The sequence below is a fragment of the Neolewinella lacunae genome (assembly GCF_014349155.1).
Classification (GTDB): domain Bacteria; phylum Bacteroidota; class Bacteroidia; order Chitinophagales; family Saprospiraceae; genus Neolewinella; species Neolewinella lacunae.
Map to the genome: position 1 here is coordinate 81,597 of NZ_JACSIT010000138.1, position 55,162 is coordinate 136,758.

A 55,162-nucleotide genomic window follows, 5' to 3' on the forward strand; every position below is an offset into this window, starting at 1 on the left:
CCGACGGGGGCTGGCCCATCATCGCCGCCCGCGCCAGCTGGGACCAGGGCAACCCCGGCATGCCCGTCAATAAGCGCTACTACGTCGATGGGGTCGACCGCGGCCCATTCTACAAGCATTTCGGGGGAACCAGCTCAGCTACCCCGCTGGTGGCTGGCGTATGCGCCCTGATCCTTTCCGCCAACCCCGACCTGACCAGCGCGCAGGTGAAGTCCATCCTGGAAAGTACGGCCGATAAGATTGGCAATGCCTGGGATTACGACAGCCGCGGCTATTCTACCAAATATGGCTTTGGGCGGGTGAATGCCGACCGCGCCGTAGCCGAAGCACTTCGACTCCGCAGTATAGGCACCACGCAACCCACGCAGCCCACTGCGCCTACCCCACCGGTGGTTACCGTACCGACCCAGCCTACCCGGCCACCAGTCAACACGACGCCCACGACACCCACTGCTCCTACAACCCCCACGGCACCTGCGACCGCGCCCAGTACCCCACCCGTCTCGGGCACGAACCTCTACCGCTTCAGCGTGCAAGGCATCGGCACGGCGGGCTTTGGCCTGCAGGTCTCCGTCAATAACGAATTTGCCCTGGTGCTGCGCGAAGTCGAGGAGCTGGAACGCAAATACCGCCTGCCGGTGATCGTGCACATCAGTACGCTGAACGGGCGCACCGCCTTCCGCATCATGATGGGCCCCTTCGCTACGCAAGCCGAAGCCAATACCGCCAAAAGCAAGATGGTGTCTATGGGCGCGGCAGAGCCGTGGTTGCGGGCTTTAAGTGGAGTGTAGGGCTATTTTGCCTTTGGGGCATATCGGGCAATATGCGTTTGAATATCTAGCGTGGTTTAAAATCCACCTATTTAACCCACGCCGCCCAGGGGATAACGAAAGGCAAAACCAATACCCATACCAAGAAAAATACCGCCATCCCCGAGGGATAAACTTGATTATTTTTGATGGCCGGTAAGGCAACCACCAAAAGCCAAATGCCTTTATAAATGAGTTGCAGTAACAGGACGGGGGAAAACGACAGGGGCCTCCAAAGCCCCAGCACCGAAATAAGCGCAATGGCTAACCATAAGCAACCGATCAGGCGGATGAATTCGGCTGAAGGATAGGCATTTTGAAACACCGTTGCTGCGGATATCCTGGGGAAAAACAAAGACGTAATTCCGATGTATCCGGCTACTACGATATTGGCCAGATAAATAATCTTTATTCCAGTCATAGTTTTATACACTCTTATGTCCATTATTTTCCACAACGTAGCAAAGACATCGTTGGAAAGCAGGGTAATCCATTAACTTGGGGTGATTAAATTCCCCGGCTTTGGTCATGCCTATTTTCTTCATCACATTCTCGGATTTGGCGTTATCGGCCGTACAGGTTGCGATGACTTTTCGGAGGCCCAACTGCCCAAAAGCAAAATCGAGGCATCTTTTGGCTCCTTCCGTTGCGTATCCCTTTCCCCAGGCGCTTTTTTTCAGCCGCCATCCGATATCGACTGCCGGAGTAAAGTCTGAGGCGTAATCCTGGTAAGCCAGGCCAATAAAGCCAATAAAGGTTCCTGAACTTAAAATTTCGGTGGCAAAATAGGTATAGCCGTTTTGCTGGTATTGTGCTTGCAGCCGCTGGATGAATTGGTCGGTTTCGTTTTTATTCAGGCGTTTGGGAAAGTGCCGCATCACTTCTTCGTCCGCGTTGATGGCGGCGAAGGCGTCCAGGTCGCCCGGGATCCAGTCCCGAAAGCCGAGTCGTTCGGACGTAAAAAGGTAGGCTTTCTCCATCTGGGTTAGATTGTGGGGCACGCTGCCTCTCCGGGTGGTTTGCCCGGGGGGCTAAAATAGGCTTCTTGCTTCCCTTCTACCAAAGAAAAAAGTGCGTCAGGGAAAGCACAGTGCCGCCCCTGACGCAGTAGTCAATACTTTCCAGGATGATCAGCCGATCACCCGCTTATCTTTCGCCACAAATTTTGCGAAGCCGAGGAGCGCACCCGTTACCATCAGGTTACGGAAGAAATTGACCATTTCCAACTCTTGCTCACGCGCGAGGTCTGGGGACATCATTCCCTCGGTGCCCAGTTCGTGACCCATCGCCCGGGGGAGGTGGACGAGCAGCGCCATCAGCACGACATACAGGGCCATCATGGCGTAGGCCAGCTTATCGAACTTCCCGATCACGGCGCTTACGATGAAAGCCAGTATACAAACCAGGGTGAAGTAATTCCAGAAATAAGGGAATGGCAAGTAGTCGGGGACGAACGACGCGCCCACTTCCGGTTTCCCCAGGTGCAACCCTACGTACAGCAAGAAAGACAGCGGAAACAGGTACTTTCCGATGTGGAGTATTTTATCCATTGTTTCTGCTTAATTGCCTGGGAAGGGGATGAGCGGCCGAATTTCTACTGAGCTGCCTGGGTACTTTAATATCGGGCAGGTTTTGCTCCATTCCTGGACCTCTTCCAGGCTGTCTGCTTTACACAGCAAGAAGCCCGAAACCAGTACGCTATCGGCCTCCTTGTGGGGGTGACCCTGGGCTACGCCACTATGGTTGACGATGGACGCGTCGTAGCGCATGGGGGCGGTGTGGAGCAATTTACCCTGCATTGCGATGTGGCCTATCCAAGCCTGCCACCTGGGCATATCTTCGGCCATGTCCTGGGAAGTGGACAGGTATCCGTCTGCGGCACTGGCATTACGGAATAATAAAAGAAACTCTGTCATTGCTGGAGAGATTAAACGGTGAACGATACCGCAAAGATCCCGGCCAGTATTTTCCCCGACGATGACAAAAGTCTACAATTTCGCTTTTAGCCGGCTGAATACATCTTTATTGATGCCGAGGTAAGAGGCAAGGAGTTTGCTGGACAGCCTGGTCAGCAATGCCGGGCGGTTTTCCATCAACCACTTGATGCGGTCGAGGGCAGAAAGGGAGACGAAGGTATTGATGCGATAGACTGAATTGGCATAGGAAGCCTCCAGAATTTGCTTGTAAACCTTATCAAACTGCGGAACGGTTTCCATCATTTCCTGAAATCCATGGCGATCAATCGCAAAGAGTTCGCAAGGCTCCACCGTTTTAATGTTTTCGCTGGCGGGCTGGCCGCTGCCAAAGCTGATGAGCTCGCTGCACCAGTTATCTTCGATTACGATGTCTCTGGTGGTTTCGTTCATGTCGTTGTCGTAAACGTAAACTTGTAAGCACCCTTTGGCCACGAAATAGACGTACTTGCATACTTCGCCTTGGGTGAGCAATTGTTGCTTTCTTTTGGTTTCCACCCGTTGGAATTTGGCCAAGACCAAGTCGAGGTTGTCGAGATCATTACCCAGCCTTTTGCTGAGGTGGTGCCTTAGTGTCTCCATTTTTTTGCACTTGTGGTATTCTTCGGTGGCTCACTGCACTCTTCCCTGCGGGCCGCGCGCCAGCGTTTTTCAGGTCCTGAGGCGTAAAAATAGGGCTGTGGGGATGATTTTTCCTAGACTGTAACTCTTTTCACGGCACTTGGCAGGCCCTCGGGTCTTTTCCTTACTGGTACAGCGCCTACTTGATGCTGAAGGTGCAATAGGATCATGAAAAAAATTAGTTATTGCGGATGTCCGGGCCAACTGCTTTTTACTTACATCTTTATTCGTCAGTTGGTGAACTTAATCAGAACATAAGTAAGGACGTAAGCAAAAACGGGAGCGATTGCCCAAATGGTAAAGAATCTTTGCACGGTATTCTTTCCAAAGGTTCTCTTAAATCCGACTTTGCTGACACTCAATGCAATGAATGCTACTCCATTTAACTGCACCAGTGAAGTAGGAATGCCTTTCGTCACGGAGGCGACTAAAAGGAGAGTGGCAGTAATGACCGCAATTATGGTCGCGTAGAAAGGAGAAACTTCCACGATATCTTTTCCAGTTGTCTCTGTCACCTTATGCCCCAACAAGGAACTTCCGATGGCAAAACAAGGAGCGACAATCAAAACGGATAAGATGATAATGGGCAGAAAGTTTTTGATCGATCCCTGCCCAATTTCATTGGCGGTTAACGAAGCGATGGGTGCCGCAGCGTTGGCTACGTTGTTGGCTCCGATGGAGAAGGCGACGTATAACGAGGATAGAATCAAAATTGCCTTCAAGCCTTTGTGCCGACTCAAGTGCGCATAATCATCGGTAAAAAATTTGGCTTTGAGCAAAGGAAAAACCCATTTTGATAGGCTCAGCATCATTAAAAAGGCAATAATCGGGAGAATGACCCAGGTAGGGATGACTTCGTAAAACAGTTTGCGGGTATTGAGGCCGTCCAAAGCTGTTGCAGCACCAGCAATTGAAAGTACGGTAGCTTGACTGGTAGACTGTGGCACTCCCATCAAGTTCGCTACCAGTATGGACACACCAATGGTAAATAAAATAATAGAAGTATTCAAAGGGGTAAAGTAGGAATGATCCAGCAATCCATCACCCAGCGTTAAGGAAACTTCTTTACCAGCAATCAAGGCCCCGGCCAGTACCATGATGCCAAATAGCCCAGGTATCAGCGTTCGCTTTAACACATTCGCTCCGTAGGCCGCAGAAAACGCAGGGGCCGTTCCACTGCCACCCATATTCATGGCCAAAAACATGGCCAACAGAAATGGGACTGTTAAATTGGTGAATAATTCCGACATGGATCAAAATTTCCCCCTCCCAGCTTTTGAAGACTGGAAGGGGGACAGCTAGTAGTAGAAAAAAAAGTGCACTGGGCGCGTAGCAAACCAAACTCTGCCCAAAATCTCGAAAAAAGCTAAAACAAATTATAGCGCAGGGTGATGCCGTAGGTACGGGGGTCACCAAGCACGCCTGCATAATGCCCGGCGTTTCCTCCCGCTGCCAGGAGCTGCTCGAAGTAGTCCGTATTGGTGAGGTTTCGGCTCCAGACGTACACCGTGATGCCTTCCTGGGTTCTGAAACCGAAGCGGGCGTTGACCAGCGCGTAGCCATCGATGTTCAGGAAGAGGGACGGGGTTGGATTAGAGGAAAAAGAGGAGCGGTAGAATACGTCAGTGCCGAAAAAGAGTTCTCCTTTTTGCCCGATCAGTTTTCCTCCCGTAAATAATTCAATACCCGAAGCAACCGACCATTTAGAGATGCCAGGGAGTACTTCGCCGGAGATGTCTTTCACTTCATTGCCACCGCTGCCCGTTTCTTCCAGGGGCACGGGGGCATTGGTGAACTTTACGTATTTCCCGTCCGTGTAGCTTACCGAAGTAGTAAACCTTAGGTGTTTCGGCAGGTTATAAGCGCCTTCAATTTCAATTCCGGTCGTTCGTACTTGCTCGGCATTAGCCAGGTACCCCCTGATCACGCCAATTTCAGCGGAACGTACCGTGGTTTGGTAGTTAAAAATATCCGTGTTGAAGAAGGTAAGGTTAAGGGTACTATTTTTCACGGGCCGCGTTTTAACCCCTACTTCATAATGACTTACGCGCTCTGGTTGAACAACTGCCAAGTCTAAGACGGGAACTCCTTCTTCAGTCGGGATTCCCCCAAGGTTCAACCCAACTGGTTTGAATCCATTAGAGTAAGTCGCGTAGCCCATTACCGCTTCACTAAACACATAACGCAGGCTCAACTGTCCGGAAATATTCCAATCGTCTACCTCCGCCTGGAAGGTAAGGGGCGTAAAAACCCTGCGCTGCAAAGCGAGTAGATCCGGATCGGTAGTGACTAAACCACCCGAAACCTTTCGCGAAAAGTCTACTTCCTTCTCATCGTAATTGAACCTAATACCAGGCGTGGCAATCAACTTTTCGGTAATCTTCCAGTCTACCTGGGCAAACAAGGCACCACTAAAGTTTCTGAAACTGGGCCGGTCCTCTTGGGTAAGCCCGTCCAGCAATCCCGGGGTTTCCCAGAGTGGATTCTGGTTGTTTTGGACAAAGCGCCACTGCTCACTTCCCGCTATCTGAGTGTGCGCCCCAATGGGGTCCAATGTTTGGTAGAAAGCAAATAAGCCCACCGTTCCATTTACTTGTTCGTTAATCTCCCCCGAATAGCGTAACTCCTGCGACCATTGGTGGTGAATAGAAGGAGCCTGGGACTTGTTAATGGCATCTAAGCCCGTAAAGTCCCGGTCACTGGAAGGACCCCACTCCCAAGTCCTCCAAGCTGTAGTGGACGTCAATACTCCATTGCCCAATGCAAAGTCTGCATTCAGTGCTACCCCACCCATGTCCTGATCGGAACGCCAGGGGGTATTGGTATCAATGACTCGGTCAAAAGGATTCCGACTGGGCAATTCATAGTTCAAGTCAGCAATAATTTGCTCAAACTGCCGGAATGCAGGTCGCTGCGTAGGTGCGGTACCGGCGTACACTTGGGCGTAGCCATCGGGCCGTTGCCGCGTATAATCCGCCGCCAAATTGATGCTGATGTTTTTGGTAGGCAGGAAAAGGACTTGTCCCCTCACCCCCTGGTTATTGAGGGTGTTGGTGTAGCTTTCGCTGGCTTCATTGTAGATGGTGCCGTCCCGGTGAGTCCCCGTAAAGGATAGCCGGGCAGCGACTTTGTCTTTTACCAGTGGACCAGAAATGGAGGCCTTGGTTTGAATGAACCCGAAGTTGCCAAACGACTGTTCAAAGATCCCCGACGTACTGAAAGTGGGCTTACGGCTAGTGATGTTAAAGGTGCCGGCGGTCGTGTTTTTCCCGAAAAGGGTGCCCTGTGGACCGCGTAATACCTCTATCTGTTGGATGTCAATGAAGTCGAGGGTGGTCGCGGCTGGCCTGGCGTAGTAAACGCCATCGACGTAAAAACCGACGCCCGGGTCAATGCCATCGTTGGTAAGCCCGAAGGTAGAGCCTATGCCCCGAATGTTGAGGGTAGTGTTCCGGGGGTTGGAGGAGTAGAGTTGTACCGAAGGCACCAATTCCTTGACCCGGTTTACGTTGAAGGAGGTGGAGTTATCCAGTTCCCTGGCACCAATCACGGCAATTGGTATGGGAATTTCTTGCACCTCTTCGCTTCGTCGCCGGGCAGTAACGGTCACCTCGTTCAGTGCCGAAGAGGAAGGAAGCAGGTAGATTTCTACTGGTTGGTTGTCAGCAACTTCCACCTGCTTGCCTTCGTAACCCACGTAACTGATCACTAAGGTTGCTGGATAGGTCCCCCCGTAGGAAAGCGAAAACGCCCCGTTCAGGTCGGTGCTGGTGCCGTTGGAGGTTCCCTTTACCAAAACGGTTGCCCCCGTAAGGAGATCAGTGGTCTGCGCATCGTAGACCTTCCCCGTTATGGCCGTCTGCGCCGAAGCTGTTAAGCTGGTCAGTGCCAGCAAGAGAGTAGTGAGTAGATGATTTCTTTTCATTTGGTGCGTTCTTGAGTTTTAAAACCCTTAAATCCTATCATTTTTATAGGCTTTAAGAACAAAGATATAAAACCTTTTAAACCTACCAACTAAGTAGGTCATAAAATTTAAAAAATTTATTGCTGTAGTCGATCCTCTCTGGCAACAATGTCAGCAAGGGTAGCAGCCTGCAGCCGCTTGAGGGTTTCATCCCGGATCTCCATGGCCACTTGGCGGATGCCGCAGGTCCTCTCGTCAATGCACTCCTCACATCGTTCATAAAAGTTAAAGCTCACGCAGGGCAGCAGGGAAATTGCCCCGTCCAGTAGCCGCATCACCCGGGCCATGTCAATGCTCTCCGGAGCACCGTTTAAGGAGTAACCACCGTACTTACCCTTTTTGCTGTTGAGAATGCGGGCGTTCTTGAGTTCCGTTAGAATGGACTCCAAAAACTTCAATGGAATGTTTTGGGCCTCGGCGATCTTGCTTACGGATATGGGTTGCTCTTCCTGGTGCTTAGCAATGAAAACCAGTGCGGTGATCGCATATTTTGCTTTCTTTGATAACACGACGGTATGGATTCAGTAAGTAAAGTGCTCCAGGGGTGAGCTCCTCAATGTGCTCTCCGCTTTCTTGCAAAAAACAAAAGTAGCCAATCTCTGGCCACAAAACCAAGCTGTCCACACAGTAAGTTCCGGTAGCGAAAATTCCAAAATATTGTAAACTAGCGAATTACACTATCCTCTGCCAGCGCAGCAACCCCACTTTAGGACCTTGCCCTACCCTGCCGGCCTTCCCCCCCAAAATCCCCCATCTGCGGGATTTCCCCCAAGGTGTAACACCCCCCACCTTCGCTGCATAAAGCAAAAAACTAACCCAACATGAATCGTTTACTTTTCCTCGGCCTCTTGGCCATCACGCTTTTCACCACTGCCTGCGGAGGCGATGACGATGGGGGCGGACCAGGATTCTGCACCAACGAAACTTTCAGCAACGACATCAGCGCAGCCGTTTCGCGCCTCAGCGACGCAGCGCTTGCCTACTCCAACGACCCCTCCACGGCCAACTGCAACGCCTACAAAAACGCCGCCCGGGACTACCTGGACGAGGTACGGCGCTTCGAGGGCTGCGCCACCCTCAACACCCGCCAGGAATTTCGCGACGCCCTGCGCGAGGCCGAGGAATCGGTGGATATGATCCAGTGCTGATCCCCCAGCGCTTGCCCAAATGAAGAAAGCCCGGCGGAGTGAATACTCCGCCGGGCTTTCTTGTTGGAAGGTGAAAATCAATGCTGCTTGAGCAACAACACCCGCTGTTCGACCGTATCGGCCAGCATCCTGATTTCCAGGGTGTCGGCGTTGAGTTTGTCAACAGCCACGATGCGCTCGGGCGAACCCGCCTGGGTCGTGTCCTGGGCAAAGAGAAATCCCCGCTGGTAGCGCCACTCGCCGGCCTCTTCGTAGCGGAGGGTAGAGCGGAAAGTGTAGCGGTTGTCCGGCCGGAAGACAAACCCGATCTCCGCCGGGTCAATCCGCAGGCTGTCTTGCCCTTGCATCACGCTTACCGCTTCCCACTCTCCCAGGAGCAGCAGGTCATCGCGTTCACAAGCAAAAAGGGCCAATCCGCAAAAGGCAAGGGGGAAAACCCGCAGAAGGTGCATCCGCATTTAGAATATGGTTTCGATGGCAACAAAAACCGCCGCACCAGCCGCAAAGCCGATTAGAGCCAGCCAACTGATTTTTTTGAAGTACCAGATGAAATCGATCCGCTCCATTCCCATCGCCGCCACGCCAGCGGCGGAACCAATGATGAGCATTGAGCCACCCGTGCCCGCTGAATAGGCAATGAAGTGCCACAGTTTATCATCAATAGCGTACTCGGCCAGGTCGTACATACCCATTGAGGCCGCCACCAGAGGAACGTTGTCGATGATGGCAGATAGGAAGCCGAGAATGAAAATGACCCAATCCTGGTTAGGAATAACACTCTGCAGGCTTTCGGCCACGGCGCGCAACGCCCCCACGTCTCCCACCACAATGGTTTCCAGCGCGGCAACGGCCATGAGGATACCGAGGAAGAACAAAATGGAAGACATCTCAATCCGGCTCAAGGCCTTGTGGGCCGAATAAGCCGCCTTACGCTCCTCGTCAAAGTCTTCCTCGGGGTGAATGTACTCCGAGACCAACCAAACCACACCCAGGCTGAGCATCATCCCCAGGTAGGGGGGCAAGTGCGTGAGCGTTTTGAAAATGGGCACGAAGACAATCATCCCCAGGCCCAGGAAAAGCATCGTGCGGCTGGACAGCAGGCGATCATCCCCACCCTCGGGGTTGTCCAATTCATCACTGATAATTTCCCCCTGAAAGGGCTTAAGGAAACTGGCCACCAGAAAGGGCAGGGCAAAACAAACAATGGACGGCACAATCAGGAACTCCATCAAGCCCGCCGTACTTACCCGCTTCCCGATCCAGAGCATCGTAGTAGTAACATCACCGATCGGGGACCATGCTCCCCCCGCATTTGCCGCTATCACGATGAGGGAAACGTACCAGATGCGGAGGTCGCGGTCGGGGACGAGTTTACGCAGCAGCGTAACCAGCACAATCGTTGCCGTGAGGTTATCGATGATGGCCGAAAGGATGAAGCCCAGTCCGCCCACAATCCACAACAGGCGCTTGCGGGACCGGGTACGTACCCAGCCCTTCAGCACGTCAAAGCCGCGGTGCAGGTCCACAATCTCGACAATGGTCATTGCCCCGATGAGGAAGATGAGGATCTCCGCCGTCTTGCCCAGGTGGTGCAGGAGGTTGGCCGTGAAGCCCTCTTCCGCCACCAGGTGGTCCATCGCGTGGTCACCCCCGGCGTCGGTGGCCATACTGAAGATGTGTTCGTGACCATCAATGATGGCCAGCGATCCGTTGTTGAAGCCCAGGCTCAGCAAGGCCCAGCAAAGTGCCCCCATCAACAGCGCCGGCACGGTTTTATCCAGGCGCAAGGGGTGCTCGAAGACAATGACAATGTAGCCAATAATAAAGCAGGCAATGACGGCTGTAAGCATGGTAGATGGTATGATTGATCGTAGTTGGTCAGGCCCTCCCGCCTACCCCGATAGCCGGGATGGGAGGACAGATCCTGGGCGTAATTCCGCGTGCGGTGAAACTACGGAACGACGGTGCAATCAAAAGAAAATTTTGCGAATTAAACATACTTCTCCCCAAATTCCTTCTCCGCACGCTCCCGCAAAGCCTTTATCTCCTGCTCCCGGCTGCGGGGGTAGACGACCAGTACATCGCCCTCATCAATGACCATCAGGTCGTCAATGCCGCCAATGACCAGCAGCTTCCCTTCGGGCCCCCGCACGTAGCTGTTGTGGACGTCCTCCAGCAAGATGGGCCCACCGGCCACGACGTTGCCCGCCCCATCTTTGGGGCTTTCCTGGTACAACGCTCCCCAGGCCCCCAGATCCGACCAGCCGAACTGCGCCGGGATGGTGAAAATATTGTCCGCGTGCTCCATAATGGCGTAGTCCACGGAGATGCTCGGGGTCTGGGGGTAAAACTCATCGATGAAGGCCTGTTCCTCCGGGGTATTATAGCAGGGCAATCCGTGGGAGAGCAGGGCATAAATCTCGGGGGCGTAGCGCTCGTAAGCACTCAGTACCGTTTTGGCCCGCCACACAAAAATGCCCGCGTTCCAGAGATAATCGCCGCTGGAGAGAAAAGATTGGGCAGTGACCAGGTCGGGTTTCTCCGCAAAGCGCCGCACGGGATAGACCCCATCCCGTCCCAGCGCATCGGCAAACTGGATATACCCGTACCCCGTGTGCGGGCGGTCGGGCGCAATGCCCAGCGTAACGAGGGCATCGTTGGCAGCCGTGAAGTCCAAAGCCTTGTTGACGTTGTCCGCAAATAGCCCTTCGTTGAGGATCAGCGCATCCGAAGGGGCAATGACGATGTTGGCATCGGGGTCCAGACCATGCAGTTTGAAGGCCGTATAGGCCACACACGGCGCGGTGTTGTTGCGGCTGGGCTCGCAGAGGATTTGCCCGCCGTCAAGTTCCGGAAGCTGCTCCAGCACCTGCGCCCGGTAACGGCCATTGGTCACTACGAAAATTTTATCCGCAGTAGTTACCCGCAAAAACCGTTCGAAGGTGAGCCGCAGCAGACTGCGCCCGTCACCCATGATGTCGAGAAATTGTTTGGGCTTGGCTTCGCGGCTGGCGGGCCAGAACCGGGAACCAACGCCACCGGCCATGATGGCTACGTAGGTATGAGCGGACATAGTAAGGGGATAAAGGATTAAATAATTAAAGGTTTGAAGGTCTGAAGGATTGAATAATTGAAGGACTGAATAAGAGCTTGTCTAAAATTTTTAAGAACTGATAATCAATGACTTATGGTTCTGGCTAGACAAAAAATTGCGCGCATAGTGAACTACGTAAGCCATTTTTTGTGACGCCAGGCTCATAAGTGCTTGGTTATCAGGAAGTAAAAATTTAGACAAGCTCTAAGCAGTAAGTATTGCATTACAAATGAGTGAAAGCCATGGAGTCTTGTCAGGAAAGGGTGCCATAACTGCCTAACCTATCCCCTGCGGCAGCCCCCTAATCCTTTACTCCTTAATCCTTTAATCCTTCACCAAGCAGATCAGGCCGTCGCTCGCGCGTACGTTTTTCGGCTTCGTTTTCCCGCCATTCGTCAATAGCGGGGAGGTTGCCACTCAGCAGGATGGGTGGCACGGCCCTTCCCCGCCACTCCGCCGGGCGGGTATAGACGGGGGGAGCCAGCAAATCGTCTTGAAAGCTGTCCGTCAAAGCACTGGTCTCGTCGTTGAGCACACCGGGCAAAAGGCGGCCCACCGCATCCACCACCACCGCAGCGGCCAGTTCGCCACCCGAAAGGACGTAATCCCCAATGCTGATTTCCAAGGTAACGTATGCATCCCGAATCCGTTGGTCGATGCCTTTGTAATGTCCGCAAATGAGCAATAAATTTTCGCCCAGGCTCAGCTGGTTGGCCCGCCGCTGGGCAAAACGCTCCCCGTCGGGGGTCAGGTAAATCACCTCGTCGTAAGTCCGTGCAGCAAGCAGCTTGTCGAGAAGATCGGCCAGGGGCTCGCAGCGCATCACCATGCCTGCACCGCCGCCAAACTGGTAATCGTCCACGCTGCGGTGCTTACCGATGCCGTACTTGCGCAGGTCGTGAATGGCCACCGTCAGCAAGCCATCGTCCTTAGCCCGCTGCATGATGGAGTGGGAAAGGGGAGAATCGAGCAACTCGGGCAGTACAGTAATGATGTCGAAATGCACAGGACAGGGGTAAATGAGCCGGTACCGTAGCAGTACACGGCGGGGCAAAGCTACGACACGCGGGACTTAGCGGCTTCGGTTGGCCCGGACTTTGAGGTAACGCGACCAACCATTGTAAATGAGGCGGAAAGGCATCAGCACCGCCGCTACAATGGCCCAAACCCCAAAGAAGCGGTACTCCGCCCGCAGGTAGTTGTTGAGTACTTCGCCCTCCCCCGGGGCAAACTGCCGGATGAGGACATCCGGCCCTTCTTCGTCGAAAAAAATGACGAATGCATTAAAATTTTCCACCATCCAGAAGATCAGGGGAACGAGGGCGAGGCTCAGCAAACCTTGCAGGGTCAGCAAATCCCGCAACCAGCTGATCCGCAACAGGAACAGGTAGCGCGTCAGGGTAATGGCCACCACAATGTACACCAGGTTGGGTACCAGGAAAGGGAAACCGGGCAGTTGGGTATAGATCGGGGCCAGCACCAGGGCCGCCAACAGCAGGGTGAAGGCCCACCAAAGGGATTCGTAAAGCGCCTGGGGAGGCTGGGGTGCACTGGCCATCATCGGAGGTTTGGCACAAAAGTACGGCGGGCGGCACGCAATTACGGGGCGCGGACGCAGGTGCCGGGCAATAGATAAAGGAGCAAAGGGGCAAAGGGGTTGAGTAGTTCATAGTTCAGTAGCTCGTCCACATCCCTTAATCCTTTCCCCCCTTTATTCCCTTAATCCTTTCCCCCCTTACTCCTTTGCCCCTTTAATCCCTTCCCTGGCACCTGCGACCGCGCCCTATAAAACCGGTGGAACACTGAAGGCGTTTTCCTGCCACAACCGTACCCATGTCTGCCCAAGAAAAACCCGCGAACCTACTGCAGCAACTGCGGGATTTCCCCCTCTTTGCCGGGGTGAAAGACAGTGCCCTGCAGTGGCTCATCGACCACAGCCGCTACCGCTGCTACGCCAAAGACGACTACGTTTTTCGGGAGGGGGACCCCACCGACCATATGCAGATCATCCTGGAGGGCAGTTTCCTCATCCGCCGCGAAAAAGGCGGGCGCAAACGCGAACTCGGCGTATGGGAAGCCCCCTACGTAACGGGGGTGCTGCCCTTTAGCCGGATGACTCACGCTGGTGCCGACGGCCTGGCCCTCGAAACAGCCTGCCTCCTGGAATTGCACCGCGATCTTTTCGTCGAAATGGTCAACGTCAGCTACACCCTCGTGCAGGCCCTCGTTGGTGCCATGACCGATCGGGTCCGCGACTTCCAGCAGATTCGGCTGATGGACGAGAAGCTACTGGCACTGGGAAAAATGAGCGCGGGCCTCGCCCACGAACTTAACAACCCCGCTTCGGCCATCGTCCGGTCCAGCCAGGCACTGCATAAGCACCTGGCCCAGACTCCCGTCCGCTTCAAGCAACTGGTAACCATGCGCGTCGATGCCGACGCCGTCGATGAAGTCAACCGCGTCCTCTTCGACCGCATCCAGGCCCGCAGCGATACCTCCGAACTTACGCTGATGCAACGCGAAGCGCTGGGTGACGAGTTACTGGACTGGCTGGAAGACCACGACATTCCCCAGGCCGATGATTTGATCGACACCTTTATCGACTGGGATTTCCACCCCGGGCACCTCGACGCCATTGCCGAGGCCATCCCCCCCGAAGCCCTGGCTCCCGTCATCTGGTGGATCGACACCTCCCTGACCACCGAAAGCCTGGTCAGCGAAATCCAGACCGCTTCGGGCCGCATCGCCGAGCTGATCTCCTCCATCAAAACTTATAGTCATATGGACAGTGAGCCGAGCATGGAGTTCATCGACGTGAGCGAGGGGCTGAAGTCTACCCTGACGATGCTCAAATTCCGCTTTAAGCAAAAAAACGTGTCCCTCAACAAAGAAACCCAACCCAACCTGCCCAACATCAAGGCGCTGGCCGGCGAACTCAATCAGGTCTGGACCAACCTCATCGCCAACGCCCTCGATGCCCTGCCCGCCGATGGGACGGGAAAAATCTCGGTGCGCACCTACCAACTCCGCGATAACCTTTGCGTGGATATTGAAGACAATGGATCGGGCATCCCCGCAGACATCCAAAGCCAGATTTTTGACCCCTTCTTCACTACCAAGGGCGTGGGCGAGGGCACGGGAATGGGCCTCGACATCGTCCAGCGCGTCTTGAAACGGCACGGCGGCACGGTAGGTGTAGAGAGCCAGCCCGGCCGCACCTGTTTCCGCGTATGTTTCCCGCTCTAGTCTTCCCCACCCTCTTTTTCCATCTTCTACCAAGCACGCTCCATGGCCAACGATAAAAAACCCATCATTCTTTCGGTTGACGACGACCAGCAGGTGCTGCGTTCCCTGAAGCGGGACCTGCGCAACCACTTTAAGGATGCGTACCGGATTGTTTCCACCACCAGCGCCCGCGAAGCCCTGGAAGCCACCGAAGAGATCAAAAGAAAGGGCGAAACCATCGCGCTTTTTCTCTCCGACCAGCGGATGCCGGAGATGCCGGGCGTCGAATTCCTGGAAAAGGCCAGGGTCTTTTTCCCCGACGCGAAGCGGACCCTCCTGACGGCCTACTCCGATACCCAGGCCGCCATTAAGGCCATCAACGACGTCCAGCTGGATTACTACCTGCTCAAACCCTGGGACCCGCCGGAAGAAAAACTCTACCCCGTGCTCGATGAGCTTTTGGAAGACTGGCAGTTGGGTTACCGCCCCGACTTCCAGGGCATCAAAGTTGTTGGCTACCAGTATTCCCCAAAATCCCACGACCTCAAGGATTGGCTGGCTTCCAACCTCAAGCCTTACCAGTGGGTCGATGCCCACAGTGAAAAGGGCGAAGAGCTGCTGGCCCTGCACCATTGCAACAACAAGGAACTGCCCCTGGTGATCCTCGAAGACGGTGCAACGCTGCCGGCTCCCTCGCCCGCCGAACTGGCCGAGCGCCTGGGGATGAGTGCTTCGGTGGCCGAAGATCTTTACGACGTGGTCATCGTCGGTGGAGGGCCCGCTGGCATGGCCGCTGCCGTGTACGGTGGTTCGGAAGGCCTGAAAACCCTCCTCATCGAAAGCCGGGCGCCGGGGGGACAGGCCGGAACGAGCAGCCGCATCGAAAACTACCTGGGCTTCCCCAGCGGCATCTCGGGGGCAGAGCTGACCCGGCGGGCCATGGCACAGACGCTCCGCTTCGGCGTAGAGGTTGTCACCCCCCGGGAAGTAGCGGACATCCGCATCCAGGACAATTACAAAATTCTCACGCTCGACGACGGCAGCGAAGTGAAGAGCCGGGCCGTCATCCTCACCACGGGGGTACAGTACCGTCGCCTGGAAGCCGAGGGAGCCGATACTTTCAGCGGTGCCGGTGTCTACTACGGCGCGGCCATGACGGAAGCCAAATCCTGCGCTGATCAAACCATTTACGTGGTGGGAGGCGGTAATTCCGCCGGGCAGGGGGCAGTGTACCTCTCCAAATTCGCCCGGGAAGTCAATATCCTCATCCGCAAAAACGATCTGAGCTCCAGCATGTCGAGCTACCTCATTGACCAGATTGAGGGCATCAGCAACATCAGGGTAATGGGGTTCCGGGAAATCGTTAAAGTCTGTGGAGACGAAGACCACGTGGAACGACTCGTGATTCAAAACCTTCAGGACGGCAGTACTTACGAGACACCCGCCGACGCGGTGTTCATCTTCATCGGCGCACGTCCGCGGACAGGGTGGCTGGAGCGGGGTAAGATCCTTACCGACGGGCGGGGCTTTGTCCTTACCGGCCAGGCGCTGGTCGCTACGCCAGAACTGCGCAAAAGCTGGCCGCTGGAAAGACCGCCCTTCCTGCTGGAAACCTGCCAGCCTGGGGTCTTCGCCGCTGGCGACGTACGTTCCGGGGCCATGAACCGCGTAGCCAGCGCGGTGGGCGAAGGAGCGATGGCCATCAAGTTTGTTCACGAATATTTGGCGGAGAACTGAGTATGACTGAGGGCCGGCCAGCCTTCCCTCTCCTGCAAGGCGACTCCAACTATAGACTTATGGCTACCAGGCGGGAGGCATAAGTTAACGACCCCAGCCACTGCGCATCGCTTCAAACAAAGCGTAGGCGGCCAACGCTACCTTAAGCAAGAGCGAGACGAACTCCAGCCAGGGCTTTTTGCGGGCCAACTCCCCCGTACGTTCCGTGGGCGTCAAGGGATAGGTAACGATAACAACGATGATGTCCCGCAGCCGGTCCCGATCCTCCCGCTCAGGATCGGTGGGGGCATCTTTTTGGGTTTGCGGGGCGGATTTGGATTCGTGAGATGACATGCGGGAGACTATTTACAACAAATTTAGTATTTGCTGTTTTTAAAAACAAACAAATTGTTTAAATTAACAAACAATTTGTTTCCCGCTCAGCGAATGGAGGAGAATCTGGGCTTGGTTCACCGAGTCCTAAATGCAAAACAGCGCCGCTGGCCCGGAGCCAACGACGCTGTTTCATGCAATTCTTTCTGAGCACCGGGCTTAGTAGCTCCAGAGATCTTGTTCCATGTTCAGGATTTCCTGTTTGATCCGCTCGGCTTCCATCAGGCGCTCGCGGCCGTCGAGGAGGTAACCTTCGATGCGGCGATCGAGTACGTTACTTTCCTTGGTGATGTAACTGTTGAAGTAGCGGCTTTCGAAAACGTCTTCCCAACTGCGGTTGGCGGCGTCGTTGCCGGCCACGTGGGCATTTTCGTTGGCCAGCATCTGCCGGGCTCCGGGGTAGTACACCCAGAACATGGGCAGTTCGTAGAGGAAGGTACCGTTCTCGTCAAACACATCCTTCAGGGGTGCGATGCCGAGGATGCGGACTTTCATCGTGCTGCTTTCTTTGTCGAAGAACCAAATCTCCTGGAGGCGGTAGCGGCGAATATCGGCTGGGTTGAGTTCGCGGGGAACGTACTTGTAAGTCAGCTCGTAGGTTTCGGGGTCGGGCACGGCGATCGTATCGACGCCGCCGGCGATGGCATCCCGCTCCAATTGGGTCAGTGGCGTGGTGAATTTATCGTCCAGGGTTCCATAGAGCTGGATCAGATTGGTATCGGCCGCTTCCAGCAGGATGGTGATGAGGGGGCGCTGGGGGTTAGCGAAGGGGAGGTTAATTTTTTCCCGTACGTCCAGCACGCGCCAGATGCGCTTTTGCCACATGATGTCCGCTTCCCGCACTTCCTCGTAAGGCAAAATGCTGCGCTCCACTTTGGTGCGCTTTTCAACAATGTCGTTAACGGGCGTAAGGAATTGGTTCTGGGAGGGATCGTTTTGATTGTTCAGCTCGAAGTTGCCAGAGCCACTACCCTGGGGGTTGGTGGGACGTTGAGCAACCAGCACCGAAGTGGTGGCGAGCAAAAGCAGGAGGGCCAGTTTGAAAGCTACCTTCATGGGGGATGTAGTAATTAAGGGAAGTTGGAAGGATACAGGCATCGAACGCGCGTTGCCATTGCCCTAGTGTGAAAGCAGTGAAAAAAAACGAGCCTCCGGAGGCATTTCTCCGGAGGCCCGCAAAATTCCGTTGAATATCTGGCTTTTCCAAAGCGGAGCCGCCAACATTAACGCTTTTACTGGATATTGAACACCATTTGACCGATGTCACGACCAACTTGATCGCCGGGGCAACGGGCCTTGATGTTGTTGGCGTAGTAGGTATCACCCGGGCGGGCGCGGGTAACCAGGCGGCGGCTGGCTTCGTTGAAGTTGCCACCGGGGTTAACGGACGGGACGGCGTCTTCCCGCTGGGGGACGTAGACCAGTTCGAAGCCCTGGATTTCGCAGCGGGCATCGAAGTCAAAATTCTCCAACTTGGCGTAAAGGCCGTTCTGGGATTTGAAGTCGTTGCTGCGGATTTTACCCCCGCGAGAGGTACCCAGCATGGCGATGGGGTCGGGGATGCGCTTAACCCGGAAGTCGAAAGAGCCCAGTTGCTGGCCATTGGCCGTAACGTTGACCTTGGCTTCACCTACACTATTGCCTCTTACTACCAGGTTCTTGTTGTCTCCGGAAGCCTTAGACGCCGCGCCGGTAACCGTTACCCGTACGTCGCCGGAAGACACCCCAGCGGCCGCAACCGTTACGGGGTTGTCCACACCGATGTAGAACACGTTCATCTTATCGGCAGAAACAGAGACGGAGCGCTGGCCCACTTCATACACAAATTTACCTTCCCCGGTTTCGGTCTTACCCGTCAGCGGGTTGGTAACGGAAACGGAAGTAGTAAGGGTCTTTTGTCCAGTACCTGAACCCGTGATGCTGAAATCAGCGGTACCGTCGGGACCAACAGTCAGGCGCTGGCCATTTACGCGCAGGTCAATGTTGCTGGGATCGAGGTTGGAGCTGTAGCTACCAACAGAAACCTTCGCCGTAATTTTCTCTCCTCCGATAACGTAACTCTTGTCTGCGGAGAAGACGGGGAAGAATTTGTCGAATTCAATGGTCTTACCACCCGCAACGCTTACCAGGTCATTGACGAGGTTCGCTTCGGAGACTTTAAGGTCCGACTTCATTTGTGACATCAGCGGAAGAACCGCAGCGACGGGCATGTGGCCGAACTTGAACTCGGACCAGCTTTCGCGGTTCGCTTCTTTCCACGCCTCATCGTCAATGTTGAAAGGCATGTTCTCGGCAACGCTCTGAATTTTCCCAGCAATGGCAGTTGGGGAAAGGTCCATGTTTTCACCGTGCTCATTGAGCAACTTGCTGTAGGTATCGATGAGGCGCTGACGGGTTTCGATGATTTTGGCCTTGAGTTCCTCACCGACGCCGGGTTCACCGCCGGAGCCGTCGTCACCGAGGACGAGCAGGCGGGTGGTTACGTCTTTGTTCTTCTGGCCGCGCTCTACCAATACGCCGTGCTCCATCTTGAAGTCGTCGTCGTCTACCTCACCGTTGTTGTTGCCCGACATATCGATGAGCTGGTTGCGGAGTTGATCAACGTAGGTACTGAATTCGGTAGAGATGGTCTGGATCTCTTTAATCGCGGGGAGGATGGGCTTAAAGTTGACTTTGGAGTCGTCCTTAAGCAGTTCTTCCACACCTTTGATCGTCTCCGACATCTGGGTATTAACGGTGGCGATACTTTCCTGGTTACCGTTGTCCAGGGTTTTGAAGGCATTCATTACCTCGGCGGATACGTTGAGGGCCAAAAGGGCCATCAAAACGAGGTACATGATGTTGATCATCAACTGCCGGGGTTCCTTTGGAATTGACATACTGATCTAAATGAGTTAGCACCCGGCGCGGCGGCGATGAAGATGGTGCTCCATTGCCGCCGCGTGAGTCTTGGGGGATTAGAAATTGGGGTCCGCGCGAAGGCGGGAGGGACTTGGTTTAGGCGGATACGCGCATGGCGCTGATCATGTTGCCGTAGACCGTGTTGAGGGTGCTCAGGTTGCCGTTGAGGGCAATCATGTTTTCCTTGTAGGCTTTCGTCTGGTCGGAAGTAGCGGCCAGATCGGCCATGGCCTCGTTCAGCTTGGCGTAGAAGTTGCCCATCTGGCGAATCTGCTCGCCGGTGCCGCTGAAGTCGGCATCCTGGAGTGCCTTGAGGCTGCTCATGCTCTTAGACATGTTCTGGAGCTCGGTGAGCATTCCGCCCAGCTGCTGCTCTACCACTTCGCCGTTGAGCGCGGCCACGGGGGCACCAACTACACCACCAGAAGAAAGGGGCATCACGTTAGCGTCGTAGTTGCTCAGGCCGGGGTAGAGTTTATCCCAGTAGTAATCGGGCTCGGGCCCGAGGACACCGATGAGAAGGAAGAGGAAGGCTTCTACGCCCAGACCAATGGTAAGGAGGTCGAACTTAACACCTCCGATGGTGGGCATCTCCCATGACTGGATTTTGTAAAGAGCACCGAGCATAACGATTGCGGCACCTACACCAATGATGAAGTTCTTGGCGTACTTGAAGGAGGGCGATTTAGTAATTGCCATTGTCTAGAACGTGAAGTTTTGGGGAAAGATGATGAAAGGATATTGCGTGGCTTTCCCCCTTTTTAAAAGAATTGGTTGTGTTCTCGTGGTCTCATCCACATTAACGCTCCCTTAACCGTCGTTTGGGGGGGCATATTGTTTAGCGACCGCGAAATTAAGCGCTTTTACGCACTTATACAAAAAATCTTCAAGTGGAAGAAAGTTTGGACGTGCAGCAGGCACTTCCAGGCACCATAACGCGGGTTTCCCCCTTTAGTGCATACGTCAGGAAAATTTTATTGGTGTGGACCCCATCATTTGTCGGGAGTCAGCCCAAAGCCCCGCCCTGCCCCAGGTTTACCGTCCATGCTGCCCCCCAGCGCTGCGTTGCTGGCTATCGTAAATCAGGCGCTGGCCCATCCCTTCGAGGGCATTGGGGGTCCGATCAAAGATGGCGGCCAGGGCGGGCAAATCGTTGGTGTAACACATCGCTTCGATCAAAAGGCCTTGTTCTTCGCGGGTCCAGGGTTCAAAGGAGCGGGGATGGGTGATGCGTGCGCGGGCTTTGAATGCGGGGAGTTTCTCGGTGGGGGTGCGCAGACCGAGGGCACGGACGGCTCGGCGCAGTTCTTCTGTTTTGGTATCCTCCAGGTGATTGAAGGGGGCGGAGCGAAAGAAGTCTACCTCTTTCCAGGGGTGGGGGTCCGGTTTGGGGGGCGCGCTCGTTTCGGCAATGGGTGGGGTTGGGGGAGAGATGACGGAGGCCACCAGGGCAGTCATTGCCTTGACGTCCAGGGTGTAACGGTACTGCCCGTAAGCAGTGAGGGTACGGAGACGTGGATCGACGATCGCGCGGCTTCCGCGCAAAACTTTAACAATTTGTTCGGCGGTGGGGCTGAAGCCTAAGTCGTGCAACTCGGCCTGGGTGGTCAGGATGACGGATGAAGGTATGCTGGGTTCGGCAGCAGGCAGCATCTGCTCAAGACTACGGTGCAGGGCAGTGATCTTCCGGCTTACCCGGGGATCGTGCAGGCAGGATTGGGGGTCGGCAACGGTTTTGCCGGTAAAAGGGTCTACGCCCCGGGCAAGGGCGGCAATGGAGGAGGAAAGGTGGGTTAAAGTCATGGCAAACGCATTTGGTGAGCCCCAAATTTCTGCTGCTGACTAAGGGTAAAGCAAGCTTTAAACGTATACTTGCGATTATATACGGATAAATACCTTTCACCGCTGTTCGCAGGGACTTCCCCGGCACCTGCGGCCGCGCCCACGATATTATACGCTCAGTTGGGACACAAAAAATTATTTACCCGCCTCGCAACTTTTGCCCGCCGGGGCGGCATTTACCCCCCAGTGAACTGCTTAAATTCCTACGCTATGCAACTTTTGCGAGGCCATTCAGGAGGGCAGCCCCTGCCGGGGTCGATGTTTACCATTCGCTGATCAGCGCCGGTGGAAGGACCGTGTTGCTCATCAGCACGTCCCCGGCCAGGATCCCTGTCTGACTCCCCCATTATTCCGGCCTTTGGCGGGCCCAACTTCTTTCCCGCAGTGGTCGGGGGGGAGCCTCCCCACCTACTTTCCCCAGTAGTCTAACGACACAGGCATTGCATCCGGGTTCGACTCCCGCCTGGGGAACCGCGGACATAGCTCAACGGTAGAGCGCCGGCTTGAAACCCCGGAGGTAGAGGTTCGATTCCTTTTGTCCACACCAACGCAGGTTCCGGTATGGAAACCTGCACACTGCCCGGTCGTATAACGGCGAATACTCCTGGTTTTGGTCCAGGCAATGAGGGTTCGATTCCTTCCCGGGCTGCTCGTTTGCGGAGGCTTACCTATACTTTGAGTTTGCCCTCTACGCTGTCGTCCATGGTGGTGCCGCTGACGATGGACGCCGCCATTTTAGCCAGGGATACCAGTTTTCCGTGCTTGGTATCCCAGTAGTATCCTTCCGATGGAGTGAAGCGGATCATCGTCAGATTGGGGTCGTCAACGCCTTCGGGGAACCAGACTTTGACCATTTCCGTCCAAAGTTCTTCCGCCTTAGCGCGATCAAAAACGATTTCCGCTTTCCCGAAGATGCTTAAATAGTCGTTGCCCCCGGCCTTGGTGCTGTAGATAAGCTGGCAGTCGGGGTCCTTGGTGATGTCCTGATTATGGTCGCTCCCCTTGGTGCTGAAGAACCAGATGGTGCCGTCGTCGTCGACCCCCTGGGTAGACATCGGGCAGGTATTAAAGGGTTTGTTGCCAAGGTTGGTGCAGAACATGGTGATGTCTACTGCTTTGGCAAGTTTCTGGATTTTCTCGATGGCCTCCCGGCTGAACAAATGCTGGATCGTTCCCATGGCGTTTTATTTTTTAAAGCGCGATGGGGCGGTGGGATGTTTGCTCGGCCGGGAAAAAGCGGGCGGTGGGGTAGGTCAGAGCACCAGCATGGCGTCTCCGTAGGCGTAGAAGCGGTATTTTTCCTTCTGGGCTACTTCGTAGGCTTCCAGGATGAGTTCCACATCTCCGAAGGCGCAGGTAGTGATGAACAGGCTGCTCTTGGGCATGTGGAAGTTGGTGAGCAGGCTATCGGGGATGTGGAAATCGTAGGGCGGGAAGATGAACTTGTTGGTCCAGCCTTCGTTGGGGGCCAGCAGGCGTTCGGCGCTGACGCTGTTTTCGATGGCGCGCAGGGTGGTGGTGCCTACGGAGCAAACTTTTCCTCCTTCCTTTTTGGTGGCGTTGACGATGGCGACGGCTTCGCGGTCAACGCGGAAATACTCGGCGTCCATTTTGTGCTTGGAAAGGTCTTCCACCTCGATGTCGCGGAAGGTACCCAGGCCCAGGTGGAGGGTGATTTCGGCCTTTTTCACGCCTTTGAGCTCCATGCGCATGAGCGTTTCGCGGCTGAAGTGCAGGCCGGCGGTGGGGGCGGCAACGGCACCGACTTCGCTGGCGAAAACAGTTTGGTAGCGCTCGGCGTCGCGGGCATCGGCTTCGCGGTCAAAGATTTTGGGCAGGGGGGTATTGCCGAGGCTGTAGAGTTCCTTTTGGAATTCCTCATTGGGGCCGTCGAAGAGGAAACGGATGGTGCGGCCGCGGCTGGTGGTATTGTCTACGACTTCAGCCACCAGGCGGGTAGCGCCTTTTTTGTCGTTGAAGTAAAGTTTGTTGCCTACCCGGATTTTGCGGGCGGGGTCTACGAGAACATCCCAGAGGCGGGCCTGTCCGTTGAGTTCCCGCAGGAGGAAGACCTCGATTCTGGCCTGGGTCTTTTCCTTGAGGCCGTAGAGGCGGGCGGGGAACACCTTGGTATTGTTGAAGATCAGGGTGTCTCCCTCGTCGAAATAGTCCAGCAGATCGGTAAACATCTTGTGCTCGATCAGGCCGGTGCTCCGGTGAACGACCATCAGGCGGCCATCGTCCCGGCGCTTGCTGGGGGTTTTGGCAATCAGCTTATCCGGCAGTTCGAACTTAAATTGCGACAGTTTGGTCCTCATTACCAATTCGTATTTTGGGCTTGTTTTTTGCTAAACAGCGGGCAAAGGTAGGCTTTTTTTACCGACCAATAGCAAGATAAAAATGGGGGTGGTGGCAAGTTTTGCGGAGCGTGAGGCCCTGGTGGGCCACTACGCCATGGAGTGCTGCCGCTGATTCGTCTTAAAAACCGGGCTATTAGTCTATTCCGGGCCCGCGCCAAGCCTTGCCACCTTACCTTTAGGGTTGGTATTGTGCACGTGCTGATGGGAAAAGACTACACCCAGGCCAGTACATCCTGCGCTCCTCTACCACCCAGCAGCTCCCACTCCAATCCGCTACCACTATGTTATTCCTGAAAGTTCTGAACGAAAGCGTCCGCCAGGCCTGGTCTCAGCTCACCGGCAACAAACTGCGCACTTTCCTTTCGCTGCTGGGCATTTCGATCGGCATCTTTTGCATCATTGGGGTGCTTTCGGCCGTAGATTCCCTGGAAGACAACGTCTCGGGCAGCCTCGCCAAACTGGGTGACGATGTGGTGTACATCGATAAATGGCCCTGGAAAGACAACAGCAACGACTGGTGGGAATTCTTCCAGCGCCCCTACCCCGACCACGACGATTACGAAGCGCTGAAGGAAAAAATGCCCTCCGCTTCACTCGTTTCCTACTGGACCGTGCCGGGCTCCAAGGCCCTGAAGTACCAGTCCAACAGCGTCGAAGGAGGCTTCCTGTTCGTCACGACTTACGAGATGGACCGCCTCTTCAACATCACCATTGAAAAAGGCCGGTACTGGACGAATGCGGAGTACACCGGCGGCGCCGACAAGATGTTGCTCGGCCACGCAATCTCCAATGAACTCTTCGGAGCCCTGGAGCCGGTAGGAAAAACCGTAAAGATGGGGGGCCGCAAATACGAGGTCATCGGGGTACTTGAAGCGGCGGGCGGCGACCTGATCAATCCTCTTGACTTCGACGACGCGATAATGGTGACTTACAACAACGCGGCCCGCTTCATCAACCTGAAGAACCGCAACCAGTATGGCGGCACCATTGGGGTAAAGGCCAAAGAGGGCGTACCTACCCAGCAGTTGCAAGACGACATCCGCGGCATTCTCCGCTCCAACCGTCGGCTGCGCCCACGTGAGGGCGACAACTTTGCCCTGAACGAACTGAGCATGATGGCCGATGCCCTCGGCAGTTTCTTCGGCGTGCTCAATATGATGGGCTGGCTAATCGGCGGCTTCTCCATCATCGTAGGGGCCATCAGCGTAGCGAACATCATGTTCGTATCAGTGAAGGAGCGGACCAGCCTGATCGGCGTCAAAAAGGCCCTCGGTGCGCGGCAGTTCGTCATCCTGCTGGAGTTCCTGACCGAATCGGTCATCCTTTGCATCATCGGTGGCCTGATGGGGCTGGTGCTGGTAGTAGGCATCACCTCCATCATCAACACCTCCTTCGAATCCTTCGCCATTACCCTCAGCGCGAAGAACGCTATTCTCGGGGTAGTCCTCTCCGCCGTAGTAGGGATACTGGCCGGGGCTATACCCGCCGGCCAGGCCGCGGCCATGGACCCGGTGGAGGCGATGCGGAGTTGAGATTAGTTCAATAGTTCAATAGTTCAATAGTTCATAGTTCATAGTTCATAGTTCATAGTTCATAGTTCATAGTTCATAGTTCATAGTTCAATAGTGAACCACTGACTACTAAACTACCAGACTACTGAACTACTAGACTACTAGACTACTAGACTACCAGACTACTGAGCTACCAGACTACTGAACTACTAGACTACCAGACTACTGAACTACTAGACTACCAGACTACTGAACTACTAGACTACCAGACTACTGAACTACCAGACTACTGAACTAAAAAAAGGCCGTTGCGAATGGTTTCGCAACGGCCTTTTTTTGCCGGAATCCGGGAAAGTCAGTTCGGGATTACTCCTGTACCACTTCCATGGGCATTTCGTGAGTAACCTCGGGGTGCAGTTTCAGTACCAGGGTGTAGGTACCCAGGTCTTTGGCTTCCTCGGGCAGGTGGATCTTCTTACGCTCGATCTCAACGCCGAACTGGTCGAGCAGGTGCTTTTTCACCTGAAGTTCGGTGATGGAGCCGAAGATGCGGCCGCTCGTGCCCGCCTTGGCACCCACCGTAAGGGTCTTGCCAGCGAGGGTGGCAACGATGGCTTTGTAGACGTCCAGACGCTTTTGCTCCTGGGCCTCTTCGCGGCGTACCATTTCGTTCAGGCGGCCCATGTTGGACTTATTGGCGAGGATGGCCAGCCCACGGGGCAGGAGGTAATTGCGGCCGAAACCGTCTTTCACTTTGATTACTTCGTACTTGTCGCCGACTTTATCGACGTCTTTCAGCATAATTACGTTCACGGTAAATTATGTTGTCCCACCCTTTTGGGGCGGTGCCCCGTTCGGTGAGTGGTTAGGAAAAAAGGAGGGGGAGGAAAGTGGAAATGTCGCCCCCGGATTCTTTCGGGTGCGACATTTCTGCTTTTCAGATTTACTTGAGGAGGTCCGTCAGGTAAGGCAGCATAGCGAGGTGGCGGGCCCGTTTGATGGCCGTACCGATCTTACGCTGGAACTTGAGGCTGTTGCCGGTGATGCGGCGGGGGAGGATCTTGCCTTGCTCGTTCACGAAGGTGAGGAGGAAGTCAGGATCTTTGTAATCGATGTACTTGATGCCGTAGCGCTTGAAACGGCAGTACTTCTTCTTACGTCCTCCGATTTTAGGATTCGAGAGGAACTTGATATCGTCACGAGTAGCCATGATGATTCTTTTTAGTGGTTAGTTTTGGATGGCCGTGGCAGGGCGGGCTGGGTTTACACCGGGCGGGCCGCCAGTGGCCGTTACATTATTCTTCTTCCTTGAAGCTTTCGGCGTCGCCGGAGGCGTAGCCAGAGAGGCTGGGGGAATCGCCTTTCTTACGGCTTACACCGTGTGCGGCAACTTCGCTCTTGGCCAGCTTATCTTGCTTCTTGCGTTTGGCTTTACCAATTTTGCCGGCGCGCTTATCGGCATTGTACTGCACGCCGTACTTATCGAGCGCCACCGTCAGGAAGCGCAGGATGCGTTCGTCGCGGCGCAGGGCCAGCTCGAAGGGATTGATAAAGGCACCGTCTGGTGAAGTGAACTCGACGCTGTAGTAGACGCCGTTGCTGCGCTTGTTGATGTCGTAAGCCAGCGTGCGCAGGCCCATTTCATCAACGTAAACGATTTCGCAACCCTCCTTCTGGAGGTTGTCTACGTACGTCTGAGCCGTCGACTTGATGTCCTCGGTCGACAGCACTGGATCTACGATGAAAGTGATCTCGTAATTTCTCATATGGATCAGTCGTACTGATGGTTAAAGAATAAGTGAAAATGCCAGCCGGGGCGCGGGGCCCTGGCTAAGGGGGTGCAAAGATAAGGTATTTTCCTGAGAATCCTAGGAAACTTTGCCGGGCCGTTAAATTTTAGGGGGTTGGGGCGGATGATGTCTTTTCCCAACCGGGGCTTACATGCCGGCGAAGTTCGAGAAGCCCCCGTCGACGCGCAGTACGGTTCCGGTGACGAAGCTGGCGGCATCTGAGACGAGGTAGAGCAGTGCTCCGGCCAGTTCTTCGGGTTCGCCAAAGCGCCCCATGGGGGTTTGGTCGAGCACCTGCTGCCCGCGGGCGGTGGGGCTGCCGTCGGGATTCAGCAGTAAATGGCGGTTTTGCTCGGCGATGAAAAAGCCGGGAGCGATGGCGTTGACGCGCAGGCGGCCGGCGTAACGGCGGGCGAGTTCCGCCCCCAGCCAACCGGTGAAATTATCGATCGCGGCCTTGCTGGCCGAGTAACCTCCAACCCGGGTCAGCGGCCGGTCGGCGGCCATACTGGAGATGTTGACGATGCTGCCGCCCCCGGTCATGGCGGCGCCGAAAATGAGGCTGGGCAAAACAGTCCCCATCAGGTTAAGATCAATCACGGCGCGCCAGTCTGCCGGGTCGGTGGCAAAAAGATCGGCGGTAGGCATTACCGTCGCCCCCGGGCGGTTCCCACCAGCGGCGTTGACCAGAATGGTGGGAGGGCCGAAGGTGGCCTGCAACTCGGCCAAAGCTGCGCGCAGGGAGGCCTCGTCGGTGACGTCGCCCGCCAACGCCAGGGCCGGCTGGCCAGTAGCTGCGGTGAGGGCGCTGGCTGCATCCTCCAGCTTCGCACGGCTGCGGCTCAGCAGGGCCACCCGGGCACCAGCCGCCGCCAGAGCGTGGGCCATGGCCATCCCCAATACCCCCGCTCCGCCGGTCAAAACGGCCACCTGGCCCGTAAGGTCTGCACTAAGGTTCTTCATCGGCGGATACGCGTTCGGTTTAAAACGATAGGACGCGCCGAAGGTAGTGGACACCGTACAAGTCCCCGAATTTATTTGGGCGCGGCCGCAGGTGCCAGGGAAGTTGAATGAGCAATGCATGAATGCGTGAATGCTGGTGGGTGCATGGCAAGTCATGGGCTAAAAGGTAATTTTTCGCCGGTAGGGGGAGTGTTCGAGACTGTTCGTCTAAGTGCGTCGCTGGTAGGGGGTTCCTTGAGGGTGTTACAAAATCCGGGTCTGCCAAATTTCGGGCCTCCGTCATGCCAGGGGAATGGACCGGACGAGACATCCGGAGCAGGCATCTGACAAGCTTTCTCCTCGTCCTTTCCCTGCACCTGCGACCGCGCCCCCTTATTCCTTTCCGCCCTTTCTCCCTTTTCCCCGTAGAGCGAACACCCCGTTAAAAAATGGTCTTTGGGTAAATAGTCGCTCCGTCGGGGCAAGACCGCCACTTGATTTGACGTTACGCCCACCTCCCTTGGGCCGTATCTTTACACGCTATGTTCAAAGCCGTTTTTTCGCTCAGCTTACTTTTCGCTTTACCCTATTTCGCTTCCGCCCAGGTGCGCCTGCTCGTTGCCGGCAATACGGCCGACGCGGGCCCCGGCTTTTTCCGTAGCCTCCACGAACGCATTGCGGCGGAAGAAGGACCAACCGCCGTGCTTTTTGCGGGCGATTACCTCCTGGAATGTACTGCAGCGATGCGCAACACCACGTCTTTACCCGGCACCGTGGGTGGGCCCTTTGCGGCGTTGGAACCTCTGGTGGACCTGGCCCGACGGCATCCGCAGGTGGCCTTTTACCTGGTGCCCGGTGACCGCGACTGGGACCAATCCGGGGTGAACGGCCTGGACTGCGTCAAAGCCCTCGAGCAATACTTTTTGGCCCAGGGGCTCACCAACCTACACTGGCCCCTGCCGAATGGCTGCCCCGGCCCGGAGGTCATCCCCCTCTCCCCTACCGTGCTGCTGATGCTGCTCAACACCCAGTGGTGGAACCACCCCTACGATAAGCCGGTGCCCGCCGATGCCGACTGTGATTTTGCGGATACGTCCATTGCCCTGGACGAAATCACCAGCACCATCGAAGAGAACCGCGACCGCAACATTGTGATCGCGGGCCATTACCCTCCGAAGTCTCAGGGGCGGCGTGGCGGCAGTTTCCCTACCCGCGACCACCTGGTGCCGCCCATCATCGGCAGTTTCCGCCTTTCCTGGCGGCAGAACGTAGGCACCCCCGACGAGATCACCAACGCCCGTTTTGCGGAAATCGGGGATAAGCTGCGCGATTTCAATGGCTACTACTCGGGCCTTTTCTTTATTGGCGCGCAAGACCGCAGCCAGCAGCTGTTGCGTTTCCGCAACAATTACATCCTTAACGCTGGCGCGGCCGGCCCGGGGCGCTGGGTGGCCCGCCACAAACCAGCCCTCCACACCAGCCGAGAACCGGGTTACACCGAACTCCACTTTGCGGCGGATGGGGAAGTCAGCTACGCCTACTACCGGGCCAGCAACGGAACCCCGGCCTGGCGCAAGACGATCTACCACGCCCCCTGTGGGATTGTCCATGATTCCTTACCCATCAACCCGGCCTTTCCACCCTGCGGTATGGAGGAGGAGGCCATGGAGGCCCTGCCGGATTCATTCCCCGCGCGGGTCACGACGGTAGCCGGGGAGCAGTACGCGCGCTCGGGCTTTGCCCGCACCTTCCTGGGTACCCATTACCGCCGCGCCTGGACCGTCCCCGTGGAAGTGCCCACGCTGGACCTGGCCCAGGAATTTGGTCAGCTGCGCCCCACCGAAATCGGGGGAGGACGGCAGACGACCTCGCTTAAACTGCGTAACGAACGCGGCGAAGGCTTCGTCTTTCGGTCGGTCGATAAAAACCCCAGCAAGGCCCTCGACTTCGAAATACGCAACACCGTCATTGGCAGTACCGTGCGCGACCAGACGAGCTCCGGCCACCCCTACGGCGCGGTGGTGGTGGCTCCTCTGCTGACCGAAATCGGCATTCTCCACGCCAACCCCCGCCTGTTTGTCTTGCCCCCCCAAGCAGCTTTACAGGAGTTCAATGCCGAGTTCGGGGGGATGCTGGGCACCCTGGAAATCCGCCCGGAAGGAGAGGAAAAAAAACAGCGGGAGGACGGCGTTTTTGACGCCGAAAAAGTCCTGAAAAGTTACGAACTCTTCCGCGAGCGCTTTGACGACCAGGAAGTGGTGATCGACTACCGCGAGTACCTGCGGGCCAGGCTCTTCGACTTGTTGATCGGAGACTGGAGCCGGCAGGAAGACAACTGGAAGTGGGCGCTCTACGAGGTCGGGGCAGTCAGGCACGTCCGGCCCATCCCCCGCGACCGCGACAATGCTTTTTCGCGCATGGATGGTGTTTTTCCCTGGATTGTGTCGCGGCGTTGGGCCGTGGCAGGATTGGAAAATTTCGGATTTGGCCGTCCGGACATCCGCAGCCTTTCCCACGAAGCCAGGCACCTCGACCGCCTGTTGCTGAGTTCGATGGGGCGGGAAGATTACCGGCGGGAGGCGGCCACGATCCAGGCCGCCCTGACCGACTCCGTCATTGAAGCGGCCGTCCGGGAAATGCCAGCGGCGGCTTACGAAAGTTCCGGCCCCGAGCTGGTGGCAAAACTGAAAAAACGCCGTGATGACCTGGGCAGCTACGCCGACGCTTTTTTCCGACTGTACGCCGAACGGGTGGACGTGGTGGGCACCAACGATGAGGAGCGGTTTGAGGTACATACTGCCGAAGATGGCCGGGTGACGGTGACGGCAATCGACCTGAAGGGGAAAAGCGAAGGCAAAACACTGTACTACCGGGAGTTTGTGCCGGGGGAGACGCGTGAAATCTGCATCTACGGGCTGGGGGATGATGACCAATTCCAGTTGACCGGGCGATCTGGCGGACCCATCCGCATCAGGCTGATTGGCGGGCCTGGTGGCGACCAATTTGCCAGCGAGGTCGGGAAGGGCCGTAATGCGCTGGCCTACGAAAACAGCAAGGCACAGTACGAGGACGCTGGGCCGGGCCTCCGCTTTGTCCGCAACTGGCGCGATGAACTTTATTATTACGACCGGACGGCCAGGGAGCGCAATTCGCTGGCCCCGACCGTGGGGGTGGGGTACAACTCTTTCAACGGTGCCAGCCTGGGGGTGGGGCTGGTGTACACCCGCCGCAATTTTACCCGTCGCGATTATGCCGCCCGCTACCGGGTCTACGTGGAGGGCAGCACCCTGGGCAACTTTGCCGTGGAACTGAATGCGGAATACGGGGAAGTGCTGGGTAAGCTGGATCTGGTGTTTAATAGTCATTTGGGCCGCCCCGACTTCTACAACTTCTTTTACGGCCTGGGGAACAACTCGGTGAAAGACCCCGAGCGGGTGCGCAACGAATTCTACCTGATCCGCCTGCAAACCCTCGCGATGGAAGGGGGCTTGCGGCGGAGCTTCGCTGGCCGGAGCAGCTTCAGCCTGCTGGCCGGGCACCGGGATGCGGAGACCATCAACACCGAAAACACCGTTCTGGACACCGACGATGCGCCTTTTGGTACCGGTACCCTGGGCTACGCCTACCTCTACCCCGCGCTGCGGCTGGATTTGCGGGATCACCCCAAGTTGCCTTCCAAAGGCGTCCTGTTCGAGGCCAGCCAGAAATGGGGGCGCACCGATGGTGGCGGAGCCTTCGGCGTCAGCAAGGTGGCCGCCGAGATCCATTTCAGCACCCGCCGCTTCCCGATTTCGCTGAGCCTGCGCACGGGCTACGCCAACAGCCAAGGGACCGTCCCCTTCTACGAACTGCCCACCCTGGGGCGCAACTACAGCCTGCGGGGCTACGAACGCAATCGCTTTGTGGGCGATGGCTACCTGCATTACAACGTGGAGTTTCGCACGCCCTTTGCGCTCATCCGCAGCCGGGTCGTCCCCTTCGCGTTGGGCTTGCGCTTGTTCCTCGACCGGGGGAAAATCCTTACCCACGGCGAAAGCGGAGCGGAATTTAAGACGGCGCGGGGCTTTGGCCTGTACATTATTCCCGTTTCCCGCTCCTTTACCCTGAGTGCTACGGCGGGCTTCTCGAAGGAAGAAAAGGGCATTTTGCAAGTGTCGGCGGGTACCCGGTTTTAGGGAGTGAAGGAAAGAAAAAGATAGAAGATGTAGTAACATTAAAAACTTTTTGTAGCTTCGCTCAAACAAAACCACCTTTTTTATGATGCCACTCAACTTTTGGCTTGTCTTCGTGGTAGCCCTCATCCCCCTGGCGATCGGCTTCCTTTACTACGGGCCCGTCATGTTCCACCGCACGTGGATGCGGGAGGCGGGCCTTACCGAAGAGCAGCTGGCCGGAGCCAGCATGCTCAAAATCTTCGGCCTTACCTACCTCTTTAGCTTCTTCATCACCATGGCGCTGCAAATGGTGGTCATCCACCAATTCGGGCTATCGGGCCTGTTCGCGATGCTGCCCGAGTGGAATGACCCCGGCAGTGCACTCTGGGCCGACCTCAACGCGCTCCACGCGAAATGGGACATGTACGCCCGCCACCGTCACTTCGGCCACGGTGCACTGCACGGTGGGATGTTTGCCCTGATGTTCGTTTGGCCCATCATCGCCATAAACGGCCTCTTCGAACGGAAAAGCTGGAAGTACATCGCCATCCACACGGGTTACTGGTTCCTCTGCCTGACCTTGATGGGGGGTGTACTCTGCCAGTGGCTGCAACTGCCGCTGCCGCCGGTTTAGCATATCGCTGAAGGGTCGGGGTGGTTCAGCTGAACCGGGTGAACTACCCCGGCCCTTTGCTCCTAATTGTTTGGGACAAGTACACTCATATTGCCGATCCATTTGCGCTAAAATCCTTCTACCTTTATACCCCGCCACCAAACGTTTTTGCCATCCAGAAACATTCTTCTGCCTTCAGCCTGGTTTTACCGCGGCAGCAGCGCCTGGGGCTGTTTGCGTTGCTCCTGTTGTTGGGTGCCCTGGCGGGATGGCGGAGCACTTCCGGGCCGGGTGTGCCGGATGACCCGGTCGTTGAAGCAGCAGCGCAACTACGGGCCGCGCGGGCCCTGGCCGACGCGCGGGATTTTCGTCCTCCGCCGGAGTCCTTCCGCTTTGATCCCAATACCGTGACGGCGGAAGAATTGCTGCGGCTGGGCCTGAGCGAGCGACAAGCGGAAAGCTGGCTCAAGTTCCGGGGGAACCGCCCGGATGCATTTCGGCGGCCGGAAGACGTAGCCAAACTTTTCGTTTTGAGCGAAGACGACAAAGCCCGGCTGCTTCCCCTGCTGGAGTTTGCGGGCCAGGGCGGCAGCGGGGGGCGCAACTGGCCCGGGGAAGAAAATTTTGCTTTTGACCCCAACACCGTCAGCGCCCAGGACCTTCAGCGGCTGGGCCTCAGTGAAAAGCAAGCGGCGGCCTGGGTGCGCTACCGCAGCCGCAGCGCTACCACCTTCCGCCGTCCCGAAGACATCCGCCGCCTGAACACCCTCAGCGACGCCGATAAGGAGCGGCTCGTTGGCCTGGCCGTCATTGCCCCGCCCAGCAGTACAGCAGTTCCCGTGCAACGTTTTCGCTTCGATCCCAATACCATTTCGGCCGATAGCCTGGAGTTGCTGGGCTTTCCCCGCTGGCAGGCGGAGTCTTTGCTCCGCTACCGGGCTGGCCGCCCCGTCACCTTCCGCCGGGCAACGGATCTGCGGCGGGTGAAGTCCCTGGATTCCACGCTGGTGGAAAGCCTGCTGCCGCTGGTAGCCTTGCCTGCGGGCACCGAAGCCGACCGCTACGTACCCAAAGGCCCGCCGCCCCCACTGGGTTCCCTGGATATTAACCGGGCAGACACGACGGCCTGGCGCAGCTTGCCCGGGGTGGGGAGATACCGGGCCCTGAGCATCGTCCGCTTCCGCGAAGCACTCGGTGGCTTTTATTCGGTAGAGCAGGTAGCCAGCACCCGCGGACTACCGGATTCAACTTTTCAGGCCATCGCGCCTTATCTCAAGGCCAGTCCCGTACCCCGGCCCTTGGCCATCAATAGGGCCACTTACGAGGAACTTGCCCGCCATCCTTACATCAACCGGAACCTGGCCAATTCCATCGTCAACAACCGGGAAAAAGCCGGTCGCTTCAACGGACCCGAAGACCTGCGCCGGCTGCGCCTGATCAAAGAAGAAGAGTTGCCCCGTTTACTCCCTTACTTCTCTTTTGAGTAAACAGGACGCTCTCCCACCCCACTAAATCTCCCCCATGCAAACGCTCTTTTCTCTCGTCGGCAATACCCCTTTGGTGGATCTATCCGACCTGGTGGATAACCCCGCCGTGCAACTTTTTGGTAAGCTGGAAGGACAAAACCCCGGCGGCAGCGTCAAAGACCGCGCCGCCCTCAGCATGCTGATGGGGGCCTGGGAACGGGGGGATCTGGACGGCGGAAAATCCATCGTAGAAGCCACCAGCGGGAATACGGGGATTGCCCTGGCGATGATTGCCGCGAAGATGCGCATTCCCATTACCCTGATCATGCCCGACAATTCTACGGTAGAACGGGTCGACGCCATGCGGGCCTACGGGGCAGAAGTGATCCTGACCCCAGCGGCCCGCACCATCGAGTACAGCCGGGAGTTGGCCCAGGAAATGGAAGACTCCGGAGAGTACCTGCAACTCAATCAGTTCGCCAACGACGACAACTGGCTGGCGCACTACCGGACCACCGGACCAGAGATCTGGCGGGACACGGCGGGCGAACTCACGCACTTCGTTTCCAGCATGGGTACCACCGGCACCATCACGGGAACGGGGCGCTACCTCCGCGAGCAGTCAGACCGCGTCCAGATCGTGGGCGTACAACCCACTGACGGCAGCAACATCCCCGGCATCCGCCGTTGGAGCCCCGGGTTTTTGCCCAAGATTTACGACGACAGCGTGGTGCACCGCAAGATCGACGTCAGCGAAGCCGAAGCCGTGGAAACGATGCGCCGCCTGGCCCGCGAGGCAGGGGTATTCGCCGGCGTAAGCTCCGGGGGCAGCACGGCGGCCGCCATCAGATTGGCCGACGAACTGGAAGAAGGCCTCATCGTCTGCATCATCTGCGACCGGGGAGACCGCTACCTATCCAGCGGACTATACGCCTGAAAAACCGCCCTTAAACGAAGAGCATAACTAAGGCCAGCAACACGCCGCCGGCGGCAAACAGCAAGCCCTTGCGCAGGATGGGCCCGGAAGGCATGTACATCCAGAAAGCAGAAACGACGAAGAAAAACAGGGACAAGCCGAAGAAAATATTCAGGAAGAAGAGCGTGTCTTTGGTGGTCGCCTTGTGCAGGTGCGTCAGTTTATCGAGCACAAAGGGCAGCGCGTACTTGGTGTGCACAGTAGCGCCCGTGGCCTGGTTGTAAGTGCCGTCTTTGAAGGTAAGGATATCGCCCTGCGTTGATTCCACCTTAAAGTCGCGGATTTTCAATTCCTGGCCCAGTGCCTCGGCCGTCAGGTTGGGGGCCAGGGTCATTTCCTGGGTGTTGGCCACCTTGAAAGTGTTGGTCTGGCGGAAAATCAGCACGATGCCGCTGATGGCGTAAATGGCCATGATACCAGAAAGAAAAAAGCCGAGATAACGGTGCCAGATGCGCATTTTCAGGCTGGTAGGTTGCTGGGGGGTCATAGTGAAAAGCTGACGTTTTGCGGGGAGAGCACCAGGGGCGCGGCCGCAGGTGAAAAGAAATGGATGAAGAGCAAGGGGCGGCCAGCAACGCCAACCGCCCCGCGAAGGTAAGTAAGTAGTAATTTATTTAGACAACGTCCAGATAGATTCTTTTCTTTGGTGCTCATCCCTGCGGGGGGACGATGGGGCTGAGCATGCTGGCAGCGCGCATTTACTTCCCCTGCTCCCTTATTCCGGGACTTGCACCTGCGGCCGCGCCCTCGGGCTGCTTCAATGCTAGAAATCGTCGCCGCCGCCGCCGTTTTGGTCGCGGTCACCTCCCTGGCGCTCGCGGCCTTTTTGCTTCACCTGGCGCAGGCTGTACTGGAAGCCGAGGTAGACGATGCGGCTTTCGCGCTGGAATTCGCTGTCGGTGAATAGCCCGCCCACGTCGGTGGTGAAGCGGAAGCGACGTTGGTTGAAGAGGTCGGATACGCGCAGGGTGATGGCGCCTTTGTCATTGAGCACGGGCTTGCGAAAGCCGAGGTCGAGCGACTGGATGGCGCGGATGCGGCCCTGGGGAGTGATGCCGGGGCTGCGGTAGAAGTAGGTGAACTGGGTGGTGATGTCCCACGGCAGCTCGTAGCCCCCCTGGAGGCGACCATTGAAGAGGTAGCCGTTGGCATCGACGGTGCCCTCGGCGAGCTGACCATCGATTTCGCTGCGGTAGGCGTTGAGGGAGAGGGTAAAATCGAGCTTTTCGGACGGCCGCAGGGTCGTGATAACCTCTACCCCGTAGTCGCGGCCCCGGTCGAGGTTGGCGCGGGTACCGAGGCTGACGCCGCCCGGCAGTGTTTCGGTAACGCGGGTAATGAGGTCATTGAGTTGGCGGTAGTAAAAGCCCCCGGTGAAGGTGCCGGCCCCGAAGCGCTGCTGCAGGTTGAGTTCGAAGCTATTAATCAGTTCCGGCAGCAGGAAAGGATTACCGGTACGCAGGTTGAGGGGGTCGCCACGGTCTACGAAGGGGTTCAGGTCCCAGGAACGGGGGCGGTTGACGCGGCGGCTGTAGCTGGCCTGGATGGTACTTCCTTCGGCGACTTCGTAGCCCAGGAAGACGCTGGGGTAGACCTTGAAGTAGTCGTTTTCAAAAGTCTCAACGTTGGGCTCCGTCAGGCGGCTGGTGGTGTAGGCCTGCTCCGCGCGCAGGCCGGCGCTGAAGACGAGCTTATCCACCTTACCGCCGAAGGTGGCGTAAAGGGCGTGGATGTCTTCGTCGTAAAAAAAGCGGTTGCTGTTGCTGTCAATTTTGACAAAATCGCCGATCGTCTCATCAAATTCGTTGAAGATGCCGAGGTTATCGAGGCGTTGGAGGGTAGAACGCCAGCCGGTTTCCAGCTTAAATTCGCCAATCTTCTGCTCGTAGTCGAGCTGGCCGAGAAACTGTTTACGGCCGCTCAGGGTGGGGCTGTTTTGCAGGATCTCGTCGTATACCACGCCTTCGGGGGTGGAGAATACTTCGCGGTAATTCTCGATTTCTTCCTCGTTGCTGTCGCTGAACTGGAGGGCACCGGTGAGTTGGCGTCCCTCCTTCCGGAAGGTCGTTTGGTAGTTGGCGCGGATCTCGTAGTCGGTCTCATCGTTCGGCTCCCGCTCGGTGCGGATGCTGGTGAAGGCGGAGTTGTTGTTTTCGTCGAAGAAGGTGGTGGTGCGGAGGTTTCCGTTGTCGCCGCTGCTGAGTTGGTAGTTGCCGCTGATCTGGAAGGTGGAGCGATCGTTGATGGCGTATTCGGTTCCCAGCTTGAGGAGTTGAGACTGTCGCATGCGGTTGCCATCGAAAGTAAAGATGCGGCTGAAGGAAGTATCGGCGAAGGTGGCTTCCTGTTCGCGGTAGCCACGGAAGAAGCGTTCATCGGAGCGGCCACTGATGCCGAAGGTGGTATTGAATTTGCCCTTGCGCCAGTTGGCATCGAGGCTGCCGTCGAATTTGTTGTTCGTGCCGGCGTTGAGGTTGACCGTGGCGTTGAAGCCGTCTTCGGTCTTGTTTTTGAGGACGATGTTGATCAGGCCGCCCGTGCCGTCGGGGTCGAAGCGGGCACCGGGGTTGGTGATGACTTCGATGCGTTCGATGTTAGCGGCGGTGAGGGACTGGAGGAAGGTTTGCTGATTGGCACCGGTGAGTCCGCTGGGCCGGCCATTGATGAGGAAGCGGACGTTGCCGTTGCCGCGGAGGCTGACGTTGCCTTCGAGATCGACGGTGATGCTGGGGATCTGCCGCAGGAGGTCTTCGGCGGAGCCCCCGGCAGCGGCGATGGTTTTTTCTACGTTGAAGACTTTGCGATCGAGGCCGAGTTCCATCACGGCGCGTTCGGCAGTGACGATAACTTCTTCCAGCTGCTGGCCGTCGGGGCCGAGGGCGATGGCGTCGAGCTCAAAAAAGCGCTTGGCTTCGGAAAGTTCCAGTTGCCGGTCTTCGGTGGCGTAGCCGATGAAGCTCATCTCCAGGCGGTAGTCGCCGTAGGGCAGGTCTTTGATGACAAAAGTTCCGTCGATATCGGAAGTGGTGCCGGCCACCAGATCGCCCGTAACGTTATAAATGGCAACGTTGGCAAAGCCGATGGGCTCGCCCGTGTTTTCCTCCAGCAGCTGCCCGCTGAGCCCACCCGTGTTGGGGGCCAGCGATTCGGAGGGGCCGCTCTGGGCGCTAAGGGTCAGGCTGAAAAAGAGACAAAAGAGTAAAGATGCTAAAGTTTTCATGGGCAATTCGCAGGTTAGGAGGCTGAGGCTACTGGGAGAAAAAAAGTACAGTCTGGCGACGTTGGATAAAGAAGTTTACCCCTTGGAAGGTCATCGATAATTCGCCATTTTCATTTGGTGGTACGAAAATAGTCCCGCCGGGAACGCCGCGTGCGGCAATTAGACCATCTGGGAAAAACAATCGACCATTCGGGAAAAAGGCCCCAATCCCTGAGAAATGGACCGAAATGGCCCGATCGCCGAGGCTTTTACCCAAAATGTAGAATACACCATGCTAACAGGAGGAATTGGACCTAGTTTTGTGTTCTCCATTATTTCGAGTCCGTCTGACCCGCTCAGGCCTTAGCACTTGTTCACTGTTCCCGCTCGGCCGCCTTTTGCGGGCAGCCCGCAAATCGAAGCCTTCGGACCAGCTCTTCCACCACCTGACTACTCAAGCTCCACCATGGCCAGCTTATTTCCGCGCAACACCAAGGTTTTACTGCACGCCGCTTTCTGGCTGGTGTACGCCTCCTTTTTCTTTTACCAGATCAGCTACGGCCGCAAGGGCGAGCCCGACTGGTCGAAGATTGTCCCCGACTTTTTCTTCCACATCTCGTCGCTGCTCGTCATCAGCTACATCACCTACTTCCTCCTGTTGCCCAAGCTGCTGAAAGACCAAAACGTGCGGGGCTTTTTGCTGACCTTCCTGCCCATCTTCGGTGGAATGACCTACCTGATGCTGGTGGGCAAACAGTATCTGGTGGATGGGCTTACCCACCAGGAGAACTGGGTTTACTCCCTGCGCTTTGGCCTGAACGTAGCCATGAGCGCCTTCCTGATCACGGCCTTCGTGGGCCTTTTGAAATTTGTGGAGGACTATTTCGAGCTGGAAGCCCGCCGCAAAGACCTGGAAAACCAGCAGTTGACGTCGGAGCTTCGTTTCCTCAAGGCCCAAATCAATCCCCATTTCCTGTTCAATACGCTGAACAACCTTTACTACCTGGCCTACAACCAGTCTCCCCGCACCCCGGAGGTGATTGCCAAGCTTTCGGGCATGATGCGCTACATGCTCTACGACAGTAACCATGCGAAGGTGCCCCTGACCAAAGAAATCGAGTACATCGAGAATTACCTCGATCTGGAGCGGCTGCGGCTCAACGACGAAGTGCCGATTACCTTTGAAGTGGAAGGCGACGTTGCCAACGCCGCCATTACCCCCCTCATCCTGATCACCTTCCTGGAAAATGCCTTTAAGCACGGGGTAAGCAATACCGCCGAGGGTTCCTGGATCACCGTCAGCCTGAGCGTCCAAGAGGGCTACTGCTACTACCGCGTGGCCAACAGCAAAATGGAGGACTCGGGCAAGGCGGTCCTGGAAAAATCCGGCATCGGCCTGCGCAACGTACGCCGCCGCCTCGACCTGAGCTACCCCAACCAGTACCAACTGAAATTCAGCGACGATGCCGAGCGCTACGTGGTAGACCTGGCGCTGAAACTGGAGAAAAGCCCCGTCCTAGTATGAAACTCACCTGCCTGATCGTGGAAGACGAACCCATGGCCCGCCGCCTGCTGGAGCAGTACGTGGATAAGGTAGCCTCGCTGGAGCTATTACAGTCTTTGGGCAGCCCGCTGGCGGCGCTGGAATTTCTGAAAGAAACTACGCCGGACGTCCTTTTCCTGGACGTCCAAATGCCCGAAATAACCGGCATCGCGCTCCTGAAAATCCTCCAGCGCAAGCCCTACGTCGTGCTCACCACGGCCTACTCGGAATACGCGATTGAGGGCTACGAACTGGACGTAACGGATTACCTGCTCAAGCCCATCACCTTCGAGCGTTTTTTGAAGACGGTCGAGAAAATCACCCAGCTGGCGCAGCAGCGCTTGGCCCCGTCGTCCTTAGCTCCTGCGGCTTCCCCGGCACCTGCGGACGCGCCCGCCAACGACACCACGGCCGATTTTCTTTTCGTCAAGGACGGCACCAAATCCGTCCGGGTCAATTTCGATGACGTGCAGTACATCGAGGGCCTGAAAGACTACGTGCGCATCCATACGCCGGCCCGGAAGGTGACGACGTTGCAGAGCCTGAAAAAACTGGCCGAGATGCTGCCCGCAGATCGTTTTATCCGCATCCACCATTCTTACATTGTGGCCGTGAAGTGGCTCGATGAGGTGCACCGCGACGAGGTGAAAATTGGCGATGAACTACTGCCCATCAGCAATACCTACCGCAAAGAATTCCGGCAATTCATCGAAGACCGGCACTTGAAGTAGCGAAACAAAACCAGCTTGGTGCCAGTGCAATCGCCTCAGGCGCCAAGGACTTCGCGGACAATTCGCTCGGCTTCGGCCAGGGCGGTGGGCAGGTCGTCGTTGGTCAAAACCCGATCAAAAGTGTGGAGGTAAGTCAGCTCTTCGGCGGCGCGGACGATGCGGGCGTGGAGATCGGCCTCGCTCTCGGTGCTGCGGTCGCGCAGGCGCTGGAAGAGAATCTCCGGGCTGGGCGGATTGACGAAAACGGCGGTGCTGCCGTGGGGGTAAAGCCGTTTCAGGTTGGTGGCCCCTTTCACTTCGATGTCGAAGACGATGGTTTTCCCTTGGCTCCAGAGGCGTTCTAACTCGCTGCGCAGCGTGCCGTAGTAGCGGCCCGGGTAGACTTCTTCGTATTCCACGAACTCCCCCTGGCGAATTTTTTCCTGAAAATCTTCGGTACTCAGAAAGTAGTAGGCCACGCCGTGTTCTTCGCCGGGGCGGCGGGGACGGTTGGTGGCGGAAACGGAGAAGGCCAGGTCGGGAAATTGCCGCAGGAGGTGGCGGACGATGGTCGTCTTTCCAGCCCCCGAGGGCGCGGTAAAAATCAGGAGTTTACCCGTGGAGGCATCAGGCAACATTGGCAAGTTGTTCTTTGATCTGCTCGAGATGTTCTTTCATGTTGACCACCAGTTTCTGAATTTCGGGCGCGTAGGCTTTGGCGCCGAGGGTATTGACCTCGCGGCCGATTTCCTGGCTGATGAAGTTGAGCTTACGGCCTTTTACGGCGTCTTCATTGCCCAGGATTTCGAGGAAATACTCGCAATTTTGGCGCAGGCGGACTTTCTCCTCGTTGATGTCCATTTTTTCGAGGTAGAAGAGGACTTCCTGTTCGTAGCGGTTTTTATCGACGTTGCTGCGGCCGAGGAAATCCTGCAGGTGTTTGGCCATGCGGTCGCGGACGGATTGCACGCGATCTTCTTCGTACTTCCCGACTTCGCCGAGGAGGTCCATGATGATCTGGCAGCTGTTGGCGAGGTCGGCGGCCAGGACGTCGCCTTCCTGGAGGCGGTACTCATCGAGGTGCAGCAAGCAGGCTTCGGTGGTGCTTTTGAGGCTTTCCCAGTCGGCGTCGGAGAGGCGATCGGAGCCGCCTTCGACGATGCCGGGGATGCGGAGCAGGGCGGCGTAGAGGCCATCGGCGTGGCCGGCGGCGAGGCCGAGCTGCCCGGTTTGGGCCACTACCTCGCGGTACAGACGGCTGAGCAAGGGGGCGTTGACTTTGACGGCGCTGCCGCCGGTTTCGTCGGTAATCTCCACGTTGATGTCGAGTTTACCCCGCTTGGCCCCGTCGAGCACCAGCCGGCGCAGCTCCATTTCGTACTTGTGGAGCTGCTGGTTGGCGCGCATCCGCAGGTCATTCTGTTTGCTGTTGAGCGAGCGAATTTCGACGGTAAAGGTCTTACCGTTAACGGTTTGGGTGGCGCGGCCGTAGCCGGTCATGGATAGGAGCATGGGGCAAAGATAAGGAAAGGAGTAAAGGCGGAAGGGCGTAAAGGAATAAGGGAGTAAAGGAGGAAGGGGGTAAAGGCGGCTGCCCGCTACTGAACTATGAACTACTGAACTATGAACTATGAACTATGAACTATGCACTATAAACTGGCGCAGGAAAAGTCGCTCCTTCTCCCTTCGAGACGTTCGGCGCTGCCCTATCTTCGCCCAACCGTGATTGCCCTGACCAAATTACCGTCCTTTGCCCATCCAAGTACACTCCGAAATTGCCCCCTTACGCAGGGTGCTCATCCACCGGCCCGATGCGGGTACGGCCACCATCACGCCCCAGCGGGCGGAAGAGTTGTTGTTTGACGACATTGTCTACCTGCCCAAGATGCAGCAGGAGCACGATGTGTTCACTACCCTGCTGCGCCGTTTTCTGGGGCCGGCGGGGGTGCTCGAAATCGCTGATCTTTTGACGCAGGCCATTGCCGAATCCCCTTCGGCGACGCGGGAGATGCTGGAGATGATCGTCAGCTGGGAAGAATTGCCCGTCGTGTACGTCGAACGCCTGCTGGCCCTCTCGCCAAGGGAGCTGACCGAAGTGCTCATCACCGGCTACCTGCCCACCGAAGACAGCCGTCTGTTTGACCCCATCCCCAACTTCATCTTCACGCGCGACATCGCCGTGACGATCAACGACTACCTCCTCATCACCAAGGCGGCCAAGCTGGCCCGGAGCCGGGAGAACTTCCTGACGCGCCTGGTCATCTTCGCCCACCCTTATTTCAAGGAACTCTGGGAGGCCGACCGCGTCATCAACCTCAACAACGTCGAACTCTTCCCGCCCAGTCGTTTGGCTGAGAAGGTCTGCATCGAGGGCGGCGACGTGATGCTGCTCAACAGGGATTACCTGCTCATTGGCGAGTCCGAACGCTCCAGCAACTACTCGCTGCGCTGCCTGGCGGATGTCCTGTTCGCCCGCGGGGTGGTAAAAAACGTCGTGCGCGTCAGTGTCCCCGCCGAGCGGAGCTTCATGCACCTGGACACGATCTTCACCCAGATTGACGAGCACGACTACGTCTGCTACGCGCCCATCGTCTGCGAAGGAGGAAGACCCGCCGGGGTGGAAGTCTGGCGCGCCAACGGCCAAAGCAGCAGCTACTCCAGCCTGAAGGAATGCATCCTGGCGGAGATCGACCCCCTGGCCCGTTTCCTTCCCTCCGGCGGCGGCAAAAGTCCTTTCCAGGAAAGGGAGCAGTGGACGGACGGCTGCAACCTGGTGGCCCTCGGCCCGGGCATTGCCATTACCTACGACCGTAATCCCGTCACTGCTCAGACCCTGGAGGCCGCTGGTTATACCGTCGTCGGGGCCGTCCGCCTGATCGAGCAAATTGACAACGAAGGCCTCCGCCCCGAGACCGTCCACAAGACCATCATCACCCTGCCCAGCGGCGAGCTGAGCCGGGGGCGCGGGGGCAGCCACTGCATGACTTGCCCGATTGAGCGGGGGTGATTATGGTCAGTTTGGGGGTAGTTCGGTAGTCTCGTAATTCGGTAGCGGGGTATTGTCCACTACCGAACTACAAAACTACAATACTACGGAACTACCGAACTACCTTCTAAGGGCCGTTAAAGACCAATTAGCTGGGATTATTGCCAGGGCTCAACCTACCTTAATCAGCCTCTAACGCCGTCCTTTCTGCCGTTTGCCCTTGCGCCAGGGGGCGTTTGCCTGCCAGTCGCCGGCCATGATGCAGCCGTAGGGCATGATGCGATCGAGGACCGTCCCCAAGCCAAATTCGCTCATCTGGTCCTGGACCATCTGGGCGCTTTTGTAGGCGGAGGGCAGCTCAGAAATATCGATGACGCCGGAGTAGAAGCGGACGTCGAGGCCGGCCGTTTCCTTGGCGAAGATGGCTTCGACCGTGCGGTTGCCCTGGGCGCGCTTGTGGGCGGAGCGGCTCACGTTGCGGCCGGCCCCGTGGGGTGCGAATCCGAGGTTCGTAGGAGTGGTGGCCCCCTCGACGATCAAGACGGGCTCGGCCATGTTCAGGGGGATGAGGCGGCGACCGTCGGCAGCGTCGGGGACGAACTTGCTATCCAGCGGGGTAGCACCCTTGGCGTGGTAGAACAGGTCCTCGTCTTTGAATACGAAGTTGTGTTCGTTCCAAAACCGGTCTTTCACCTCGCTGTTGACTGCCGCAACGGTGCGGTCGTGCAGCAGGGTGTGGTTCAGTTTGGTCCATTCGCGTACCAGCTGGAGGGCTTCCCAGTAGGCCCGGCCGCTGGGGTCGGTGTAGGGAATCCAGGCGTTGTAGCTGGGGGTGGCGGGGGAGAGGTCTTTGCGGAAGGCTTCGGCGACCTGCATGCCGCGCTTGTAGAGGTGGGCGCCCAGGCCGCGGGAGCCATGGTGGGTGACCATGACGGTATCTCCCGTGGCGGCGGAGCGACCGACGAACAGGAAGTGGTTGCCGTCGCCCTGGGTACCGAGGTGGGCGCTGGCCAGTTGGCGGCTGTCTTTGTCGTCGAGGAAGGCGTTAGCCGCCAGCTTTTCGCGGAGCTCGGTGGGCAGGGGAAACTCGGCGTGGCGGGGCCGTCCGCCGCCCCCGAAGTGGGTGATGCCCATCGCGGCGTTGAGGACGGCGGTGGGGTCCACCTGGCCCAGGTTGGTCATCATGACGGAGCAACAAATGTCGGCACTGTGCATGGCGGGGTGGATGGCGTTTTTGGCTACTACGACGCCGCCGACGGGAATTTGTCCCTTAGGGCCGGTAGGACACGCGTCGGGCATAACGGCTCCGCCGACGAGGGTAGGCGTGCGCATCAGGGTTTCCATGGTGGCCATGACGTCGGCAACGTTGGCGGCTTCTTCGGGGGTTTCGGCGCGGAGGTTGCGGTGGAAGGGCAGTGCTGCGGGGTAGGGATCGATGATGGTGGGTTGGTGGCGGTCGAGGAAATCCGTCAGGTCGGTGCCGCTCAGCCCGGCGGCGTTGGCGTGCTCGATGGCAGCGGCGAACCATTTTCCAGGTCGGTAGCCCAATTCAGTAAGGGTTTTTCCGGTGATCATACTCGGGGTCTTCAAGTTGTAAGGTTAGCAGGTTGGTTATAAACTCTTCCCTTGAAAAATAAGTTCCCCCGGGGCGGATTTACGCTATTTGCTATCCCGGTAACGCAATTTTTTTCAAGCAAATAAAAACACATTCACCGCATTTTTGCGGCGAATAATTCGCTTTTTCACCGCACGCAGCGCCTAGGGCCAACGCCATAGCACCCCAGCCCGGCCCCACCGAGACTGCGCATTTGCTCGACCCTGAAAGCAGTGAGCGACATTATGCGCTTTACCTCGCCTCGCTCCTTTGTCCCGTTCCTGGCACCTGCGGCCGCGCCCAAACTGAGCTAACCGCGCCGTTAAGCAACCCGCTCCGAAAAAAACAGTTCCCCTCCGGACAAAAAAAGCCCCGCACCGGGGTAATCCGGGCGGGGCTTACTTGGCTTTTTGTGCGTTACTTCTTCACCTTGATGGGCAGGCGGGCCATCGTGTTTTCCCAGCCGACGACCAGTTCGAGAACGTCGCCTTTTTCCACGAAGGTCATGGAGAGGGCTTCGACCATCTCCGGGGTTTTCTCCGTTTTGGCGGTGACGGTTACGACGTTGTCCTTCTCGTCGTGGTTGGCCTCGCCCCAGGATTGCACGTTGCGGTGGATGATGAAATCCCAGCTGCCTTCGTTGACCTTGGCGAAGAGGCCGTAGCGGCCCGCGCGGATCTCTTTGCCGCCGATGACGACGTCCTTGAAGAAGGTGATTTCCGTGGTTTCGTTGGCTCCGAGGCGCCACATTTTGCCGTAGGGGAGCATTTCGCCGAACACTTTGCGGCCTTTCGCCTTGGGGCGGCTGTAGATGACGCGGACCTGGGGCTCGTTGGCGGCCAGTTCTTCGGCTTTCAAGTAGTTGCGCAGGCGGCTCATGTTGGGGTGCTGCACCAGGTCCATGGGGCTGGCGTCGTCCATGTCATTGGCCAGCACGGCGGGGTTCAGGTTGATGGGCAGGGCGGCGCGGGTGCGGTCCCAGGCGTAGACCATGTGGACGTTGTTGTCGTCGATTTTCTGGAAGCCGATGGTGAAAATCTCCCGTGGCGTGCTCACCGTTTCGGTGGGGATGGCAACGGCAACGAGGTCTTTGCTGATGTCGCGGTTTTCGGCTCCGCCGATGAAGCGCTCGCTGGAAATCTTGATGATCCACTGGTTGGGGTAGAGCTGGGCGAACATGGTGTAGGTGCCAGCCGGAACGTAGGTGCCGCCGATTTCCACGGCCTGGTAAAAGGTCACTTCGGTGGCTTCGTTGGCGCCCAGTCGCCAGTCTTTACCCCAGGGTTCGAGGCCACCGAATACCTCGCGGCCTTTCTTTTTGGGGCGGCCGTAGAAGACCTTGATTTTCCGTTCCCGCTCGGGGTCGTTGGCGTCCAGGTAGTTGAGGTAAGCGGAATTTTCGGGGTAGTGGGCGGCGTCCATGGAGCTGGCGTCCAGGTCGCCAAATTTCACTTCCTGGGCGCTCAGGGTGGTGCAGGCGGCCAGCAGGAGGCAGCAGCACAACAGTAGGTAATTGGTTCTCATTGCGTTGGATTTTTTTGGTTTGCGGGGCGAAAATACTACAAGTGTGGTATACGAATTGCCGTTTGGGGACAAATGCGGGATTTTTTGGGTTGGAACATTTTGGGCGCGGCCGCAGGTGCTCCCCCCCAACCCCCCGAAGGGGGGAGTCAGGACAAGGAGCAAGGGAGGATTCCAGGCTGAGTAATAAACCGAAGTTTCAGGTAGGAACGCCAGCTTAGTCCCCTACCCTCTTTGCTTACCTACCAAGACCGCTACGCAGGCGTCTCCGGTGATGTTGACGACGGTGCGGCACATATCCAGCGGGCGGTCAACGGCCAAAATCATGGCCAGCGCCAGCGGCAGGCGTTCGCTGGGAAAGCCGACGGATTCCAGGACGATGACCAGCATGACGATGCCCGCGCTCGGTGCTCCCGCCGCGCCAATGGAGGCCATCGAGGCGGTGAGGACGATGATCAGTTGGTCGTTCCAAGCCAGTTCGTGGCCCAGGACCTGGCAAACGAAAACGGTGGCGATGGCCTGCATCAGGCTGGTGGCGTCCATATTGACGGTCGCGCCGATGGGGCACACGAAACTGACGACTTCGCTTTCCACGCCCAGGTTGCCTTCGACGACTTCCATGGTGACGGGCAGCGTAGCCATGCTGGAACTGGTGGAAAAGGCGACCAATTGGGCGGGTAAAATGCCCCGGACAAATCGTCCCACGGGCATCCCCGCGAACACGCGCGTCAGCAGCGGATAGAGCATGAGCAGGATGGCCATGCCCAGCACCAACACCAGTGCGTAGCTGAGCAGGGCCCGAAGAATGCCCGCGTCGGGGATTTCCGCGAAGAGGGCCGCCATGAGGGCCACCACCGCGAAGGGAGAGATTTTGATGATGGCATCCACCATTTTCAGTAGTACGGCGTTGAGGGCGTCCACCAGCTTAATGACCGGCTCGCGCTGGGCGGCGGGGATGGAGAGCAAACAGATGCTGAAAAAGAGGGTGAAGAAGATGACTTGCAGCAGGGAGCCGTTTTGGCTCAGGGCTTCGAAGAGATTTTGCGGTACCAGGCGGACGAAAAAATCGAGGGGTCCGGCAGCAGCTGGCGGCGCGGCGGCGGGTCCGCTGTCCGTAGGCAGTTGTTCGGCGAGGGCGGCAACGGTGTCGGCCCCCACGTAGCTGCCCGGCCGGAAGAAATTGACCAGCAGCAGCCCGAGCAGCACGGCAAAAACCGTCGTAGCGAGGTACCAGGCGATGGTCCGCAGTCCCAGGCGGGAGAGGGTGCTGAGGTCGCTCAAATCGCTGATGCCTTTGGTGAGGGAGACGAAAATGAGCGGTACGGCGATCAACTTGAGGAGGCGGATGAAGATGTCGCCCACCGGTTTTATCCAGTCGCGGATGAACTCCGGTCCGCCGCTGAACTGGCTGGCGAGCCAACCGAGGGTGGCCCCGAGGAGGATGCCGAGGAGGATGCGGAAGTGGAGGGGCATGAGTGAATGGGTGAATGCGTGAATGGGTGAATGCGTGAATGCGTGACCGCCGTAGGCAGCAGCGAAGCTAATGGGCTACCGCACGAGATAGGCGAGACTGAGTGATTTAGTGACCGCCGTAGGCAGCAGCGTAGCTAATGCGTGAGCCTGGGGTACTGCGTAGCAAATGAGGGAAGGAATAAGGGAGTAAAGGGGGAAAGGAGTAAAGGATGAAGGGTAGAAAGGAGTGAAGGTAAGTGTCTGGGAGGGAAATTTTGTGGGCGGTGTTACCTTGGGACCCACAATGCAAGAAATACGCCAAATCATTGCGCACTACGACCACTTAAAGGCCAGCAACACCGCCTGTGCCCTAGCCGTAGTGGTGGAAGTAGAGGGCTCTTCCTACCGCCGCATTGGCGCGCGGCTGTTGGTGGGGGCCAACGGACAGTTCGCCGGGGGCATCAGCGGGGGTTGCCTGGAAGGGGACGCGCTGCGGCGGGCCAGCCGGGCGATTCTGGCGAGTGCGCCCTCCATTCACGTTTATGACACGCTCGATGGCGAAGACGCCGTCATTGGCATCGGACTGGGTTGCAATGGGCGCATTGCCGTGCTTTTCATTCCGCTCTCCTACGCGGATCCCCACAACGAGGTAGAAATTTTGCGGGGCTTGGTGGCGACCCGTAGTCCGCAACTGCTGGTGCGGGTGCTGCGGCAGTCGGCCGCCCTTTCTCCCCGGGTGTACCGCAGCGAAGAACTGCCCCAGTTGGCGGCGGCGTTGGGCCTGCCGCCCGAGATGTTGTCGGAAACGGCCAACGCGATCCTGCGGAGCAACCGGAGCCGCGTCGTCGCCCTGCCAGCCGACGCCGAGACGCCCCACCATTTACTCTGTGAAGTGGTTGCGCCGGAGGTACACCTCATCCTGACGGGCACCAACTACGACATCCCGCCGGCCCTGGCCGCCGCCCGGCAGCTGGGGTGGCGCACGACGCTGGTGGGCGCGCGCCGCAAATTCACGCCCCGGATGCAGGAATTGGCGGATACGCTGGTCGACTACGCGCAGGTCGGCAGCGTGGGGGTGGATGCGGCGACGGCCGTGGTGCTGATGTCGCACGATTACGAATGGGACAAAAAGATGGTGGTCCACTTCCTGCCGCTCCAGCCCGCCTACCTGGGCTTGCTCGGCCCCCGGAAGCGGGTGGAGAAAATGGCGGAAGAGATGCCCGAGCTGGATCTTCTGGCCTACCCGCGCTTGTACGCTCCGGTGGGGCTCGACATCGGGGCCGAATCCCCCGCCGAGATTGCCGCCAGCCTCGTCGCGGAGGTGGTCATGGTCTTGCGCGGGCGCACCGGGGGTGCCTTGCGGGAGCGGTCGGGGCCCGTCCACGAGCGGGAATAGCGCGGGGAGCGGAAAAATTTTTCTCCCTGATTTTCAAGCTCCTAGTTCAACTTTGGCCCGTCTGGACAAATTCTTTTTGGCCCGGGGCTTGCACTATTCAGCCGGACGCCTGTATATTTGCCCAGCATTTGGGAAAACGGGTACCGAAACGCGGTGCTTTACCCCTTGTGCAACACTACTTGGTTTGGTAGTTCAGTTGGTTAGTATGCCGCCCTGTCATCCCGCAAGCCTGCGGGACGGGTTCGAGGACCACCAAATTTTTAGTGTTGTAAATAAGAAACTATTGGTTTGGTAGTTCAGTTGGTTAGAATGCCGCCCTGTCACGGCGGAGGTCGCGGGTTCGAGTCCCGTCCAGACCGCTTAAAAGCCGCTCCTTCGGGAGCGGCTTTTTGCGTTTGTGGCCAGTTCTACCAGCCGGTCTTCAGGCCGCCAATTGATCGGCGGGCCAAGGATAAAAAGGAGAGCACCACCCACCTTTAGAAGTTTTCTACCCTAAAAGCATTCCTTTCTCCCTATCCCAAGTGTAAAAATTTGCTACCTAAGATTTCTTTTTCTGCGCTAAAAGATTACTTTTGGGCTTAGTGTTATCGATTCCAAGACAAGAACGTAGGCATTGATCACCATTTCGAAACTCTTTGCGGATAAATCTTCAACTCAAATCATTACACCTTCATCACATACCCCTTTTCGTTAATGTATTTCTTTGAGAACCTCAGCTACTTACTGAAGAAAATGTGGTAGAATCGATCTGCTCTATCGAGAGAGCTAAAAAATCTCTCCGCAGCAGGTTGGTAGGTACCCAAACATGGCTAACGAACCAGAGATGGAAACGTTAGTCGCTCTTGGCAGGCTGTTTAACGTAACAGTTGACGACAACTTCTCCTCTTCGACTCAGTAGGGAAACAAGGTCGTACATGCAGTTACAAGGTAGAAGTAGCCCAAGTTACGGATGAGCAGCTGGCGCTGATGAATAAGCTTCTGTGGCAGCGCGTGCAAGTGCTGGAGTTGGAGGTGATGAAGAACAATCTGGAGGTGGCTCCAGATTTGGGATAGGGGAATGACTGGGGTGTGTGTCCGTAAAATTTTTCAAGTACGCTCAATAAAATAATATTTATGAAAGTCGAATATCAAATTGTTATAGATCAAACAGGTGATGTTTGCACTTCGATTGATAGCTTGAAAGCTCTTCTTCAACTGAATGAAAAAATTACGATCAAAGACAATTCTATTGAGTTTGAAAATTCAACCTTTGACATAGACGTTAAAGATCATCTAGTGTCAAATAGAAATCAGATTGTCTATACTGTTTCCTTTAATACGAGAAAAAAAGAGGATATTGAAATTTTTTCATGTTTCTTGAAATTGGTTAGGTCTTTAATTTTAAAGATAGCATTATCCGTCAGTGTCCTTTGGGACGATATATCACTTTACTATTCAGAACGAGCTTATCCTGAAATATGGAAATCTGAGAATTTACTTCGTAAGCTAATTTATAAATTTATGGTGGAGACGGTAGGACAAAATTGGACAGATGAGAACCTGCCAGAAGATTTTAGGTCATCAATTTCAAATACTAAAATAAATAATAGAACAGCCAGCCTTAATATTTTACATAAGGCTGATTTTATTCAACTTAGTGAATTCTTATTTAAACCTTATTCAAAAAAAGGACACCAAGAACTATATAAACACATAAATAATGTGCGAGAGGATATCAAATTTAACGATCTTACAGACTATATTCCACGGTCAAATTGGAAAAGATATTTTAATTCATCGGTTGATTGTGAAGACCAAGAATTTGAAAAAAAGTGGAGCCGCCTTTATGAACTAAGGTGCCTAATTGCACATAACAATTTTTTTTCCAAAAATGATTATAATGAAGTTTCTACTCTCTGCAACGAAATAAATACGATTATTAATGACGCAATTGGAATTGTTAAAAATGTTGAGATACCAAAGACTGAGGTCGAAGGAGTTGCAGAAAACTTAGCAAAAAATACAAGTGAAGTGGTGACTGAATTTTTTGAGGGCTATGACTTACTTAGGAGTAAATTGCTAGAATATTTGCATCTAAGGGGTGATTTAAATGAGGATGAGATTGAACATGCCGTTGAAAGAATTGCTAAAGGCGACACGGTTCCTAAAAGGCTTGGCTTCCCTTCAGGAAAGGAAGTTAACGCTGTTTTTTTAACCAGAAAACATTTAATAGGTAATTCGAACCTGACACCAAAAGATGATACTTTGCTTAGATATAATCAATCAATCCATGAAATAATAGAGTTAATAAGCAAAGAAATTTGTAATTTGAGCAGTAGCGAACCCTAAGTTTTGCAGGAGAAATAAAAATGTACTTACAATAATATTGGAGAATGAATAATAAAAATTTTAGATCTATACTCCTTACTCTATACTGTTTGAGCATTGAATTGCAAATTACTCCGTAAAAGAGAACAGTTTAACCAACTACTTAACTGATTGTGAAGAATTTAGTCGCTATAGATTTTTTTTGTGGAGGCGGAGGTATGACCTACGGCCTTCGGAATGCAGGAATCGATGTTCTGGCTGGGATAGATTTTGACGAAAGTTGCAGACAAACCTATACTGCCAACAATCCTTTGTCCAAGTTTATTAATATTGATGTGAGTAAGATGCAACCTAAAGATCTTCAAAAGCACGTCAAAATTCGACGACGACAAAGAAACTTAATCCTAGTAGGTTGTACGCCCTGCCAATTTTGGACACTCCTAAATACCAACAAGTCTAAATCTGAAAAAAGTAAAAACTTGCTGGATGACTTCGGACAATTTGTCGAATACTACCTACCCGGGTATATTTTACTCGAAAATGTTCCTGGAATTCTCAACAGAAAGGATTCCCCGCTCTCAGTTTTTTTGACACTTTTAGATCGGATGAAATATAAGTACGATTTCAAGGTCATTAATGCGAAAAACTATAGCATTCCACAAAGCAGGAAAAGATTCATTCTAATTGCCAGCAGAACAAAAAAAATTACCGTGAAGAAATCGGACGGAAAGGGAATAGTTACGGTCAGGTCTGCTATTGGGGGACAAAATATTTTTAAAAATATCAGCTCAGGAAGTGTAGACCTGTCGCCAAAGGCTATTTCTTGCTTGAATTTGTCAGAGAAAAATATTGAAAGACTTAAACTAACTCCAAAAGATGGAGGAAATCGAATGGCGTGGAAGGATGACGATGAGTTGCAAATTAATGCTTATCGTGGAAAAGATAATTACTTCAGGGATGTGTATGGAAGAATGTTTTGGGATAAACCAAGCCCTACAATAACTACCAAATTCCTAAGTATTTCTAACGGACGATTTGCTCATCCAGAAGAAAACCGAGGGCTCACGGTCAGAGAAGGAGCAATTCTACAGACTTTTCCTCAAACATATAAATTTGATTCTGGATCACTAGCGCTATCGGCAAAAATCATCGGGAACGCTGTACCGCCAAAACTAGCTACCTTCTTTGGAAACTACATTAAAGAGGTACATAACAATTAATAGTATGAGCAATTCATCGTTAGATATTAAAGAGGAAGAAGATCTGAATGGGGCAGAACTTCAAATGGAGTTTGATCCTAATACGATTGAGCACCTAGGAATTAAAATGTATTCAACCTTGCCGCCAGTAATTGCTGAGTTAGTGTCAAATTCCTATGATGCTGATGCTGCAAATGTGGTTGTCCAGCTTAGAAATGATGGCGAAGAAAAATCTATAGAAATCGAAGATGATGGTCACGGCATGACTTTTAATCAAATCAATGAAAATTTTCTTAGAATAGGAAGAAATCGGCGAGTTACGGAAACGGGACAAATGTCGGAATCAGGAAAAAGATTAGTAGTTGGGAAAAAAGGCATCGGAAAACTATCATTTTTTGGAATATCTAAAAATATTGAAGTTCATACTACTCGTGAGGGATTAAGAAATGTTTTTCAACTCAATTGGGCGGACCTTCTGCTTGCGGGTAAAGAAAAGAAGCCATATAAACCTAAAATCATTGAGAAGGATGTTTTTACTGGCGAGGGCTCTGGCACAAAAATTAAGTTGACTAATCTTAAGCGAAAAAGTGATTTTGACGCTGATAACATCGCCTACAACTTAGCAAAGAAATTCTCGGTATTTGATGAGCCTGACTTTGAAGTGCTCATAGAAGCTTACAATGGCAAGGATGAACATAAGATCGCAATTTCTAATAATTTAAAATACGAAAATATAAATAGTGAATTCTCTTGGACTTTTCCTAATCCAGAGGGATTGGATCTGCCTGAATATAAGTATGCTAATCAAATAAAAGGCATTATTATTGCTGGGATTGATACTGTGCCTAGTTCGATGGAAGGAGTCGCTTTGTTTTCAAGAGGTAAGCTTGTCAATGAGCATGAGTTTTATGATGTAAAAGCCACAAGTTTTGGGTATAAGTATATTACGGGAATCCTAGATGTATCTTTTATCGATGAGTGGGGTGAAGATGTTATTTCAACGAACAGAAAATCACTTCATTGGGAGAATGACGAAGCTGTTGATCTACGTAAATTCCTCAACGAGTTAATACCAAAAGTATATAATAAGCACCGAACAGAACAGAAAGCAAAAAAACTAGAAAAAATAAAGGAAGCTACTGGTATTGATGTAGATGTCTGGGTTGGAGCCTTACCAAGATTGGAAAGAAAACTTGCTAACAGCCTTGTATCAAAAATAATAGAGACACAAGGATTAAATGTTAACAAAGCGGCGGAACTTGTTTCCTATGTGAAAGACTCTTTTCAATTCGAATCGTTCAAGGAAATGGCTGCATCTATGGATGAAGCAGATCCCGATAATACTAGTCAGATTATTTCTTTATTAACAATGGTCCGTAGTGATTTTAGGCTAAAAATGGGCCAGTTTGGATGAAAACGGACAAGTACATATCTTGGAAGTTACCAAACACACCAAGCTATGACTTGTCCTACGAAGACTCGCGCCCTCGCTCGCACAATTATACAGCAAATGGATGACATTGGCGTCTGGCAACGAGATTTTTTACTTGACTTGTTCGACTTGTGGCTGTGTATCCACGGCCGCTACAACTTCACTCACCTTGCCCGCTACGACGAACGCGACGAGAGTACGTTTCGGCACAATTTCGCTAGATCTTTTGATTTTTTTCAACTCAACTTGCTCCTAGTCAAGCAACATCTGAGTAAAGACAGGGTTATTGCTTTCGACCCCTGCTACATCACTAAAAGTGGTAAGT

The 55,162-nt window shown here is 55.4% G+C and carries 48 protein-coding genes, 3 tRNA genes and 1 pseudogene (1 of these 52 running past the window's edge); 20 read left to right on the top strand and 32 right to left on the bottom strand.

All coding sequences use genetic code 11. The features are described 5' to 3' along the window. Positions 1-791, top strand: the end of a protein-coding gene (locus tag H9S92_RS15050) for a S8 family serine peptidase (RefSeq protein WP_187467523.1). 1,189 nt of this gene lie to the left of the window's left edge; the window shows 791 of its 1,980 coding nt (coding positions 1,190-1,980); its start codon lies beyond the left edge, outside the window; its stop codon occupies positions 789-791. A 67-nt stretch (positions 792-858) separates the two neighbouring features. On the opposite strand, the gene H9S92_RS15055 is transcribed toward H9S92_RS15050, so the two are convergent. The 8 genes from H9S92_RS15055 to H9S92_RS15090 all read right to left on the bottom strand — a co-directional run bounded on the left by H9S92_RS15055 (position 859) and on the right by H9S92_RS15090 (position 7,876). Next, entirely contained in the window at positions 859-1,230 is a 372-nt protein-coding gene (locus H9S92_RS15055; protein WP_187467524.1) for a hypothetical protein, read from the bottom strand. A gap of 4 nt (positions 1,231-1,234) precedes the next feature. After that, the gene (locus H9S92_RS15060) at positions 1,235-1,789 is read right to left on the bottom strand and encodes a GNAT family N-acetyltransferase (protein ID WP_187467525.1); all 555 of its coding nucleotides are present in this window, start codon (positions 1,787-1,789) and stop codon (positions 1,235-1,237) included. Between the two features lie 150 nt (positions 1,790-1,939). Further along, positions 1,940-2,359 carry a hypothetical protein gene (locus H9S92_RS15065; RefSeq protein ID WP_187467526.1) on the bottom strand — a complete coding sequence of 140 codons (420 nt, stop codon included), beginning with the start codon at positions 2,357-2,359 and terminating at the stop codon, positions 1,940-1,942. Positions 2,360-2,368: 9 nt separating this feature from the next. After that, positions 2,369-2,725 carry a YciI family protein gene (locus tag H9S92_RS15070; RefSeq protein ID WP_187467527.1) on the bottom strand — a complete coding sequence of 119 codons (357 nt, stop codon included), beginning with the start codon at positions 2,723-2,725 and terminating at the stop codon, positions 2,369-2,371. 72 nt (positions 2,726-2,797) lie between these two features. Next, positions 2,798-3,364, bottom strand: a complete 567-nt coding sequence (locus tag H9S92_RS15075) for a Crp/Fnr family transcriptional regulator (RefSeq protein ID WP_187467528.1) — start codon at positions 3,362-3,364, stop codon at positions 2,798-2,800. 269 nt (positions 3,365-3,633) lie between these two features. Beyond that, entirely contained in the window at positions 3,634-4,653 is a 1,020-nt protein-coding gene (locus H9S92_RS15080) for an inorganic phosphate transporter (RefSeq protein WP_187467529.1), read from the bottom strand. A gap of 116 nt (positions 4,654-4,769) precedes the next feature. After that, the gene (locus H9S92_RS15085) at positions 4,770-7,328 is read right to left on the bottom strand and encodes a TonB-dependent receptor (RefSeq protein ID WP_187467530.1); all 2,559 of its coding nucleotides are present in this window, start codon (positions 7,326-7,328) and stop codon (positions 4,770-4,772) included. Between the two features lie 116 nt (positions 7,329-7,444). After that, the gene (locus H9S92_RS15090) at positions 7,445-7,876 is read right to left on the bottom strand and encodes an RrF2 family transcriptional regulator (RefSeq protein WP_187467531.1); all 432 of its coding nucleotides are present in this window, start codon (positions 7,874-7,876) and stop codon (positions 7,445-7,447) included. A 312-nt stretch (positions 7,877-8,188) separates the two neighbouring features. Here H9S92_RS15090 and H9S92_RS15095 point away from each other — a divergent pair, with 312 nt between their 5' ends. After that, positions 8,189-8,515: a hypothetical protein gene (locus H9S92_RS15095; RefSeq protein ID WP_187467532.1), complete on the top strand. Its 327-nt coding sequence runs from the start codon at positions 8,189-8,191 to the stop codon at positions 8,513-8,515. A gap of 77 nt (positions 8,516-8,592) precedes the next feature. Here H9S92_RS15095 and H9S92_RS15100 read toward each other — a convergent pair whose 3' ends face one another. The 5 genes from H9S92_RS15100 to H9S92_RS15120 form a co-directional block, all read right to left on the bottom strand. After that, on the bottom strand, positions 8,593-8,973 hold the full coding sequence (locus tag H9S92_RS15100; RefSeq protein WP_187467533.1) for a hypothetical protein: 381 nt from the start codon (positions 8,971-8,973) through the stop codon (positions 8,593-8,595). Next, positions 8,974-10,365: a sodium:proton antiporter NhaD gene (gene nhaD / locus H9S92_RS15105; RefSeq protein WP_187467534.1), complete on the bottom strand. Its 1,392-nt coding sequence runs from the start codon at positions 10,363-10,365 to the stop codon at positions 8,974-8,976. Between the two features lie 140 nt (positions 10,366-10,505). Continuing rightward, on the bottom strand, positions 10,506-11,588 hold the full coding sequence (locus tag H9S92_RS15110) for a mannose-1-phosphate guanylyltransferase (RefSeq protein ID WP_246463902.1): 1,083 nt from the start codon (positions 11,586-11,588) through the stop codon (positions 10,506-10,508). A gap of 337 nt (positions 11,589-11,925) precedes the next feature. Then, a complete protein-coding gene (trmD, locus tag H9S92_RS15115; RefSeq protein ID WP_187467535.1) occupies positions 11,926-12,615 on the bottom strand; it encodes a tRNA (guanosine(37)-N1)-methyltransferase TrmD in 690 nt (229 codons plus the stop codon). Between the two features lie 66 nt (positions 12,616-12,681). Continuing rightward, on the bottom strand, positions 12,682-13,170 hold the full coding sequence (locus H9S92_RS15120) for a hypothetical protein (protein WP_222936126.1): 489 nt from the start codon (positions 13,168-13,170) through the stop codon (positions 12,682-12,684). 272 nt (positions 13,171-13,442) lie between these two features. On the opposite strand from H9S92_RS15120, the gene H9S92_RS15125 reads away from it, so the two are divergent. Together H9S92_RS15125 and H9S92_RS15130 are read left to right on the top strand one after the other, a co-directional pair. After that, entirely contained in the window at positions 13,443-14,855 is a 1,413-nt protein-coding gene (locus H9S92_RS15125) for a sensor histidine kinase (protein ID WP_187467537.1), read from the top strand. Between the two features lie 42 nt (positions 14,856-14,897). Next, entirely contained in the window at positions 14,898-16,571 is a 1,674-nt protein-coding gene (locus H9S92_RS15130) for an FAD-dependent oxidoreductase (protein ID WP_187467538.1), read from the top strand. Between the two features lie 84 nt (positions 16,572-16,655). Here the strand turns inward: H9S92_RS15130 and H9S92_RS15135 are convergent, their stop codons facing one another. The 5 genes from H9S92_RS15135 to H9S92_RS15155 form a co-directional block, all read right to left on the bottom strand. Then, a complete protein-coding gene (locus H9S92_RS15135; RefSeq protein ID WP_187467539.1) occupies positions 16,656-16,904 on the bottom strand; it encodes a hypothetical protein in 249 nt (82 codons plus the stop codon). A 198-nt stretch (positions 16,905-17,102) separates the two neighbouring features. Beyond that, complete coding sequence (porN, locus tag H9S92_RS15140) at positions 17,103-17,999, bottom strand: type IX secretion system ring subunit PorN/GldN (RefSeq protein ID WP_187467540.1); 897 nt, start codon at positions 17,997-17,999, stop codon at positions 17,103-17,105. Between the two features lie 176 nt (positions 18,000-18,175). Continuing rightward, positions 18,176-19,822 carry a type IX secretion system motor protein PorM/GldM gene (porM, locus tag H9S92_RS15145; RefSeq protein ID WP_187467541.1) on the bottom strand — a complete coding sequence of 549 codons (1,647 nt, stop codon included), beginning with the start codon at positions 19,820-19,822 and terminating at the stop codon, positions 18,176-18,178. 118 nt (positions 19,823-19,940) lie between these two features. Next, positions 19,941-20,543: a GldL-related protein gene (locus H9S92_RS15150; protein WP_187467542.1), complete on the bottom strand. Its 603-nt coding sequence runs from the start codon at positions 20,541-20,543 to the stop codon at positions 19,941-19,943. Positions 20,544-20,879: 336 nt separating this feature from the next. Continuing rightward, positions 20,880-21,647: a hypothetical protein gene (locus H9S92_RS15155; protein ID WP_187467543.1), complete on the bottom strand. Its 768-nt coding sequence runs from the start codon at positions 21,645-21,647 to the stop codon at positions 20,880-20,882. Between the two features lie 512 nt (positions 21,648-22,159). On the opposite strand from H9S92_RS15155, the gene H9S92_RS15160 reads away from it, so the two are divergent. Beyond that, a tRNA-Phe gene (locus tag H9S92_RS15160) sits at positions 22,160-22,233 on the top strand. A gap of 31 nt (positions 22,234-22,264) precedes the next feature. Beyond that, positions 22,265-22,335 (top strand) — tRNA-Gln (locus H9S92_RS15165). 19 nt (positions 22,336-22,354) lie between these two features. On the opposite strand, the gene H9S92_RS15170 is transcribed toward H9S92_RS15165, so the two are convergent. Together H9S92_RS15170 and queA are read right to left on the bottom strand one after the other, a co-directional pair. Next, entirely contained in the window at positions 22,355-22,864 is a 510-nt protein-coding gene (locus H9S92_RS15170) for a pyridoxamine 5'-phosphate oxidase family protein (RefSeq protein WP_187467544.1), read from the bottom strand. A gap of 75 nt (positions 22,865-22,939) precedes the next feature. After that, positions 22,940-24,004: a tRNA preQ1(34) S-adenosylmethionine ribosyltransferase-isomerase QueA gene (gene queA / locus H9S92_RS15175; RefSeq protein WP_187467545.1), complete on the bottom strand. Its 1,065-nt coding sequence runs from the start codon at positions 24,002-24,004 to the stop codon at positions 22,940-22,942. A 323-nt stretch (positions 24,005-24,327) separates the two neighbouring features. Here queA and H9S92_RS15180 point away from each other — a divergent pair, with 323 nt between their 5' ends. Further along, positions 24,328-25,578 carry an ABC transporter permease gene (locus H9S92_RS15180; RefSeq protein WP_187467546.1) on the top strand — a complete coding sequence of 417 codons (1,251 nt, stop codon included), beginning with the start codon at positions 24,328-24,330 and terminating at the stop codon, positions 25,576-25,578. Positions 25,579-25,923: 345 nt separating this feature from the next. Here H9S92_RS15180 and rplI read toward each other — a convergent pair whose 3' ends face one another. The 4 genes from rplI to H9S92_RS15200 all read right to left on the bottom strand — a co-directional run bounded on the left by rplI (position 25,924) and on the right by H9S92_RS15200 (position 28,310). Further along, positions 25,924-26,370: a 50S ribosomal protein L9 gene (rplI, locus tag H9S92_RS15185; protein WP_187467547.1), complete on the bottom strand. Its 447-nt coding sequence runs from the start codon at positions 26,368-26,370 to the stop codon at positions 25,924-25,926. A 130-nt stretch (positions 26,371-26,500) separates the two neighbouring features. Next, a complete protein-coding gene (rpsR, locus tag H9S92_RS15190) occupies positions 26,501-26,767 on the bottom strand; it encodes a 30S ribosomal protein S18 (protein ID WP_222936127.1) in 267 nt (88 codons plus the stop codon). 85 nt (positions 26,768-26,852) lie between these two features. Continuing rightward, the gene (gene rpsF / locus H9S92_RS15195; RefSeq protein WP_187467548.1) at positions 26,853-27,323 is read right to left on the bottom strand and encodes a 30S ribosomal protein S6; all 471 of its coding nucleotides are present in this window, start codon (positions 27,321-27,323) and stop codon (positions 26,853-26,855) included. A gap of 171 nt (positions 27,324-27,494) precedes the next feature. Next, positions 27,495-28,310, bottom strand: coding sequence for an SDR family oxidoreductase (locus H9S92_RS15200; protein ID WP_187467549.1), 816 nt, complete (start codon positions 28,308-28,310; stop codon positions 27,495-27,497). Positions 28,311-28,831: 521 nt separating this feature from the next. On the opposite strand from H9S92_RS15200, the gene H9S92_RS15205 reads away from it, so the two are divergent. From H9S92_RS15205 to cysM, 4 genes are all read left to right on the top strand, one after another. Further along, positions 28,832-32,464: a BamA/TamA family outer membrane protein gene (locus tag H9S92_RS15205; RefSeq protein WP_187467550.1), complete on the top strand. Its 3,633-nt coding sequence runs from the start codon at positions 28,832-28,834 to the stop codon at positions 32,462-32,464. Positions 32,465-32,546: 82 nt separating this feature from the next. Then, positions 32,547-33,077, top strand: coding sequence for a DUF1761 domain-containing protein (locus tag H9S92_RS15210; protein ID WP_222936128.1), 531 nt, complete (start codon positions 32,547-32,549; stop codon positions 33,075-33,077). Between the two features lie 56 nt (positions 33,078-33,133). Next, positions 33,134-34,543, top strand: coding sequence for a helix-hairpin-helix domain-containing protein (locus H9S92_RS15215; protein ID WP_187467551.1), 1,410 nt, complete (start codon positions 33,134-33,136; stop codon positions 34,541-34,543). Positions 34,544-34,577: 34 nt separating this feature from the next. Next, positions 34,578-35,459, top strand: a complete 882-nt coding sequence (cysM, locus tag H9S92_RS15220) for a cysteine synthase CysM (RefSeq protein WP_187467552.1) — start codon at positions 34,578-34,580, stop codon at positions 35,457-35,459. Positions 35,460-35,469: 10 nt separating this feature from the next. Here cysM and H9S92_RS15225 read toward each other — a convergent pair whose 3' ends face one another. The 3 genes from H9S92_RS15225 to H9S92_RS22030 all read right to left on the bottom strand — a co-directional run bounded on the left by H9S92_RS15225 (position 35,470) and on the right by H9S92_RS22030 (position 38,974). After that, complete coding sequence (locus H9S92_RS15225; protein WP_187467553.1) at positions 35,470-35,985, bottom strand: PepSY domain-containing protein; 516 nt, start codon at positions 35,983-35,985, stop codon at positions 35,470-35,472. 276 nt (positions 35,986-36,261) lie between these two features. Continuing rightward, positions 36,262-38,718: a TonB-dependent receptor domain-containing protein gene (locus H9S92_RS15230; RefSeq protein WP_187467554.1), complete on the bottom strand. Its 2,457-nt coding sequence runs from the start codon at positions 38,716-38,718 to the stop codon at positions 36,262-36,264. Positions 38,719-38,746: 28 nt separating this feature from the next. Next, complete coding sequence (locus H9S92_RS22030) at positions 38,747-38,974, bottom strand: hypothetical protein (RefSeq protein ID WP_222936129.1); 228 nt, start codon at positions 38,972-38,974, stop codon at positions 38,747-38,749. 189 nt (positions 38,975-39,163) lie between these two features. Between H9S92_RS22030 and H9S92_RS15235 the strand changes: the two genes are divergently transcribed. Beyond that, complete coding sequence (locus tag H9S92_RS15235) at positions 39,164-40,222, top strand: sensor histidine kinase (RefSeq protein ID WP_187467555.1); 1,059 nt, start codon at positions 39,164-39,166, stop codon at positions 40,220-40,222. Continuing rightward, positions 40,219-40,971 (top strand): LytR/AlgR family response regulator transcription factor, encoded by a 753-nt coding sequence (locus tag H9S92_RS15240; protein ID WP_187467556.1) that lies wholly within the window; start codon positions 40,219-40,221, stop codon positions 40,969-40,971. The genes H9S92_RS15235 and H9S92_RS15240 overlap by 4 nt, the downstream gene beginning before the upstream one ends. A 35-nt stretch (positions 40,972-41,006) precedes the next feature. Here H9S92_RS15240 and gmk read toward each other — a convergent pair whose 3' ends face one another. Both gmk and H9S92_RS15250 read right to left on the bottom strand, forming a co-directional pair. Next, complete coding sequence (gene gmk / locus H9S92_RS15245) at positions 41,007-41,588, bottom strand: guanylate kinase (protein ID WP_187467557.1); 582 nt, start codon at positions 41,586-41,588, stop codon at positions 41,007-41,009. Next, on the bottom strand, positions 41,578-42,462 hold the full coding sequence (locus H9S92_RS15250; RefSeq protein WP_187467558.1) for a YicC/YloC family endoribonuclease: 885 nt from the start codon (positions 42,460-42,462) through the stop codon (positions 41,578-41,580). The genes gmk and H9S92_RS15250 overlap by 11 nt, the downstream gene beginning before the upstream one ends. Before the next feature lie 238 nt (positions 42,463-42,700). Between H9S92_RS15250 and H9S92_RS15255 the strand changes: the two genes are divergently transcribed. After that, positions 42,701-43,957: an arginine deiminase family protein gene (locus H9S92_RS15255; RefSeq protein WP_187467559.1), complete on the top strand. Its 1,257-nt coding sequence runs from the start codon at positions 42,701-42,703 to the stop codon at positions 43,955-43,957. Between the two features lie 171 nt (positions 43,958-44,128). On the opposite strand, the gene H9S92_RS15260 is transcribed toward H9S92_RS15255, so the two are convergent. From H9S92_RS15260 to H9S92_RS15270, 3 genes are all read right to left on the bottom strand, one after another. Beyond that, on the bottom strand, positions 44,129-45,511 hold the full coding sequence (locus tag H9S92_RS15260) for an RtcB family protein (RefSeq protein ID WP_187467560.1): 1,383 nt from the start codon (positions 45,509-45,511) through the stop codon (positions 44,129-44,131). Positions 45,512-45,947: 436 nt separating this feature from the next. After that, complete coding sequence (locus H9S92_RS15265; protein ID WP_187467561.1) at positions 45,948-47,054, bottom strand: DUF2911 domain-containing protein; 1,107 nt, start codon at positions 47,052-47,054, stop codon at positions 45,948-45,950. Positions 47,055-47,276: 222 nt separating this feature from the next. Continuing rightward, positions 47,277-48,524 carry a dicarboxylate/amino acid:cation symporter gene (locus H9S92_RS15270; protein ID WP_187467562.1) on the bottom strand — a complete coding sequence of 416 codons (1,248 nt, stop codon included), beginning with the start codon at positions 48,522-48,524 and terminating at the stop codon, positions 47,277-47,279. Between the two features lie 283 nt (positions 48,525-48,807). Here H9S92_RS15270 and H9S92_RS15275 point away from each other — a divergent pair, with 283 nt between their 5' ends. From H9S92_RS15275 to H9S92_RS15300, 6 genes and pseudogenes are all read left to right on the top strand, one after another. After that, positions 48,808-49,899, top strand: a complete 1,092-nt coding sequence (locus H9S92_RS15275; RefSeq protein ID WP_187467563.1) for an XdhC family protein — start codon at positions 48,808-48,810, stop codon at positions 49,897-49,899. Between the two features lie 285 nt (positions 49,900-50,184). Further along, a tRNA-Asp gene (locus H9S92_RS15280) sits at positions 50,185-50,258 on the top strand. 754 nt (positions 50,259-51,012) lie between these two features. Next, a complete protein-coding gene (locus H9S92_RS15285; protein WP_187467564.1) occupies positions 51,013-52,227 on the top strand; it encodes a HEPN domain-containing protein in 1,215 nt (404 codons plus the stop codon). A gap of 152 nt (positions 52,228-52,379) precedes the next feature. Next, complete coding sequence (locus tag H9S92_RS15290) at positions 52,380-53,426, top strand: DNA cytosine methyltransferase (RefSeq protein ID WP_187467565.1); 1,047 nt, start codon at positions 52,380-52,382, stop codon at positions 53,424-53,426. Between the two features lie 4 nt (positions 53,427-53,430). Further along, a complete protein-coding gene (locus tag H9S92_RS15295; RefSeq protein ID WP_187467566.1) occupies positions 53,431-54,819 on the top strand; it encodes an ATP-binding protein in 1,389 nt (462 codons plus the stop codon). 96 nt (positions 54,820-54,915) lie between these two features. Beyond that, positions 54,916-55,162: pseudogene (locus H9S92_RS15300) on the top strand (transposase); the annotation flags it as partial.

Coding starts and splice junctions, on each gene's coding strand:
- H9S92_RS15055 (WP_187467524.1), bottom strand. CDS start 1,230: ATGACTGGAATAAAGATTATTTATCTGGCCAATATCGTAGTAGCCGGA.
- H9S92_RS15060 (WP_187467525.1), bottom strand. CDS start 1,789: ATGGAGAAAGCCTACCTTTTTACGTCCGAACGACTCGGCTTTCGGGAC.
- H9S92_RS15065 (WP_187467526.1), bottom strand. CDS start 2,359: ATGGATAAAATACTCCACATCGGAAAGTACCTGTTTCCGCTGTCTTTC.
- H9S92_RS15070 (WP_187467527.1), bottom strand. CDS start 2,725: ATGACAGAGTTTCTTTTATTATTCCGTAATGCCAGTGCCGCAGACGGA.
- H9S92_RS15075 (WP_187467528.1), bottom strand. CDS start 3,364: ATGGAGACACTAAGGCACCACCTCAGCAAAAGGCTGGGTAATGATCTC.
- H9S92_RS15080 (WP_187467529.1), bottom strand. CDS start 4,653: ATGTCGGAATTATTCACCAATTTAACAGTCCCATTTCTGTTGGCCATG.
- H9S92_RS15085 (WP_187467530.1), bottom strand. CDS start 7,328: ATGAAAAGAAATCATCTACTCACTACTCTCTTGCTGGCACTGACCAGC.
- H9S92_RS15095 (WP_187467532.1), top strand. CDS start 8,189: ATGAATCGTTTACTTTTCCTCGGCCTCTTGGCCATCACGCTTTTCACC.
- H9S92_RS15100 (WP_187467533.1), bottom strand. CDS start 8,973: ATGCGGATGCACCTTCTGCGGGTTTTCCCCCTTGCCTTTTGCGGATTG.
- nhaD (WP_187467534.1), bottom strand. CDS start 10,365: ATGCTTACAGCCGTCATTGCCTGCTTTATTATTGGCTACATTGTCATT.
- H9S92_RS15110 (WP_246463902.1), bottom strand. CDS start 11,588: ATGTCCGCTCATACCTACGTAGCCATCATGGCCGGTGGCGTTGGTTCC.
- H9S92_RS15120 (WP_222936126.1), bottom strand. CDS start 13,170: ATGATGGCCAGTGCACCCCAGCCTCCCCAGGCGCTTTACGAATCCCTT.
- H9S92_RS15125 (WP_187467537.1), top strand. CDS start 13,443: ATGTCTGCCCAAGAAAAACCCGCGAACCTACTGCAGCAACTGCGGGAT.
- H9S92_RS15130 (WP_187467538.1), top strand. CDS start 14,898: ATGGCCAACGATAAAAAACCCATCATTCTTTCGGTTGACGACGACCAG.
- H9S92_RS15135 (WP_187467539.1), bottom strand. CDS start 16,904: ATGTCATCTCACGAATCCAAATCCGCCCCGCAAACCCAAAAAGATGCC.
- porN (WP_187467540.1), bottom strand. CDS start 17,999: ATGAAGGTAGCTTTCAAACTGGCCCTCCTGCTTTTGCTCGCCACCACT.
- porM (WP_187467541.1), bottom strand. CDS start 19,822: ATGTCAATTCCAAAGGAACCCCGGCAGTTGATGATCAACATCATGTAC.
- H9S92_RS15150 (WP_187467542.1), bottom strand. CDS start 20,543: ATGGCAATTACTAAATCGCCCTCCTTCAAGTACGCCAAGAACTTCATC.
- H9S92_RS15155 (WP_187467543.1), bottom strand. CDS start 21,647: ATGACTTTAACCCACCTTTCCTCCTCCATTGCCGCCCTTGCCCGGGGC.
- H9S92_RS15170 (WP_187467544.1), bottom strand. CDS start 22,864: ATGGGAACGATCCAGCATTTGTTCAGCCGGGAGGCCATCGAGAAAATC.
- queA (WP_187467545.1), bottom strand. CDS start 24,004: ATGAGGACCAAACTGTCGCAATTTAAGTTCGAACTGCCGGATAAGCTG.
- H9S92_RS15180 (WP_187467546.1), top strand. CDS start 24,328: ATGTTATTCCTGAAAGTTCTGAACGAAAGCGTCCGCCAGGCCTGGTCT.
- rpsR (WP_222936127.1), bottom strand. CDS start 26,767: ATGGCTACTCGTGACGATATCAAGTTCCTCTCGAATCCTAAAATCGGA.
- rpsF (WP_187467548.1), bottom strand. CDS start 27,323: ATGAGAAATTACGAGATCACTTTCATCGTAGATCCAGTGCTGTCGACC.
- H9S92_RS15200 (WP_187467549.1), bottom strand. CDS start 28,310: ATGAAGAACCTTAGTGCAGACCTTACGGGCCAGGTGGCCGTTTTGACC.
- H9S92_RS15205 (WP_187467550.1), top strand. CDS start 28,832: ATGTTCAAAGCCGTTTTTTCGCTCAGCTTACTTTTCGCTTTACCCTAT.
- H9S92_RS15210 (WP_222936128.1), top strand. CDS start 32,547: ATGATGCCACTCAACTTTTGGCTTGTCTTCGTGGTAGCCCTCATCCCC.
- cysM (WP_187467552.1), top strand. CDS start 34,578: ATGCAAACGCTCTTTTCTCTCGTCGGCAATACCCCTTTGGTGGATCTA.
- H9S92_RS15225 (WP_187467553.1), bottom strand. CDS start 35,985: ATGACCCCCCAGCAACCTACCAGCCTGAAAATGCGCATCTGGCACCGT.
- H9S92_RS15230 (WP_187467554.1), bottom strand. CDS start 38,718: ATGAAAACTTTAGCATCTTTACTCTTTTGTCTCTTTTTCAGCCTGACC.
- H9S92_RS15235 (WP_187467555.1), top strand. CDS start 39,164: ATGGCCAGCTTATTTCCGCGCAACACCAAGGTTTTACTGCACGCCGCT.
- H9S92_RS15240 (WP_187467556.1), top strand. CDS start 40,219: ATGAAACTCACCTGCCTGATCGTGGAAGACGAACCCATGGCCCGCCGC.
- gmk (WP_187467557.1), bottom strand. CDS start 41,588: ATGTTGCCTGATGCCTCCACGGGTAAACTCCTGATTTTTACCGCGCCC.
- H9S92_RS15250 (WP_187467558.1), bottom strand. CDS start 42,462: ATGCTCCTATCCATGACCGGCTACGGCCGCGCCACCCAAACCGTTAAC.
- H9S92_RS15260 (WP_187467560.1), bottom strand. CDS start 45,511: ATGATCACCGGAAAAACCCTTACTGAATTGGGCTACCGACCTGGAAAA.
- H9S92_RS15265 (WP_187467561.1), bottom strand. CDS start 47,054: ATGAGAACCAATTACCTACTGTTGTGCTGCTGCCTCCTGCTGGCCGCC.
- H9S92_RS15270 (WP_187467562.1), bottom strand. CDS start 48,524: ATGCCCCTCCACTTCCGCATCCTCCTCGGCATCCTCCTCGGGGCCACC.
- H9S92_RS15275 (WP_187467563.1), top strand. CDS start 48,808: ATGCAAGAAATACGCCAAATCATTGCGCACTACGACCACTTAAAGGCC.
- H9S92_RS15285 (WP_187467564.1), top strand. CDS start 51,013: ATGAAAGTCGAATATCAAATTGTTATAGATCAAACAGGTGATGTTTGC.
- H9S92_RS15295 (WP_187467566.1), top strand. CDS start 53,431: ATGAGCAATTCATCGTTAGATATTAAAGAGGAAGAAGATCTGAATGGG.